The 57,671-nt window shown below is 31.0% G+C and carries 45 protein-coding genes; 18 read left to right on the top strand and 27 right to left on the bottom strand.

Translation table 11 applies throughout. The features are described from left to right. Positions 1–51: 51 nt before the first annotated feature. The gene (locus MW871_RS14050; protein ID WP_248429095.1) at positions 52–1,302 is read right to left on the bottom strand and encodes a serine hydrolase domain-containing protein; all 1,251 of its coding nucleotides are present in this window, start codon (positions 1,300–1,302) and stop codon (positions 52–54) included. 198 nt (positions 1,303–1,500) lie between these two features. Between MW871_RS14050 and MW871_RS14045 the strand changes: the two genes are divergently transcribed. The 5 genes from MW871_RS14045 to MW871_RS14025 all read left to right on the top strand — a co-directional run bounded on the left by MW871_RS14045 (position 1,501) and on the right by MW871_RS14025 (position 8,748). Then, positions 1,501–2,703, top strand: a complete 1,203-nt coding sequence (locus MW871_RS14045) for an NAD(P)-dependent oxidoreductase (RefSeq protein ID WP_248429094.1) — start codon at positions 1,501–1,503, stop codon at positions 2,701–2,703. 253 nt (positions 2,704–2,956) lie between these two features. Beyond that, complete coding sequence (locus MW871_RS14040; protein WP_248429093.1) at positions 2,957–3,955, top strand: LLM class flavin-dependent oxidoreductase; 999 nt, start codon at positions 2,957–2,959, stop codon at positions 3,953–3,955. A gap of 133 nt (positions 3,956–4,088) precedes the next feature. Continuing rightward, positions 4,089–5,390, top strand: a complete 1,302-nt coding sequence (locus tag MW871_RS14035) for an anthranilate synthase component I family protein (protein ID WP_248429092.1) — start codon at positions 4,089–4,091, stop codon at positions 5,388–5,390. A gap of 11 nt (positions 5,391–5,401) precedes the next feature. Next, positions 5,402–6,712, top strand: coding sequence for a tRNA lysidine(34) synthetase TilS (tilS, locus tag MW871_RS14030; protein ID WP_248429091.1), 1,311 nt, complete (start codon positions 5,402–5,404; stop codon positions 6,710–6,712). Continuing rightward, positions 6,712–8,748 carry a protein-disulfide reductase DsbD family protein gene (locus tag MW871_RS14025; RefSeq protein WP_248429090.1) on the top strand — a complete coding sequence of 679 codons (2,037 nt, stop codon included), beginning with the start codon at positions 6,712–6,714 and terminating at the stop codon, positions 8,746–8,748. Before tilS ends, MW871_RS14025 begins: the two co-directional genes overlap by 1 nt. 111 nt (positions 8,749–8,859) lie before the next feature. On the opposite strand, the gene MW871_RS14020 is transcribed toward MW871_RS14025, so the two are convergent. Genes MW871_RS14020 through MW871_RS14005 form a run of 4 tightly spaced genes read right to left on the bottom strand, consistent with a single transcriptional unit; the run spans position 8,860 to position 12,657 of the window. Beyond that, positions 8,860–9,933, bottom strand: a complete 1,074-nt coding sequence (locus MW871_RS14020; protein ID WP_248429089.1) for an alanine/ornithine racemase family PLP-dependent enzyme — start codon at positions 9,931–9,933, stop codon at positions 8,860–8,862. Then, positions 9,933–11,084 (bottom strand): alanine racemase, encoded by a 1,152-nt coding sequence (gene alr / locus MW871_RS14015; protein ID WP_210646850.1) that lies wholly within the window; start codon positions 11,082–11,084, stop codon positions 9,933–9,935. The genes MW871_RS14020 and alr overlap by 1 nt, the downstream gene beginning before the upstream one ends. Continuing rightward, the gene (locus MW871_RS14010; protein ID WP_248429088.1) at positions 11,074–12,216 is read right to left on the bottom strand and encodes an amidohydrolase; all 1,143 of its coding nucleotides are present in this window, start codon (positions 12,214–12,216) and stop codon (positions 11,074–11,076) included. Before MW871_RS14010 ends, alr begins: the two co-directional genes overlap by 11 nt. Before the next feature lie 6 nt (positions 12,217–12,222). Beyond that, positions 12,223–12,657, bottom strand: coding sequence for a GNAT family N-acetyltransferase (locus MW871_RS14005; protein ID WP_248429087.1), 435 nt, complete (start codon positions 12,655–12,657; stop codon positions 12,223–12,225). Positions 12,658–13,326: 669 nt separating this feature from the next. On the opposite strand from MW871_RS14005, the gene MW871_RS14000 reads away from it, so the two are divergent. Further along, the gene (locus tag MW871_RS14000; RefSeq protein ID WP_248429086.1) at positions 13,327–15,174 is read left to right on the top strand and encodes a CocE/NonD family hydrolase; all 1,848 of its coding nucleotides are present in this window, start codon (positions 13,327–13,329) and stop codon (positions 15,172–15,174) included. 80 nt (positions 15,175–15,254) lie between these two features. Here the strand turns inward: MW871_RS14000 and MW871_RS13995 are convergent, their stop codons facing one another. The 3 genes from MW871_RS13995 to MW871_RS13985 all read right to left on the bottom strand — a co-directional run bounded on the left by MW871_RS13995 (position 15,255) and on the right by MW871_RS13985 (position 20,041). Next, positions 15,255–15,632 (bottom strand): PH domain-containing protein, encoded by a 378-nt coding sequence (locus MW871_RS13995; protein ID WP_248429085.1) that lies wholly within the window; start codon positions 15,630–15,632, stop codon positions 15,255–15,257. A gap of 9 nt (positions 15,633–15,641) precedes the next feature. Further along, a complete protein-coding gene (locus MW871_RS13990) occupies positions 15,642–16,949 on the bottom strand; it encodes an amidohydrolase family protein (protein WP_248429084.1) in 1,308 nt (435 codons plus the stop codon). A gap of 101 nt (positions 16,950–17,050) precedes the next feature. After that, positions 17,051–20,041 carry an amidohydrolase family protein gene (locus MW871_RS13985; protein ID WP_248429083.1) on the bottom strand — a complete coding sequence of 997 codons (2,991 nt, stop codon included), beginning with the start codon at positions 20,039–20,041 and terminating at the stop codon, positions 17,051–17,053. A gap of 273 nt (positions 20,042–20,314) precedes the next feature. On the opposite strand from MW871_RS13985, the gene MW871_RS13980 reads away from it, so the two are divergent. Then, complete coding sequence (locus MW871_RS13980) at positions 20,315–21,850, top strand: YifB family Mg chelatase-like AAA ATPase (RefSeq protein WP_248429082.1); 1,536 nt, start codon at positions 20,315–20,317, stop codon at positions 21,848–21,850. Positions 21,851–21,909: 59 nt separating this feature from the next. On the opposite strand, the gene MW871_RS13975 is transcribed toward MW871_RS13980, so the two are convergent. The 8 genes from MW871_RS13975 to MW871_RS13940 all read right to left on the bottom strand — a co-directional run bounded on the left by MW871_RS13975 (position 21,910) and on the right by MW871_RS13940 (position 34,075). After that, positions 21,910–23,223: a DEAD/DEAH box helicase gene (locus MW871_RS13975; RefSeq protein WP_248429081.1), complete on the bottom strand. Its 1,314-nt coding sequence runs from the start codon at positions 23,221–23,223 to the stop codon at positions 21,910–21,912. Positions 23,224–23,468: 245 nt separating this feature from the next. Further along, positions 23,469–24,329, bottom strand: a complete 861-nt coding sequence (ypfJ, locus tag MW871_RS13970; RefSeq protein ID WP_248429080.1) for a KPN_02809 family neutral zinc metallopeptidase — start codon at positions 24,327–24,329, stop codon at positions 23,469–23,471. 80 nt (positions 24,330–24,409) lie between these two features. Then, positions 24,410–24,943 (bottom strand): response regulator, encoded by a 534-nt coding sequence (locus MW871_RS13965; RefSeq protein ID WP_248429079.1) that lies wholly within the window; start codon positions 24,941–24,943, stop codon positions 24,410–24,412. A 72-nt stretch (positions 24,944–25,015) separates the two neighbouring features. Continuing rightward, complete coding sequence (locus MW871_RS13960; protein WP_248429078.1) at positions 25,016–28,420, bottom strand: PAS domain S-box protein; 3,405 nt, start codon at positions 28,418–28,420, stop codon at positions 25,016–25,018. Between the two features lie 128 nt (positions 28,421–28,548). Continuing rightward, entirely contained in the window at positions 28,549–29,331 is a 783-nt protein-coding gene (locus tag MW871_RS13955) for a hypothetical protein (protein ID WP_248429077.1), read from the bottom strand. Positions 29,332–30,201: 870 nt separating this feature from the next. After that, positions 30,202–31,530, bottom strand: a complete 1,329-nt coding sequence (locus MW871_RS13950) for an aldehyde dehydrogenase (RefSeq protein ID WP_248429076.1) — start codon at positions 31,528–31,530, stop codon at positions 30,202–30,204. A gap of 100 nt (positions 31,531–31,630) precedes the next feature. Then, a complete protein-coding gene (locus MW871_RS13945; RefSeq protein ID WP_248429075.1) occupies positions 31,631–33,139 on the bottom strand; it encodes an FMN-binding glutamate synthase family protein in 1,509 nt (502 codons plus the stop codon). 150 nt (positions 33,140–33,289) lie between these two features. Beyond that, positions 33,290–34,075: an NYN domain-containing protein gene (locus MW871_RS13940; protein WP_248429074.1), complete on the bottom strand. Its 786-nt coding sequence runs from the start codon at positions 34,073–34,075 to the stop codon at positions 33,290–33,292. Between the two features lie 496 nt (positions 34,076–34,571). Between MW871_RS13940 and capB the strand changes: the two genes are divergently transcribed. Both capB and MW871_RS13930 read left to right on the top strand, forming a co-directional pair. Further along, positions 34,572–35,834 (top strand): cysteate-C-fatty acyltransferase, encoded by a 1,263-nt coding sequence (gene capB / locus MW871_RS13935; RefSeq protein WP_188051603.1) that lies wholly within the window; start codon positions 34,572–34,574, stop codon positions 35,832–35,834. Positions 35,835–35,986: 152 nt separating this feature from the next. Next, positions 35,987–36,448, top strand: a complete 462-nt coding sequence (locus MW871_RS13930; RefSeq protein ID WP_248429073.1) for a hypothetical protein — start codon at positions 35,987–35,989, stop codon at positions 36,446–36,448. A 72-nt stretch (positions 36,449–36,520) separates the two neighbouring features. On the opposite strand, the gene MW871_RS13925 is transcribed toward MW871_RS13930, so the two are convergent. After that, positions 36,521–37,642, bottom strand: coding sequence for a GTP cyclohydrolase (locus MW871_RS13925; RefSeq protein ID WP_210646864.1), 1,122 nt, complete (start codon positions 37,640–37,642; stop codon positions 36,521–36,523). Between the two features lie 19 nt (positions 37,643–37,661). Then, positions 37,662–38,618: a transporter gene (locus MW871_RS13920; RefSeq protein ID WP_248429072.1), complete on the bottom strand. Its 957-nt coding sequence runs from the start codon at positions 38,616–38,618 to the stop codon at positions 37,662–37,664. Positions 38,619–38,740: 122 nt separating this feature from the next. Between MW871_RS13920 and MW871_RS13915 the strand changes: the two genes are divergently transcribed. The 6 genes from MW871_RS13915 to MW871_RS13890 all read left to right on the top strand — a co-directional run bounded on the left by MW871_RS13915 (position 38,741) and on the right by MW871_RS13890 (position 45,607). Beyond that, positions 38,741–39,010, top strand: a complete 270-nt coding sequence (locus tag MW871_RS13915) for a DUF4834 family protein (protein WP_188051606.1) — start codon at positions 38,741–38,743, stop codon at positions 39,008–39,010. 48 nt (positions 39,011–39,058) lie between these two features. After that, positions 39,059–41,470: a YfhO family protein gene (locus MW871_RS13910; protein ID WP_248429071.1), complete on the top strand. Its 2,412-nt coding sequence runs from the start codon at positions 39,059–39,061 to the stop codon at positions 41,468–41,470. 97 nt (positions 41,471–41,567) lie between these two features. After that, complete coding sequence (locus MW871_RS13905; RefSeq protein WP_248429070.1) at positions 41,568–42,860, top strand: glycosyltransferase family 4 protein; 1,293 nt, start codon at positions 41,568–41,570, stop codon at positions 42,858–42,860. Between the two features lie 27 nt (positions 42,861–42,887). After that, entirely contained in the window at positions 42,888–44,348 is a 1,461-nt protein-coding gene (locus MW871_RS13900; protein ID WP_248429069.1) for a lipopolysaccharide biosynthesis protein, read from the top strand. A 129-nt stretch (positions 44,349–44,477) separates the two neighbouring features. Then, the gene (locus tag MW871_RS13895; protein WP_210646869.1) at positions 44,478–44,771 is read left to right on the top strand and encodes a hypothetical protein; all 294 of its coding nucleotides are present in this window, start codon (positions 44,478–44,480) and stop codon (positions 44,769–44,771) included. Between the two features lie 38 nt (positions 44,772–44,809). Then, positions 44,810–45,607, top strand: a complete 798-nt coding sequence (locus MW871_RS13890) for a DUF3575 domain-containing protein (protein WP_248429068.1) — start codon at positions 44,810–44,812, stop codon at positions 45,605–45,607. A gap of 55 nt (positions 45,608–45,662) precedes the next feature. Here MW871_RS13890 and uvrA read toward each other — a convergent pair whose 3' ends face one another. Continuing rightward, complete coding sequence (uvrA, locus tag MW871_RS13885) at positions 45,663–48,452, bottom strand: excinuclease ABC subunit UvrA (protein WP_248429067.1); 2,790 nt, start codon at positions 48,450–48,452, stop codon at positions 45,663–45,665. Positions 48,453–49,022: 570 nt separating this feature from the next. On the opposite strand from uvrA, the gene MW871_RS13880 reads away from it, so the two are divergent. Both MW871_RS13880 and MW871_RS13875 read left to right on the top strand, forming a co-directional pair. Further along, on the top strand, positions 49,023–49,607 hold the full coding sequence (locus tag MW871_RS13880; protein ID WP_188051613.1) for an RNA polymerase sigma factor: 585 nt from the start codon (positions 49,023–49,025) through the stop codon (positions 49,605–49,607). Positions 49,608–49,660: 53 nt separating this feature from the next. Next, positions 49,661–49,804 carry a hypothetical protein gene (locus MW871_RS13875; protein ID WP_188051614.1) on the top strand — a complete coding sequence of 48 codons (144 nt, stop codon included), beginning with the start codon at positions 49,661–49,663 and terminating at the stop codon, positions 49,802–49,804. A 66-nt stretch (positions 49,805–49,870) separates the two neighbouring features. Here MW871_RS13875 and MW871_RS13870 read toward each other — a convergent pair whose 3' ends face one another. Next, on the bottom strand, positions 49,871–50,527 hold the full coding sequence (locus MW871_RS13870; RefSeq protein ID WP_210646872.1) for an endonuclease III domain-containing protein: 657 nt from the start codon (positions 50,525–50,527) through the stop codon (positions 49,871–49,873). 233 nt (positions 50,528–50,760) lie between these two features. Here MW871_RS13870 and bcp point away from each other — a divergent pair, with 233 nt between their 5' ends. Further along, positions 50,761–51,213 carry a thioredoxin-dependent thiol peroxidase gene (gene bcp, locus MW871_RS13865; protein ID WP_188051616.1) on the top strand — a complete coding sequence of 151 codons (453 nt, stop codon included), beginning with the start codon at positions 50,761–50,763 and terminating at the stop codon, positions 51,211–51,213. 179 nt (positions 51,214–51,392) lie between these two features. Here bcp and MW871_RS13860 read toward each other — a convergent pair whose 3' ends face one another. The 7 genes from MW871_RS13860 to MW871_RS13830 all read right to left on the bottom strand — a co-directional run bounded on the left by MW871_RS13860 (position 51,393) and on the right by MW871_RS13830 (position 57,424). Further along, a complete protein-coding gene (locus MW871_RS13860; RefSeq protein WP_248429066.1) occupies positions 51,393–52,265 on the bottom strand; it encodes a pepsin/retropepsin-like aspartic protease family protein in 873 nt (290 codons plus the stop codon). 142 nt (positions 52,266–52,407) lie between these two features. Next, positions 52,408–53,061: a hypothetical protein gene (locus MW871_RS13855; protein WP_210646875.1), complete on the bottom strand. Its 654-nt coding sequence runs from the start codon at positions 53,059–53,061 to the stop codon at positions 52,408–52,410. Between the two features lie 159 nt (positions 53,062–53,220). Further along, positions 53,221–53,739 (bottom strand): GNAT family N-acetyltransferase, encoded by a 519-nt coding sequence (locus MW871_RS13850; RefSeq protein WP_282454610.1) that lies wholly within the window; start codon positions 53,737–53,739, stop codon positions 53,221–53,223. A 137-nt stretch (positions 53,740–53,876) separates the two neighbouring features. Continuing rightward, the gene (locus tag MW871_RS13845; RefSeq protein ID WP_248429064.1) at positions 53,877–54,893 is read right to left on the bottom strand and encodes a serine hydrolase domain-containing protein; all 1,017 of its coding nucleotides are present in this window, start codon (positions 54,891–54,893) and stop codon (positions 53,877–53,879) included. A gap of 202 nt (positions 54,894–55,095) precedes the next feature. Then, positions 55,096–56,010 carry a hypothetical protein gene (locus MW871_RS13840; RefSeq protein WP_248429063.1) on the bottom strand — a complete coding sequence of 305 codons (915 nt, stop codon included), beginning with the start codon at positions 56,008–56,010 and terminating at the stop codon, positions 55,096–55,098. An 88-nt stretch (positions 56,011–56,098) separates the two neighbouring features. After that, positions 56,099–56,638, bottom strand: a complete 540-nt coding sequence (locus MW871_RS13835) for a helix-turn-helix domain-containing protein (protein WP_248429062.1) — start codon at positions 56,636–56,638, stop codon at positions 56,099–56,101. Positions 56,639–56,812: 174 nt separating this feature from the next. After that, positions 56,813–57,424: a hypothetical protein gene (locus tag MW871_RS13830; RefSeq protein ID WP_248429061.1), complete on the bottom strand. Its 612-nt coding sequence runs from the start codon at positions 57,422–57,424 to the stop codon at positions 56,813–56,815. Positions 57,425–57,671: the final 247 nt, after the last annotated feature.

The raw sequence follows: 57,671 nt of genomic DNA, 5'->3' as shown, positions 1-57,671 counted from the left end.
TCTAATTTCTGGTATAAATATTTCAACTAGTTTGCAAAAATCATTCCTATTTTATTCGTCTTTTAATTTAAAAGGATAATCGCCAAATAACGGGGCTAATTTTCGAACATCATATGTTTTTCTAGTGAATTTGTTTGATAGTGCTATAATAGTAACTCCTTCTTTTTGTAAGGTAATGTAAGAGGATGTATTTCCGTGCCACCATCCGTTGTGAAAATAAAAATTTTGTCCCGTTTCCCAATTAACCATTCTAATTCCAAGACCATAGTTTTTAGTTCCTTTTCGCTCATTACTGTAGGGTTTATAAACCATTGCAGTTAATTCAGGAGTTAGAAAACCAGGACTATTTCTTGCTCTATCAAACTTTAATAAATCTCTTGGTGTAGAGTAGATATTTTTATCTCCATAAACAGCATCTAAATAATCTTTGCCTATTTCGACTTTGTTGCCCTTGTATGAGGTAACAGCTGAATCTTTGTCTCTTTTATAATCAAATACATAAGTATTCTTCATATGCAATGGCTTAAAAATTATTTGATTCATAGCCTTTTCATATGGTAGCTTGGTAATTTTTTCTATAATTAATGCCAACATGGCATAGTTGGTATTACAATAACTAAAACGAGTATCTGTTTTAAACTCAAGGCCAATATTTTTAGTAGCCATAATGGTTAAGATATCTTGATTTGTCAATATATTGTGTCTATCCCAAACCGTTTTATCTCTGTCTGTAAAATAGGCATAATTGCGCATTCCACTTCTGTGATTTAATAGTGTTTTAATCGTTACTTCTGGATAAGGAAATTCTTTTAATATGGTACTTACTTTTTGATCTAATTCTATTTTTTTTGCATTAATTAATTTTAAAACTGCAGCTGCAGTAATTACCTTACTAACAGAAGCCAGGTGTAATGGTGTTGATTTAGTAATTAATGTTTTGTCTCTAAAATTAGCAAAACCTTCATATTTTTCATAAATAATTTGACCATTTTTAGCTACTAAAAAACTTCCATTGGCGCTATTGTTTGGCCAATTCTTGTTATAGAAAGAGTCTATTTCTTGTTTTTTTAAAGTAATGTATTCAGGAGTGAGTTTATCTTCAGCTTCCGTTAAAGGCTTCATTTTAGGCATGGTACTCTTAGGAAGTTCGCCATCACTTAACTCAACTTTCTTTTTCTCTTGGGCGCAAGAACTTAAAACCAAAAAGAGCAAGGATATATGTAGTATATTTGTTTTTTTTATAAAATTCATTTCTGTAGTGCTAGAAAGGCAAATATATAGAATCAATGTCTTTTGATTCATTGTTTTTTTAAACCTTAACACTATTTTATTAGTAAATATCAAACGTTATTTTTGTATCATTTTGTACATCAGTCGATAGTAATTTACAAACCACTAATTTTATTTGAAAAATAAATTCAATTTACTTTAAATTGTTATATTTGTAACAAATGTTTACTGTAAAGTTATATTTAGTTAATTTTAAAGCCTTTAATGTTTATGAAATTCGGAATTCTAAAAGAAAGAAAAAGTCCACCGGACAGAAGAGTTATATTTTCACCTAATGAGTTAACGCTTTTAAAGCAAAACTATCCAAGTTTATCTGCAACAGTGGAACGTTCTGATATTAGAATTTTTGAAGATTCTGAGTATGAAAAATTAGGTATTGAAATGACTGACGATGTTAGTGATTGCGATATCTTATTTGGGGTAAAGGAAGTTCCTGTTGAAAATTTAATTCCAAATAAATCGTATTTCTTCTTTTCACACACGATTAAGAAACAGCCTTACAATAGAAAATTATTGCAAGCTATTTTAGAAAAAAACATCGATTTGTATGATTACGAAACAATAGTAGATGCAGAAAATCGTAGGTTAATCGGCTTTGGAAGATATGCAGGAATAGTAGGTGCTTATAATGGAATCAGAGCTTTTGGAATAAAATTTGAATTATTTAAATTGCCAAAGGCAGAAACACTTGCTGGTAAAGAAGCACTGATTAGTCATTTAAAACGAGTAATTCTACCTCCTTTAAAATTTGTAATTACCGGTACTGGAAAAGTCGGTAATGGTGCAAAAGAAGTTTTAGACGCTATAAAAATCAAAGAAGTTTCTGTTGAGAATTACTTAACAAAAAACTACACACAAGCAGTTTATACTCAAATTGACGTTTTAGATTATAATAAACGCAAGGACGGGCTAGTTTTAGATTTTACAGATTTTTATCAAAATCCCACAGAATATATTTCAGATTTCGAAAGATTCACAAAAGTATCTGATATATATCTTACCGGACATTTTTATGGCAATGATGCGCCTGTGATACTTACGCGAGAAATGCTAAAAGCAAATGATTGTAAAATAAAAGTAGTTGCAGATATTTCTTGTGATGTTAATGGTCCAATTGCTTGTACTTTAAGATCATCAACAATCGCTGAACCTTTGTATGGTTATCTTGCAGAGGAGAATAAAGAGGTTGATGTTTTTCATCCAGCGGCAATTGTAGTGATGGCGGTAGATAATTTGCCATGTGAATTACCAAAAGATGCTAGTGAAGGATTTGGGGAAATGTTTCTTGAGCACGTTATTCCTGCTTTTTTTAATGATGATAAAGATGGTATTTTAAGCAGAGCCAAGGTTACTGAGAAAGGAAAACTAACACCTAGATTTAGTTATTTACAAGATTATGTAGATGGTAAATAAAAGTTTATAAAAATAAAATAGCAAACCTGCACTCAAAAGTTGCAGGTTTTTTTATGGGTTTAAATGTAGTTAATAATTCAATTCCTAAACATTACAAATCTCTTAACATCTGATAATTTTTGGGCTGAAACGAAAAGCTTAATTTTGTACTCCATTTTAAAATGGGAAAGAAATGCATAACTTCAGTATTGATTTATTACTTAAAATAGTAAATAGATTATAGGTTACGCACAGAACCATTAAATAGCGATTTATGAAAAAGAATATACCAATTTCTATACTAGAGTTAGCCATTATTACACAAGATAGTAACGCTAAAGAAACCTTTGAAAAAACAAAAGCACTTGCACAACTTGCAGATGAACTCGGATATAAAAGATTTTGGTTGGCAGAGCACCACAATATGGCTCATGTGGCCAGTACTGCAACTGTAATTCTTATTGGTTACATTGCCGGTCAAACTAAAAACATTCGAGTGGGTTCCGGTGGGATTATGTTACCCAACCACGCACCTTTAATTATTGCTGAACAATTTGGAACTTTAGAAATTTTATATCCAAATCGCATCGACTTAGGTTTAGGTAGAGCTCCTGGAACCGATGGATTGACTGCACAAGCCATTAGGAAAGATTTTTATGAGCAATCACAGCGCTTTCCTCAAAATGTTGCAGCGCTTCAGGAATTTTTCTCAGAGGATAATGCTGACGCTAATGTGAGAGCCTTTCCTGCAGAAGGCACTAATGTTCCGATTTGGATTTTAGGTTCTAGCATGGATAGTGCGGCTTTGGCTGCATCCAAAGGTTTGCCGTATGCTTTTGCAGGGCATTTTGCTCCTAAACAAATGCATCAAGCATTCCAGTTTTATCGTGATAATTTTGAACCTTCAAAATATTTAGAAAAACCTAAAACGATGGCTTGCATTAATGCAGTTGTTGCGGATACTGATGAAGAGGCTGCGCGTTTGTCTACGAGTTTAACTCAAATGTTTCTAAATTTAATTCGCAATGACAGAAAACCATTGCAACCACCAGTAAATACTTTAGATGGAATTATGTCTGAGGAAGAGCATTTTCATGTCAACCAAATGACAGCTTGTTCGTTTATAGGAAGTAAAAACAAAGTTGAGGCAGAGCTGAAACAATTTATAAACTACACTCAAGTAGATGAATTAATGATTACAAGCCCCATTTATAACCATGATCATAAATTGAAAAGTGTTCAATTAATGAAAGAAGTGATTGATAATATTTAATAAAAAGTAATTTTCAAAACTGTTGAATAAGAACCTTTTTAATTGATTTATCAAAAATACACGAACCTAATAGCGAAATCTATTATTGAAGGTTATTTTTTATTGTATTTTTGAATTTTAAACACAACTATTTTTGAGAACTTTAATCCATAAGTCTATCCAAAATCCAAAATTGTTCAAGCAACAGCTTTTATTTTGGTCGCAACAATTTCGAGAAATCATTTATTTGGATAGCAATGATTATCCACAAGACTATTCTAGTTATGATTGTCTGGTTGCTTTGGATGCATTTACTTCTATTAAAACCGATTATCATAATGCTTTCGAAGATTTAAAACAATACCAGCAAACAACCAGAGATTGGCTTTTTGGCTATTTATCGTATGATTTAAAAAATAATACAGAGTCTTTGGTTTCCAAAAACTTTGATGGACTAGGTTTTCCTGATTTGTTTTTCTTTCAACCTAAGAAGTTGTTTTTACTAAAAGGAAATCAAGTAGAAATACAATACCTAAATTGCTGTGATGATGAGGTAGAAACAGATTTTAAAGAAATAATAGAAACTGAAATTGCTCGAGAAGAATTAGCATCAAAAGTAATTATTCAACAACGAATTTCTAAAGAAAATTATCTCGAAAAAGTCACAAAAGTGCTTGAGCACATTCATCGTGGAGATATTTACGAAGCTAATTTTTGCATGGAATTCTTTGCCGATAATGCCATAATTAATCCGTTTGAAAAGTTTAGTACACTAAATGCCATATCACAACCACCATTGGCTGTTTTTTTTAAAAACAACAAGCTTTTTTTACTTTCTGCAACACCAGAACGTTATTTAAGAAAAGAGGGCGAAAATATAATTTCGCAACCTATAAAAGGAACCTCAAAACGTTTTTTAGATCCAATAGCCGATGAGAAATCAAAAAATGATTTGGCTTTAGATCCTAAAGAACGCTCAGAAAATATTATGATTACTGATCTTGTGCGGAATGATTTATCTAAAACGGCACAAAAAGGAAGCGTTGAGGTAAAAGAGTTGTGTGGTATTTATTCTTTCTTGCAAGTTCATCAAATGATTACTACGATTACTTCAAAATTAGATGCGCAATATGCTGCTATCGATGTAATTAAAACTAGTTTTCCAATGGGAAGTATGACAGGAGCACCCAAGATAGAAGCCATGAAAATTATTGAAGAACTCGAAGAAACAAAACGAGGTTTGTACAGTGGAGCGGTAGGTTATTTCACGCCAAGTGGCGACTTCGATTTTAATGTGGTTATTCGCAGTATTTTGTACAATCAAGAAAAAAAATATGTGTCTTTTTCAGTAGGTAGTGCGATTACTTCGCAGTCTGTTCCTGAAAAAGAATATGAGGAGTGTTTGCTTAAAGCAAAAGCAATGCGTGAGGTAATGAAATCTATAAATACGAATTAATTAAATTTGAAATGCTACAAAAGTTCCAAAATCATCTGCTAGATAGATTTAAGTTTTTAAGTAATAAAAAGTTGCTTCTTGCTACAAGTGGCGGAATAGACAGCATGGTTATGTTGCATTTATTGGAGAAATTGGATTATAAAATAGGTATTGCACACTGTAATTTTCAATTGCGTGGTGTAGAGAGTTTTGAGGATCAAAAATTCATTCAGGATTACGCTGATGCAAATGGTATTCCTGTATATATTACTCAATTCGATACGAAAGCTTTTGCAGCCGATTATAAACTTTCTACACAAGTGGCCGCTCGAAAATTGCGATACAATTGGTTTTATGAATTACTGGAAACAGAGCAGTACGATTATATTGTAACAGCACATCACGCGGACGATAATCTAGAAACATTTCTGATTAATTTATCTCGCGGTACGGGTTTAGATGGATTAACGGGAATTCCAGAACAAAATGAAAATGTAGTTCGTCCGCTTTTGGCCTTTACTCAACACGATTTAGAAGAATATGCGCGACTAAATGCTATTAAATGGAGAGAAGATAGCAGTAACGCTTCGGATAAATATGTTCGAAATAAAATTCGACACCATCTTGTTCCGCTGTTAAAGGAATTAAATCCTAATTTTTTATTGTCCTTTCATAAAACACAAAGTTATTTGCAAGAAGCCCAAGATATGGTAGATGATGCTGCTATTATGATTTACCAACAAGTGGCAGTTCAAGAAGATGAAAATATTAGTTTTGATTTAAAAAAATTAATGAAATTACCCAATTACAAATCGTATTTGTACCAATGGTTAAATGAATTTGGATTTACAGCATGGAATGATATTTATGATTTAGTAGAAAGTCAGTCCGGTAAATTTGTGCTATCGGCTAATTATCGATTGCTAAAAGATAGAGAAAGTTTAATCTTGAGTCCTTTGGATTTTTCAAATGAAAAACAAGAGTATTTTATCAATCAAGATCAAAAAGAAGTTAATATTCCCTTAAATATTTCCTTTTCGGTAGCAACCGATATTAGTATCGCTTCAAATACAACTATATTTGTCGATTCTGATAAATTAGAATATCCGTTGGTTTTACGTCGTTGGAACGAAGGAGATCAATTTCAACCTTTAGGTATGAATGGAAAATCAAAAAAGATAAGTAAGTTTTTTAAAGATGAAAAATTATCATTGTTAGAAAAAGAAAATACTTGGCTTTTATGTTCCAATAATACTATCGTTTGGATAATAGGTCTTCGTCAAGATGAACGCTTTAAAATTGATAATACAACAAAGAATATACTTAAAATACAATTAGACTAATGAAGAAATTATTATTTATACTTATCGCTTTTTTGGCTTTTGCCAAAGGAAATTCTCAGATTTTAGATCCAGCCAAATGGACTACTAAAATTGAAAAAAAATCAGAAACGAATTATATTTTAATATTTGATGCCGTTATAGAAAACGATTGGCATTTGTATTCACAAACCACTCCAGACGGTGGACCACTTCCTTTAGAGATTACTTTTAAAAATCAAAAAGGGAATTTTAATTTAGTAGGTAAAGCTATAGAAAGCAAAACGAGAACTGCTTATAATGATATATTTGAAGTGAATGAAACCTTTTTTGAAAAGAAAGGTCAAGTGCGACAAGAAATTTCAATTACAAACCCAAAACTAACTGAAGTTAAAGTCGATTTTAATTACCAAGTTTGTAAAGAGGTTTGTATTAACATAGAAAAAAACTTCACGTTCAAAATTCCAGCTTCAGCAATTGCTACTTCAGAAACAGTACTTCCAGTTGATATTGAAGCTGCAAAATTAGATACAACAACTACAGCGGCTACATCAGCTTCGCCTGAAGTAACTACGAATACTGTTGCACCAGAAAAAGTAGTTCCGCATGATAATAAACCCGCAGAGAAAAGAGGATTGTGGTCTATTTTCTTTATTGCTTTTCTATCTGGATTTGCTGCATTGCTTACTCCTTGTGTATTTCCGATGATTCCGATGACTGTTAGTTTTTTTACAAAACAAAGTAAAACAAAAGCAAAAGGAATTCGCAATGCTATTATTTACGGAATTTCGATTATAGCGATATATTTAATATTAGGATTGGTAGTAACTGGAATTTTTGGTGCTGATGCGCTAAATGCTCTGTCTACTAATGTTTGGTTTAACATCATTTTCTTTATCATCTTAGTAACTTTTGCGGCTTCATTTTTGGGAGCTTTCGAAATAATGTTGCCAAATTCTTGGGCAAATAAAGTAGACAGTCAGGCCGATAGAGGTGGAATGATTGGTATTTTATTCATGGCTTTAGCGCTAGCAATTGTATCTTTCTCTTGTACTGGCCCTATCGTAGGAACACTTTTAGTAGAAGCTGCTTCTAAAGGCGGAATAGCACCAATTGTTGGTATGTTTGGATTTTCATTAGCTTTAGCTTTACCCTTTATGTTATTTGCGATGTTCCCAGGTTGGTTAAACTCATTGCCAAAATCGGGTGGTTGGTTGAATACCGTTAAAGTTGTATTAGGATTTTTAGAATTGGCTTTGGCATTCAAATTTTTATCTAATGCGGATTTAGTGTTACAAATGCATTTCTTAGAAAGAGAAGTTTTTCTAGCCATTTGGATTGCAATATTTGGAACATTGGCATTTTATTTATTCGGAAAAATTACATTACCTCATGATAGTCCAATGACACACATTTCGGTGGGTAGATTATCATTTGGTTTAGTAGTTCTTGCTTTTACAATCTATTTAATTCCGGGTCTTTGGGGAGCACCGTTAAAAGTGATTTCTGGTTTTCCACCACCAATGACCTATAGCGAAAGCCCTTATGGCGTTTCTGGTTCAAAAGGAGGATCAAATGCATCAACACAAGTTTTACCTGATGGAGCACATTTAGGACCACATGATTTAATCGCTTTTGATGATTACGACAAAGGAGTCGCTTATGCAAAATCGGTAAACAAACCTATTTTATTAGATTTTACAGGTTATGCTTGTGTAAATTGTAGAAAAATGGAAGACTACGTTTGGTCGGATACTAATATTCTTAAAATATTACAAGGTGAAGTGGTATTGATTTCTTTGTATGTTGATGATAAAAAAGAATTGCCTCAAAACGAGCAATATGTTTCTAAAGAAACGGGGAAAGAAATTACAAGTGTAGGGAATAAATGGAGTGATTTTCAAATCACAAAATTCAAAGCAAATGCACAACCGTATTATATTATTTTAGACAATGACGGCAATATGCTTTCTGATAAGCCAGAAAGTTATAATTCGGATATCAACGCATACAAAGGATGGTTAAGAGAAGGAATTGATCGTTATAAAAAGACCAAATAAAAAAACTTCTAGATTTTATTTTATAAAAGAATTGCGCTAAGCTCCATATATTTATGATGGAATTTAGCGCATTTTTTTTGAGGTAATAAAGGAAATCAATATCGAACTTTTCTATTCTATTGTTTTTTCTATATAATCCGAATTCAAAAGATATAATGCACCCATATATCTTATTTTAAAAGCTACAAGGTCTCCAATTTTATAGTTCTTTTTAGAATTAGAAATATCTATTACTAACATATCCGAACTCGCATCTACAATAGTAATATCAGCGTCATCAGATTCTATATATTGGGGTTGCATATCTAATAATCCAATGTCTAAAATGGCTCGTAAAGAAGTTATTCCCAAATCTTCTACATCATTCATAGAAAAGGAATTTCCTGCTACGTTTTCGCCTAATTCTCCTGTTGGCGTATTGGGTTTTTCCGTAATTTCTATGATCTCTGCAAATAATTTGAAAACATCATTATGCATTCCTTCAATTGTGTCACCAGTAAATAAATCTTTACCAAAAAAGAGTGCTTCTCCTATTCGGAAATGATTTACAGCCATCGGATTTGCATTTTTAAGTATTAACGGAATGGCAACTGAAGTTCCACCAGAGACAAACGGAATGCTAATATTAAATTTAGCTTCAATTAATTGTTTGTATAAACTCAATTGAATTAGTTTGTCTTGTGTTGGCATAACTCCACTTAGGCAATTTAAATTAGTTCCAATTCCTGAAATTTCGATACTAGGCATCTTCAAAATTGTACCATAAAAAGCAATTAATTCTTCGCCCATAACGCCTTCACGCAAATCGCCCATCTCTATCATTATGATGATTTTGTGAATCTTATTTTGTCTCACAGCTTCATCAGAAAGTAATTGTATGGTGTATATTTCAGTATTAAAACTGATGTCTGCATAACGTACAATACTTTCTATGCTTCTCTTTGCGGGAGGTTTGATGTAAACCGTTTGAATTTCAGGATCAAGTGCTTTAATTTTTCTTAAATTACTAACTCTAGAGTCGTGAATTTCGCGTACACCTAAAGCGATGATTTCCTTTAAGTAAATTTTATTACCACATAACAGTTTTGAAACGACACCCCATTCTATGTTTCTGGATTTAAAAGTGTTATCCAGAAAAGCGTAATTTTCTTCTAGTTTTTTTCTATATAATTTTATAAAGGCCATTATTGTTTAATTTTTCGTGGGATTGCTGTTGAAATCCGTGTTAATAATTCATAGTTAAGTTGGTTGCTAAAATCACTGAATGAAGCAACTGAGACTGCCAGTGTTTTTTGAGTGCCAATCAATACTACTTCATCTTCTTTTTTAGCAATATCAACATCGGTTACATCTACTGTCATCATATTCATATTCACAGATCCTACAACAGTACACCGCTGCCCGTGTATTAGCACACGACCTTGATTACTTAAAGATCGACTATATCCGTGACAATAACCAATAGGTACTACTGCAATTTTCATGTTTCGTTTGGCCATGAAGCTGGTTCCATATCCTATAAAATCACCTGTTTTTACATTCTTTACACTCATAATTTTACTTTTCCAACTGATTACTCGTTGCAAAGGATCAATTTTATTTTTTTTAGCTTGCAAATAGGTTACAAATACTTCTGGACTCGGCCACATACCGTATTGCATTATTCCAATTCTAACTAAATCCATTCTAGTTTGAGGAAACATAATTGAAGCAGCAGAACAAGCAGAATGTCTCATCTCTGGCTTTAAGTCATTTTTACAAAACAACTCATATATCTCTTCAAATTTCTTAATTTGATTATCAACTCTGTAATAGTTAGCGACGCTTTCGGCACCAGCGTAGTGCGTACAAAGTCCTTTTAAATAAAGATGTTGTATTTCTTTTTTTACTATCGAAATTACTGCATTTAGATCTTTTTTATCAAAACCAGTACGATTCATTCCTGTTTCGACTTCAATATGTAATATTGCTTTTTTATTGATTTTTTTTGAAATTTTTATTGCTTGATTGAGTCTGCTTTTATCAAAAACAAAGAATTCAACATTATTTTCAATAACCCATTGCATGTCTTCATCATTCACTAAACCCATAACCATTACGGTAACCTTGTCTTCCAATACTTCTTTGACTGCTTTTGCTTCTTGCACATCAAAAACTGAAAAGTGATTAATTCCACAGTTATAAGCCATACTTGTAAACTCTGCTATACCATGGCCATAAGCATTTCCTTTTACCACAGACGAAACGATTACTTTTTTACCAAAAGTAGTTTTTAAAAAATCGACGTTTTTTTGATACGCCGTTTCACTAAGTTCTATAATTGAATTAGTATGCATCAGTAATTTGTTTGCTTATTTGATGAAACATATTGACTCCAGTTTGTATAATTTCATCTGGAAAATCATAATCAGGGTTGTGTAGGGCAGGAGTATTAATTCCAGATCCAATTCCAAACATGGCACCAGAATAGTGTTCTGTGAACAAACCAAAATCTTCTCCCCATGTAAAAGGATATTCTTTTTCTAGTATGTCTAATGAATTGTATTTAGCAGCTCTTCTAATTAATTCTACAGCCTCTATGTTATTTCTATTCGCCTTAAAACTTTGAGTCCATTTGACTTTACATTTTAAATTATTTTTTTTAGCAATTGATTTGGCTAAATTTTCTAAGGTAGTTTCAATGTTTGTCATTTCTAAATTACTGTCACTTCGTATTGTAAAATGAATTTCTCCAATACCTGCAGAAACGCCATATGCTTTTTTACCTAATTTACTATAAATTGGGGTAATCAAACAGTAATTGTTATTAGCAATGTCACTTTGAATTAAAGCATTAAATTCAGTAATAATAGTTGCAATAGCCATAGCTGGATTGTACCCTTTTTCAGGTTCACCTGCATGAGCTGTTTTTCCTTTTAACTTAATAATTATACTATTGACTGCGCAAGAGAATATATGATCTTTTACGATGATTTGGTGCATTTTAAAACCTGGTAAATTATGAAGAGCAAAAGCATAATCTGTTTTTATATATTGAAAACGATTATCTTCTACCACTTTTTTTGCACCACTACCATCTTCTTCCGCTGGTTGAAATACTAGAATAACAGTTCCAAATTCAGGCTTTTCAGCATGTAGTTTTTGAGCTAAACCACATAAAATTGCACTATGGCCATCATGTCCGCATTTATGAGAAACTCCTTTATTTAAAGATTTATGCTCAAACACATTGGTTTCCTCTATGGGTAAAGCATCTAGTTCCGCTCTAAAAAGCACCGTTTTGCCTTTTTTCTTACCATTATAGGTTGCAATAATGCCCGTTTTTCCAACTGCTGTAATAATCTCATCCGGAGGATACTTTTGTAAAAAAGAAACAATACGTTTGGCTGTATTAAATTCGTTTCCTGATACCTCTGGATTTTGATGTAGTTCTTTACGTAAAATTGTAAGTGCGCTTAAATTTTCCATTTTGATTTATTTAATCAATCTCATTTCTAGGTATTTATTAGTAAATCCTAAACTTTCGTATAATTTTTTAGCGGGATTATCAGGTTCTACATGAAGAGCAATATTCCCTTCAGCAATAGATATGGCTTTTTGCATTAATTGCTTTCCGTATCCTTTTCCACGTTGTGAATTATCTACTGCGATATAAACTAAAATATTTTCAGGAATAAAATCCTTCATTCCAGTATTGTTTAGGATCACAACACCTACAATTTTTTGATCATCAATTCCAACCACAATATTTCCCCCTTTATTAGGGTTCATTACATAATCTATGCATTTTGTAATATCCTCGATAGTATCTCCGTACTGTTCTAAATGGGTGCATAGAAACTGAGCAATGGTTTTATTCGAATAGATTGTATTTTCTCCAGTGGTATTATTAATTTGCTTGAATTCCATTTTATATAATTTAATATTAAATTTTAAGCAATACTTATTTGCTGACTTTCAGTAAATGAAAGCCATTTAGTAAAACTTAATTTTGATTATTTATTAGCCTGTAATTAGAATTTTTCTAAAGGCAAAAGATGCAGAAAAACTGCAAAAAATAGTTAAGATTTATTCAGTGTTTTGTCTGAAAAATAAAATCTTAGTTTTGAGTTGAAAGTTTTAAAAAAGAACTTAAATAAACTGCAAAACATAATTAGGTATTTCACAAAGATAAGATAAAAATCCGCTTTATGAGCTATAAAATGGCTTTAGTGTGTTTTTCTGAATCTGAACAAATGTTTTATTTGTTTAATTTGATATAAAAATTAAAAATTATTAAAGGTTTTAAAGTATTTATAGTTAGTTGTTTACGTGTTTTTTTATTGTTTTTAATTTGATAATGTTATTCATTTATGAAAAAATTAATGAATTATTTCAATTTGGTAATAAAAATGGATATTTAGCTTAAAATTAGTCTTTAACCGAGTAGTGCTTTATTCTAAAACGAAGTCTTAATAAATTTGTATAGTGCTTTTTTTGTGTGAAATTGTAATTCATAATTTTAAAAAATCTAAAGTGATCACAGAATATTGAAACAGTTTATTTATCTTTAAAAACTATTTAAATTCAAAAAAATTTATGAAAAAACTATTAACTATAAGCGTACTTTTTTTTAGTGTGTTTATTTTCGCTCAAAGTAATGCCAGCACGTATGTTGCTGATAATTACACTAAAAAAGAAGTACACATCAAAATGCGTGATGGCGTAGAATTATTTACTGCAATATACTCGCCAAAAGACGTTACTAAAAAGTATCCAATTATTATGCAAAGAACGCCTTATAATTCGGGTCCTTATGGCGAAGGTCAGCTAAAGAGAAGTATTTCTCCAAGCGAAACCATGATGAAAGAGGGCTACATTGTAGTATATCAAGATGTTCGCGGAAGGTATATGAGTGATGGTTTATATGATAATATGCGCGCTTTTGTTCCCAATAAAAAAGGAAAAACGGCTATTGATGAAGCATCAGATACGTATGACACCATCGATTGGTTGGTAAAAAATGTGTCTAACAATAACGGAAATGTTGGAACTTGGGGAATTTCATATCCAGGATTTTATGCTACTTATTCATTGTTAAGTAATCACCCCGCTTTAAAAGCAGTTTCTCCACAAGCTTGTATTTCAGATTTCTTTTTTGATGATTTTCATCATAATGGTGCTTATCTTTTGAGTTATTGGAAAGTAACGCCATTATTTGGTCCGCAAAAAACAAAGCGTACTGCAGATTCATGGTTTAAATTTCCTGAAATAGGAACTAATGATGATTATCAGTTTTTTTTAGATGCGGGTCCATTATCTAATCTAGACAAATTTTATGGAAAAGATAACGAATTTTGGCAGCAATTAAAGGAGCATTCAAGTTATGATGATTTCTGGCAAAAACGCGGTATTTTACAACATTTAAAAGATATAAAGCCAGCTGTAATGACTGTAGGAGGTTGGTTTGATGCAGAAGATTTGTACGGACCATTAAATACTTATTCTACAATTGAAAAGAATAGTAAAAACTACAATACAATCGTTATGGGACCTTGGAGTCATGGTGATTGGGCTAGAAACTCTCCAAAACAAGTGATTGGTAATATTAATTTTGGAGATAGTATTTCTGGATTTTATCAGAAAAATATTGAAGCTAATTTCTTCCGTCACTTCTTAAAAAATAATGGTAAAGGAGAAAACAAATTGCCTGAAGCTTATGTTTTTGATTCAGGTATAAAAGATTGGAAAACATTTGATGCTTGGCCTCCAAAAAATACAGTGAAACAGGATTTCTTTTTGCAAGAAAATAAGTTGACAACTATGGCCAAAAGAAATATAGCTTTTGAAGAGTTTGTTAGTGATCATAAAAAGCCAGTTCCTTACTCTGAGGATATCAAACAACAAGGCATGACACCAAGAAAATATATGACGGATGATCAACGTTTTGCTGCTAGACGACCGGATGTAGTGGTGTTTGAAACCGAAGTGCTAACTGATGATACTACTTTGGCTGGTGCCATTTTAGCGAAACTTCAAGTAGCTACGACAGGAACAGATGCAGATTGGATCGTTAAGGTGATTGATGTTTTTCCTAATGATGAACCAGAAACAAAGGAAATTGCACCTTATTTAAAAATGAGTAATTACCACATGATGGTTAGAAGTGAAGTAATGAGAGGCCGATTTAGAAATAGTTTTTCAAAACCGGAGCCTTTTGTAGCCAATGAGAAAACGGCCGTAAATATCAAATTACAAGATGTTTTTCATACTTTCAAAAAAGGGCATAAAATACAGATTCAAGTTCAAAGCACTTGGTTTCCTTTGATCGATTTGAATCCGCAGACTTTTGTTGATAATATTTTTTACGCTAAGCCAGAAGATTTCCAAAAGCAAACGCATAGAATTTATAATGATTCAAAAATTGAGTTTACTGTTTTAAAATAAATTTTAGTTGAGTTGAAATCAAAAAAAGCACCAATTGTAAAAGAGTACAATTGGTGCTTTTTTAATATTAGTTTGTAATTTTATTTTAAAGTGTGTTGACTTAATATTTTATAAACTTCATTAATATTATTTCCGCTTTTTCCGAACTGTTTGATAATTGGAGCATTATCATGATTTAACCAAATTTTCAGTTCGGCATCCATGTCTAATATTCCAGCACTTTCTTTTGAAAATTTCTTTATACTCGAATACGGAATTGTCATGTATTCTACTTTAGTTCCAACTAATTGTTTCTCAGCAAGAATTAATCTTTTATTAGTAAAAATGAACATGTCTCTTATAAGCTTGTAAGCCTTTTCTATTGTTTCACCATCTATTAAAAGTGGTTCAAATTCTTTAGCAACATTATCAATAGTAACTTCAGAAGCATTGCCCATTATGGCATTAAATAGTCCCATTATTTTCGTTTATTTTTGATTGTATTTTGTTTTGTACCTGTCGTTCAACTTTGTTTGATGCGTTTCTAAACTAATCATTCTACCTTGAATAAAGGCATTTGTCAATTTGTTAGTTCTCATATCTAGTGCGTCTCCTTCAGAAATGAATAATGTTGCATCTTTTCCTTGCTCTAAGGTACCACATTGCGCATCAATTCCAAGTAATTTAGCCGTATTTGAAGTAATTAATTTTAATGCTTCCTCTTTATCAAGTCCATAAGCTGCGCAAGTTCCGGCTAAGAAAGGTAAGTTTCTTGTATTCATTCTTTCGTGAGATCCACTATTTTCTAAACCTACTACAACGCCTTTATCGGTCAATAATTTAGCAGCTTTATAAGGCAAATCAATATCATCGTCATCATTTTCAGGCATTTCATGTACTCGTCTAAGAAAAACACCTACATTGTTTTTTTGTAATAGCTCACCAACTTTGTAGGCTTCATAACCTCCAACTATGACCATTTTTTTAATGCCGTTTTCTTTAGAAAATTGAACCGCATCTGTAATTTGCTTTTCATCATTTGCATTAATGAATAGTGTTTGACTTCCGTCGAATAATCCTTTGGTAGCTTCAAGGACTAAATTTCTTTCTTTAGAACTAGCCCCTAAATACGCTTTAGCATCAGCCAGAAAAGAGGCTAATTCAGCAATTTGCTTACTATAATCTTTATTTGCTTCAATTCCTCCTGGTTCAAACCAAGAGCCACTTCTTTTAAAAGTAGCAGGAAAATTCAAGTGAATCCCATCATTTTCTTTTATCAAAGCATCTTTCCAGTTCCAGGCATCCAATTGAACTATTGATGAGGTACCAGAAATTCTTCCTTCGCGAGGTGTTATTTGTGCCATCAAAATGCCGTTTGGTCTTACTGTCTCTATTACTTTAGAATCTGCTGTATAAGCAATAATACTTCTAATGTGTGGCTTCATTTCACCAATTTCTCCTTCGTCATCAGATGATTTTACGGCATCAATTTCAACCAAACCTAATGTAGAATTTGGTGCGATAAATCCTGGATAAACGTGTTTTCCACCCGCATCAATTGTAATGTCGTAAGCATCTTTAGCTAAACGAATTAAGGTAGCATCGGCAACTAAGTTTATTTTTCCATCTACAAATCCTATAGCGCTATTTTCTATAACTTTTCCATTTCCTAAATGGGCTGTAGCATTCATAATCAAAACTGATTTTGATTGTGCTGCAGCAGGAGTTTGTTGCGCTTTTGTCAGTATTGATATGCTAAATACCAATAGTAAAAGATATATTTTTTTATTCATCATATTTGTTTTTTATTATTGCTTCAATAATTTTAAAGCTTTAGTAAGATTTCAATTCAGTTGCATCTGGTGTAAAGACAAAAACTAAAATTTTAATTCAGTATTTACTCTTCCATAGTATCACAATGATAGGCTACTTTTTCTGTTTTTTTAGGTTGTTGAGTAGTCATTCCTTTGTTCTTTTCTTGTAGCAACTGACCAATTAATTCGTTTCGTTCTTTTGCAATAGCAATTCTATTTTCTTCATCTTTCTTACTATCATAATAAACAACACCTTCAATTAAGGTTTTTTCAGCTTTTGCATAAATAGATAGCGGATTATTATTCCATAATACAACATCGGCATCTTTACCTACTTTTATACTTCCTACTTTATTGTCGATATGCAATAATTTTGCTGGATTTAATGTTACAAATTTCCAAGCATCTTCTTCAGAAATATTACCATATTTAACTGCTTTGGCAGCTTCCTGGTTCAATCTTCTTGACATCTCAGCATCATCAGAGTTGTATGCTACTACAATTCCAGCATTGTGCATAATAGGTCCGTTAAAAGGAATTGCATCGTTTACTTCAAACTTATAAGCCCACCAATCCGAGAAGGTCGAAGCTCCCACGCCGTGTTCTTTCATTTTATCCGCAACTTTGTAACCTTCTAGAATGTGCGTAAAAGTGTTTACTTTAAAGTTAAATTTATCTGCTACATTCATTAACATCAAGATTTCTGATTGTACATAAGAGTGACAAGTAATAAAACGCTCCTTATTTAATATTTCGGCTAAGGTTTGTAATTCTAAATCTACTCTTGGTGCTTTTTCTTTTTCTTTTTTACCGCTTGAATTGTATTTTTTCCAAGCTAAATCATATTCTTTTGCACGTTGAAAATAATCTGTAAAAACTTGTTCGACTCCCATTCTGGTTTGAGGGAAACGAGTTGGATTTGTAATTCCCCAATTGGCTTGTTTTACATTTTCTCCTAAAGCAAATTTGATAAATCCGGGTTGGTCTTTATAAAGCATTTCTTCAGCCGATGCGCCCCATTTCCATTTTACAATTGCTGAGCGTCCACCAATAGGATTTGCTGAACCGTGTAACAATTGAGAGATGGTTACTCCTCCTGCTAGATCTCTGTAAATATTAATATCTTCTGAGTTTACAACGTCTTGAATAGTTACTTCCGCACTTGAGTTGTGTCCGCCTTCATTTACTCCATTAGAAATAGCAATGTGAGAATGTTCGTCAATAATTCCACTCGTTAAATGCTTTCCTTTTGCATCTATAATAGTTGCTGAAGCATCCGAAATGTTTTTTCCTATTGAGGCAATTTTTCCGTTTTTAATTAACACATCTGTTTCTTCTAGAATACCTTCTTTTTCATTCGTCCAAACAGTAGCGTTTTTAAAAAGTAAAGTCTGAGCTTGTGGTTTCTCTAAATTACCATAGGCAACATTAGGAAAAGTAATAGGCATAAGTCTATTGTTCTTTTCTACTTTGGTTGAATCTGCTATTTTTACAAAAGGAGCTGTTTTTGTGGCAGTCCATTTTACTTCTGTACCGTTAAATAAAACTGCTTTCCCAGAAAGATCTTGTGTGTTTTCAACATATCCAATAAGCCTTGTAAAATTGGTTTTTAACGTGTCATTAGGTTTTACGACCGTTGAAAGCCAATTATTAGACATCGTAAGTTTTGATTTGATTTTTTTAGAATCTGTAGTGGTGATTTCTGATTTTGGTGCAGCAATTTCTCCATCTATTTTCCATTTAAATTTCTCATTATCAATAGTTAAATCATAATTACCACGAATATCTTTAGTAGTCATGTCATTAACTACGAATTTATTTCCTTGAACCCAGTTTTCGTATAGCGTGGTTTTCTCATCGAAAATTTCGCCAGATGTAATTACAAAATTTGCTAAACTACCTGTTTTTAAAGTTCCTATTTCGTTACTTTTCCCCAAAATAGCGGCAGGGATTGTAGTTAAGGCTTCAAGTGCTTTTGTTTTATCAAAACCATATTTAATGGCTTTCAAAAGATTGGTTCTAAAATCTTCTATTTTCTTTAACTTATCCGTAGTTAAAGCGAATACAATACCATTATCCGAAAGGATTTTTAGGTTAGTTGGTGCTTGATTCCAGAAACGCAAATCTTTCAATTCCATTTGATCGGCTTGATTTGGATCTGAAACATCATAAGCTGCAGGGAAATCGATTGGAATGATAAATTTAGCATTCGTTTTTTTGATTTCTTGAATTCTTTCAAATTCATTTCCGTTTCCTTTCAGAACGTAATTTAAACCAAATTCTTTTGCTATTTTTGAAGCTCTTAGACTATTCAATTTGTCTTCTGAAGCAAATATTTGTATTAATTTTTCATTATTAGACAATGCTTCTAATGATAAATCTTTATTTGTCGCATTTCCTTTTTTGTACCAGTCTAAATCAAAATACATTTGACGTAATAAGGCCATCATTCCCATTAAGGAACTAGGATAGGCTTGGTTTGTAGTAGGACTTTTAGTAAAAGCAAAATGATTGGTTATTTTGTCCGATAACAATTGACTGCTTTTATCAAAGTTATTTAACGCTATCAATGTACCCGTTCCGCGGGCAATTCCGTTTGGAACGTGAGTGCCTACAACTCCAAAACCTGCTTTTAATAGTTCTTCTGCTTTCTTTTCATCATAGGTGAAATTTTCATACGCATTCACTTCAGAACGAATACTTTCATTCCAATAGAAACCAGTTCTTTTGGTATCGTATAACGGATTTCTTTCTGTATTTCTTTTTGGTTTTTCAATTCCAAAACTAGAATACATATCTATAAAGGAGGGATAAATAGATTTTCCTTCAAGGTTTACAGTTGTGCAATTTTTAGGGATTTCAATATTTGTTCCCGTTGCAATTACTTTACCATTTTGTACTATTAGTGTTCCTTTTTCAATAACTTGAGTCGGTGAAACATAAATCTTTGCGTTGGTAAAGGCGGTAAAATTTGTGTTTTTGTTTGGTACGCCTTCATTATTAGGAAAATATTCCTGTGCGTAAATTTTTGGCAGTAAAAAACTGAAAATGAGTAGAAGTAGGGTTTTTTTCATAATATAGTTTTGTAATTAATTCCTAAAAGTATTAAAATGTTAATGTTTAACCAATTATTTTTTAATAATTACTGTAAAATTTTATTTAAAAATGCACATATTGTATTTATTTCCTTTAAAACACCTTTATTTATACAGTAATTATAATAAAACACTAAATTTTATGCCATAGTTTAAATTTTAAAAAAGATCAATTTAATCAATTTTATATTTTGAAAGATTTGTACTAATAATTAAAAATTTTAGTTATTTTTAGATTCAAAATAAGAAACTATGCTAATTAAAGTTTTTGGAAGTGCTGTTTTTGGGGTTGAAGCCACAACAATTACCGTTGAAGTAAATATAGACAAAGGCATTGGATATCATTTAGTTGGTTTGCCAGATAATGCGATTAAAGAAAGTAGCTATCGAATTGCAGCCGCATTGAAAAATAACGGCTATGCTATGCCAGGAAAAAAAATCACTATAAATATGGCTCCTGCCGACTTACGTAAAGAAGGCTCTGCCTATGATTTGACTTTAACGATAGGAATATTAGTAGCATCAGGTCAAATAAAAGCAGATGAAGTAGACAAATATATTATTATGGGCGAGCTTTCGCTTGATGGGAGTTTACAGCCTATACGTGGTGCTTTACCAATTGCAATCAAAGCTAAAGAAGAAGGTTTTAAAGGTTTTTTTCTTCCAAAACAAAACGTAAAAGAAGCAGCGATTGTCGCTGGTCTTGATGTTTATGGCGTTGAGAATGTGCAAGAAGTCATTGATTTCCTTGAAGGAAAAGGCACTCTGGAACCCACAACGATTGATACGCGTGCCGAATTTTATAAGACTTTATACTTTCCTGAATTTGATTTTTCTGATGTAAAAGGACAAGAAAGTATCAAACGGTGTATGGAAATTGCGGCAGCCGGAGGTCATAATATCATATTAATAGGCCCGCCTGGTGCAGGAAAAACAATGTTAGCCAAAAGATTACCTAGTATTTTACCACCAATGACTTTGCGCGAAGCCTTAGAAACTACAAAGATTCATAGTGTAGCCGGAAAACTGAAAGAAGTAGGCTTAATGAATCAACGTCCGTTCCGCAGTCCGCATCATACTATTTCAAATGTTGCTCTTGTCGGGGGAGGAAGTTATCCGCAGCCAGGAGAAATTTCGATGGCGCACAATGGGGTTTTATTTCTTGATGAATTGCCAGAGTTTAAACGCGATGTTTTAGAAGTAATGCGCCAACCATTAGAAGATCGCGAAGTAACGATTTCGAGAGCTAAGTTTACCGTTACTTATCCCTCTTCGTTTATGTTGGTGGCAAGTATGAATCCTAGTCCAAGTGGCTTTTTTAATGATCCAGATGCACCACAAACCTCTTCTCCACATGAAATGCAACGGTATTTAAGTAAGATTTCAGGACCTTTATTAGATAGAATTGATATTCATATAGAAGTGACTCCAGTTCCTTTCGAAAAATTATCAGATGATCAAAAAGCAGAAAGTAGTGTAGCGATTCGTGAAAGAGTAACGGCAGCGCGTGAAATTCAAACCGCACGATTTGAACAAATGGATCATATTCATTATAATGCCCAAATGAATACCAAACACATTAGGGAACATTGTGCGCTTGATGATGTTTCTAAACAACTATTAAAAACAGCAATGGAACGACTGAACCTTTCAGCTCGAGCCTACGATCGTATTTTGAAAGTGGCAAGAACTATCGCTGATCTTGATGCTGCGCCAACAGTTATTTCGAGTCATATAGCTGAAGCGATACAGTATAGAAGTTTAGATAGAGATGGATGGTTGGGTTAATAATCAAAAAAAAGTCCACGGTTTAAAACGTGGACTTTTTTTTTTGACAATATTCTTTATTAACTTCTTCGTTCGTTAGAACGTCTATCGTTACCCGCACTTGGGCGTCTCGGACCAAAACTATTATTACTTCTAGTGGTATTTTCTGTTTTAGTTGTATTGGTAGACTTTGGAGTTCTTGGAGTAGAATTTCGTTGTTGTCTTCCTTGTCCTTGTTTTATCGGTTCTTTTGAGGCATTAGGATCTGGTTCAAATCCTGCGATTTGTTCCATTGGCAATCTAATACCAATCAATTTTTCAATATCTCTTAAAAAAACAGTTTCATCTGGACTGAATAAAGAAACAGCTTCTCCACTTGCTCCAGCTCTTCCGGTTCTACCAATTCGGTGAACGTAATCTTCTGGAATATTAGGCAATTCAAAATTGACAACATGGGGTAATAAAGGAATATCTAAACCACGAGCAGCAATATCAGTTGCTACTAAAGCAGTTAAACTTCCATCTTTAAAACCAGCTAATGCCTTGGTACGTGCACCTTGGCCTTTATTACCATGTATAGCAGCTGCTTTGATTCCAGATTCAATCATACTTTCACAAAGTTTATTTGCGCCTTGCTTTGTACGTGTAAAAACTAAAATTTGCTTCCAGTTTCCTTCTGTAATCAATTTAATTATTAGTTCTGTTTTTTTCTCTTTGGCAACCGGATATACTTTTTGAATGATAGCATCAACAGTAGTGTTTTCTGGAGTTGCTTCCACTTGCACAGGATTGTGCAAAATACCCATTGCTAATTTCTTGATGTCTCTAGAAAATGTAGCCGAGAATAGTAAATTTTGTCTTTTTGAAGGTAAAACTTTCAATATGCGCTCAATATCTCTTAAGAATCCCATATCCAGCATTCTGTCTGCTTCATCCAAAACTAAGATTTCAACTTTTGCAAGGGATATTAAACCTTGATTTTGCAAATCGATTAAACGACCTGGAGTGGCAACTAAAATATCTACACCTTGACGTAGTTGTGTTACTTGTGGGTTTTGGTTGACACCTCCAAAAATTACAGTACTTTTTAAGTATAAATATTCACTATATTCTTTGATATTAGCAAGTATCTGTGCTGCTAATTCTCTTGTGGGCGTTAGGATCAAAGCACGAATAGGTCTATGTCTTAACTGTTGACCTTGCGATAATAATTGTAAAATAGGTAATGTAAAACCTGCTGTTTTTCCTGTTCCTGTTTGGGCAGATGCTAAAACATCTTTTCCTTCTAATACGGGTGGAATTGCTTTTTGTTGTATTGGGGAAGGTGTTGTGTATCCTTTTTTGCTGATTGCTTTAAGTAAAGCATCAGATAATCCTAATGAGCTAAATGACATAAATGGTGTTTATGAAGCAAACACAATTAGTTGGTTTACTTCTTTAATTTGGCGCAAAGGTAGTGCTAATTTTCCGATGTGTTTTTGTTTGCTATTATTTGTTTGTTTATAATGCCAATAGAAGTTCTCCTCTCCTTGTAAATTTGAATTACAATACTTTATTAATGCAATATTTGCTTTGGTTAAAACCAAAAAAAAACCGGGTTATAATGCCCGATTTTATAATTATTTGTCTGCTAAACCATTTATCTTATTTCTGCAAAAGTATCTCCTTGCTTGATATCTCCTGTTTTATAACCTTTCATAAACCAAGCTTTGCGTTGAGCAGATGTTCCATGGGTGAATGATTCTGGAACGATATGTCCTTGAATTTTAGCCTGAATGGCATCATCTCCTACAGCTTGAGCAGCGCTTAGAGCTTCATCTATATCTCCATCTTCTAGGAAATTATTCATTTGTTGATTATAATGCGTCCATACTCCAGCATAAAAATCAGCTTGTAATTCTAAGGCTACAGATAATTTATTGGCTTCAGCTTGACTTTTGCCTTGTTGCATTCGTCTCATTTTATCAGAGGTTCCTAATAAGGTTTGTACATGATGTCCTATTTCGTGAGAAATCACGTAAGCTGTTGCAAAATCTCCTCCTTGAGCACCAAATTTTGTTTTTAGTTCTTCAAAAAAAGCTAAATCCATATAGACTTTTTGATCGCCGGGACAATAAAACGGACCTGAATCAGAACTAGCATTTCCACAAGCTGTTTCTACTGCATTTTGGAATAATACTAATTTAGGGTTTTTATATTGTAAGTTGTTTTCTGCGAATATTTTTGACCAAACATCTTCAGTATCAACTAAAATAGCGTTTATGAATTGTTTTTCTTCTTTTTCCTTAGCAGTTAATTCTCTTTGTTCGGTTTGTGTTGTTTGAGTTCCTTGTGTTTGTTCTAAAATATTACCGACCATCTGACCATTTTCACCGCCGAAAACATTTAATAACAAAATAACAATACCAATTATTCCTCCACCAACAACTGTTTTACCTCCTGACGACATTCCTCTTCTGTCTTCTAGATTATCGCTTTGACGTCTGCCACTCCATTTCATAAATTAATTTTTTTGTTTGTAAATACGCTTTGTGTTTATAAAACTACATAATTTAAAAGAATAAAAATATTTTTTTTTGGTTACATAACCCATTTTTGGATGGTTTCTTCAATAATACCCTTAATAATTGGTTTCGGAATGTAATCATTCATTCCCGCTTCAATACATTTATCTTTTTCTTCTCTCTCTGTGCCTGCAGTTATTGCAATAATAGGAACATTTGCTTTAGTTTTAGATTGACGAATTATTTTTGTAGCTTCATAACCGTTCATCACTGGCATTTGAATATCCATAAAGACAATATCAGGATTAATGTTTTCAATTTGCTCTACAGCATCTTTTCCATTTATGGCTTCAAATACAGTTGTTTTTAGAGGTAAATTTTTAATAATCGTTTTTAAAAGCAACATGTTTACTTTATTATCCTCGACAATTAATACGGTAATATTTTTAGTTATACTTCGTACAATACTAGTTTCATTTTCTATACTATTTTTATCAGATTCAGTTGCAATGATACTTTCCGACAAGTCATTATTGGTTTGTATCTCTAAATCAAAATAGAAAATACTTCCGGTACCTACTGCACTATCTAGTTCTAACTGGCTACTCATTAAACCTAAAAGTTGGTTAGAAATTGTTAATCCCAAACCTGTTCCTCCAAACTTTCGTGTAGTCGAGCTATCTTATTGTGAGAAGGCCTTAAATATTTTCTTTTTATTTTCTTCCAATATTCCTATCCCAGTATCAATTACCGAAAATCGAATTCTGTCTTTATTCTCATCTATTTTTTTAAGTAGAGTTACCTCTAATTTTATAGATCCTTTTTCGGTAAATTTTACAGCATTTGCTAAAAGATTAATTAAAATTTGTTTTAAACGTACACTATCTAACCAAAAATATTTAGGAATGTTAGGAGCAATTATAAGTTCTAAATTCAGTTTTTTCTGGCTTGATTCATATAAAATAAGATCTATTACTTGGGTTAATAGTTCATGAATATCATTTTTCTCAATGTATAACTCTAATTTACCAGCTTCAATTTTAGAAAAATCAAGAATGTCATTGATAATATCCAGTAAAGAATGTGCAGATTGGTTGATGGTAGTCATGTATTTTTCTTGAATTTTTCCAAGATTCGTTTTCATCAACAAATCGGTAAAACCAATAATTCCGTTTAACGGAGTTCTTATTTCATGGCTCATATTGGCTAGAAATTCTGATTTCGATTTATTGGCCGCTTCTGCTAATTCTTTTTCTTGAACAACTGTTTCTGCTTTTTTTCGCTCCGTAATGTCGATAAATATGCCTTCTAAGAAAGCAATTTTACCATCTTTATAAATTGTATCCCCAAATTCCTCTACCCAAATGATGTGTTTGTCTTTATGTACAATTCGATAAGTTAAATGAATAGGACTTTTACTGTCAATGGCTCTTTTTTGAGCCGCTATTGTGTTTAATCTATCTTCAGGATGAATTAAATCAATGAATGATAATTCATTATCAATAAAACTTGATTTAGGATAACCGGTCAATTTTTCAATTTTATCGTTTATGTAAATCTTGGTGTTGTTTTCATCGTAATTAGATAGATAAACAGTTCCAGGTATATTATTCGCTAAAAGTCTAAATTTCTCTTCACTTTCATATATTGCTGTTTCATTAGTGATGCGTTCAATAGAGGAGGCAATATTTCGAGCCAATGTTTGCAAGATGTTCACTTCATCTTCGTTCCAATGTTTTTCTTCTTGTGTGTTATCAAATCCTAAAAAGCCATGAAATTTATTTTTAATGATAATTGGAAATAATATTACAGACACAACATCTAAACTTTCAAGTTTACTTCTTAACGAAACGTTTTTAATTTCTGAAATCCTAGATTCAAATGGTTTATTGTTTAAAAGTGGAGTAAGCAATTCCTCAAAAAAAGCGTGAGGAATATGTTGAAGATTAATATTATTTTCCGTTAATTTTTTATTGTGAATAACCCATCTGTATTTTTGACTTATTGTCTTTTGGTTATTATCATCTTCATAATAATAGGCTCTGTGTGACTTGGTTGCTTTTCCCATGATGATGAGAACATCTGAAAAAATTGCACTTATATCATTGCTATTCAAGAATTTCTCGGTACAGTGTGTCATTGCCGATAAAAGTTCACTTTTATATTCCAGTTTCTTTTCGGCATCGTAACGACTTTGAGAAATAACGGTTAACGAGATTAAATCGGATATGGTTCTAGCAAAAATAATATCATCATTGTCCCAGTTTTTATAATTTTCTGAGGTTTCAAAGCAAATGACTCCAGATAATTCTCCATTTATAAAAATTGGAATATCAAGTTGTGATTTAATGTTAAATTGTTCAAAATAGCTTTCTTTAAATTCAGAAAACTCTAATTTTTCTGAAACATCATACGCACTGATATGCGTGTTGTTTTGAATTGCTTCAAAATAAATAGGATAATTTTCCTTTGTTATAACATATCCTTTTGTATAGCTATCTGTCTCTAAATTATACTGATTTTCGCATGTTAATTTTTCCTTAGTATGTTTCCAATAACTAACTTGGTTACACTGAGTAACTTTTGCAGCAGATTCAATAATTTCCATAACACTAACGTCTAGGTTTTTATAATTACTGAAATTTGTGGTTGTTAGTTTTTTTATTGTTTCATTATATTCTTCGGTCTTTTGTTGGCGAATTCTATTTTCACGATCAATGTCTTTAAATTTGGTAACATCACGAGAAATACCAGAATAGGCAATTATTTTTCCAAATTCATTTTTCCGAATAATAACTTTTTGAGAGATCCACAGTTCAGTTCCATCTTTCTTTAATATTGGAAACTCAATTATAGGAAAATAATGATCACTTTCTAATGGTTTAAGATAAAAGTTGGTAATAACGACAATATAATCAGGTCTTATAAAAGAGGTGTAATTTTTGTTTATGATTTCATCATTTTGGTATCCTAAGGATTTGATCGTAAATTCATTTACAAAAGTAAAATAGCCATTCTTATCTACTTCAAAAATGATGTCAATCGCATTCTCAATTAAATCTTTATACTGATTTTTTATATGAATTTCACTCGTTACATCTTGGCCAATACCGATCAATAAATCATTAGAAAATTTTTTTTCATCCCATTGAAAGTATTTATAATCGCCATTGCTACATTTTACTGTTCTAATAAATACTCTGTCTTCTGTAAATTTTATATTATAATTTTTGTCGTAAAAATTAGTATTTTCTGCTTTTTCCCAATATCCTAATCCTAGCATATCATTCACGTCGTAACCTAAAATTGTTTTTACATTTTCACTGCAAAATACAACTTCTCCTTTTTTATTGGTTGCGAGTATCAGTGAATTGCCTTTGTTAATGATTAAATCATTAAAATTTGATTTAACAGTGGTGTTTAACCACAATATATATTGAACATAATTGATGATTAAAATTACAAAACAATCAATAAATAAAACTAAAACAGTTTTTAATGGGACTAATTCAAAAACAAACAGAATCCAAAAATAAATAAAAACGGCAATTACAAAACCCCGATATAATTTTACAGATTTTAAAACGGTATAAGAAAAGTAGAACGTAGCAATAAAAGCGGTAATTGGAACTATATCAGAGGTAGAATTGATAATATTTCGGCCAATTGAAACAAAATAAATTAAAAATAGTACTGTAAATATATTTTTAATATTTCTAAATATGTAGGTAGATTTAGTGCTAGCATAATAGATTAGGAGTAGAATGATTCCCAAACTGCAATTAATAATTAATAAACTTTGTGGTCTGATTTTTAAAAATTCTAAAGTAATTTCTAGAATTGGAAGAATAACTCCCAAAAATAAGATATAAACTTGATATTCTTTTTTCTCAGTAATAGTTTTGGTGCTTTTTTCTATTAAACTACTTTTTAATCCTGTTTTAATTTTAATTATTCTATAAATTAAAAAAACAATTAAAATTGGAATTAAAACCATGAATAAGGTAGTAATAACAACAGAGTTTACTATTAAAAATAAAATTAATTCTTTGGTAGTACTGTATAAAGGACTAAAGTTAATTACCATAAATTTTATTTACTGAGTTGTGAAAATTAAATTTTGAAATAAGTTTAGCCTTCAATTTAAGAAATTATTTTAAAAAAGAACAAAGGTTAAGGTGTATTTCAACCTTTATTCTTTTTTAAAATTTGTTTTTAGCTTTTTTCTTGCAATTCAGTTTCGGTTTCAAACCCTATTATTTCACTGTAAATTGCATAATATAAAGAAGATAATACTGGATAAGTAAAGAAAATACCAACACAGCAACCTATAAATCCTACCAGTACACCAATAGAACACACTACTAAAAGTCCAAGTAAAACCCAAGGTTGTTTAGATACAATTAGAAAACTAGCATTTATAGCTTCTAAGGCTTTTAATTTTCCGAAAATAATAAGCGGTATCATCATGATGGTTAATAATGCAATAAGTATTGAAATTACCGAACTCAAAAAAGGTATTTTGAAGTACATAGTAACTATTCCAATAGCATTGTTTAATAATGAAAATAAAAATGTAGCGATAAACAATTCTAAAAAAAACGGAGCTTTATAGAATCCAAACATCGTTGATACATGAAATTCCTCATCATTCTCTGCGCAATAAGCCATTTTTATTAAACCTGCAATAAGCGGACTCAATAAAGCCGAAATTAAAACGCTAATTCCTGATATAATGAGTAGCGTGTTTAGGCTAAGATTTTCAAGATTTAAATTTTCAGGTTTTAGATATTCTGTAATTGCTGGAGCACCAAAAATTCCTATAAGAGTAGCAAAAGTAATGATGCTAAATAAAATAACACCCACAAAAATTATCAAACCTCCATACAACGCAATTTTTTTATAATTCTCAAATGTATGCTCAAAGACTTTACTAAAATCTAATTCGTATCCATTCTTTCTAATTTGTTCTAAGCGATTTTGTACGTTGGTTTTCATAAAGGTTCTGTTATTGGTTTTTAGTTTTTTTAATAATAATACTGAAATTTCTTCCGTTAATTTTAAATAATTTTAATTCTCTATGGAGTTAAAATTATATTCATTTTTGTTGTAATCGGCAAATGTAATATTTTTTTAATTCTCATTGAATCAAAACATTCCACATAAACTAAGATTTCTCCTCCTATTATAAATAGTATTTTAATTTATACCACTCTATTTTATTTAAAAAAGAATCCAGAGAGATGAAAGTACAAATCAAATTCCTTTTATTCATCCAAACTTAAAGTTCTTGTTTTTGAACCTTTAGATCGGGAATTTTTACTGTTTAATTCCAAGTTTTTTTTAAATAATCGCTATTTAATCAAGGAAGTTTATGAACTATTTTTAATTTTTAATTTTTAAAAATTTAATCAAATTTAAAACGTCAATTTTATTTATATTTTATATCGCTACTTAAGATTGTAATTGTAGTCTGACGTAATTAATAAGAAAAACTAGCATCAAGAATAGTAACACCAAGAATTGGAACTTATTTACTCTTTTTGTTTCATATTTTTTTATAAAAATTCGGTCGATTATTAGTATCAAAATAGGTAATGTTAACCAAAGTAAATTTACCCAACCTTGCAGCCTATCGTTCATGCCGTTACTATTAATCATAATTGTAGATGTTACAATTATGATTAATAATGACAGTATGCTTAAAGTAAAAAAGAGGGTGTTTTTCAATTCTTTTTTTTGGTTATATAATTTTGATTTAGCATTACTGAGCAACATAAAACTGTTTAAACCCAAGTTTTAATATTAAACATTTGATTTAGCCAGAAATAGTTAATTTTGTCCTTTAAATAGCTTATATCAATTTGTCTAAATCCATTTTAATACTTTTCGAATGGTTTTTAACTTATCATTATAAGGAGCATAACGCAAAGGCACATCAAGCCAAGTCCCTCGTTTTACAACACTTTTTTTATGTGAAAAAATATCAAAACTCAGTTTTCCATGATATGCACCCATACCTGAATTTCCTACACCTCCAAAAGGGAGTCTATGATTTACCAAGTGAATAACTGTGTCATTGATACAGCCACCGCCAAAAGAGTATTTTTTTAAAATTTCGTCAGTAAAAGATTTATTTTGAGAAAATAAATATAAGGAAAGCGGTTTGTCAAATTGAGTTATAATTTTATCAATATCCTCTTTAGTTTCGTAGGATAGAATAGGAAGCACAGGTCCAAAAATTTCTTCTTTCATTACCAAACTATCCATTGACGGTTGATCAAGAAGGGTAGGAGCCAAGTAAAGAGACTCTTTATTTGATCGACCTCCATAAATAATATTTTGATTTTCAATTAGATTTAATTGACGCTGCCAGTTCTTTAAATTAATTATTCTAGCAAAATCTGCAGATTCTTCTGGATTTTTGCCTAGTGCTTTCTCAATCTCCTCAATTAAAAATTTTGTAAAAGGTTGCTTTACTTTTTTATGTACTAAAATATAATCTGGAGCCACACAAGTTTGTCCTGCATTGATGATTTTTCCCCAAACAATTCTTTTAGCGCTCAGTTCTAAATTGGCAGTTTCATCAATAATACAAGGGCTTTTTCCTCCTAATTCTAAGGTAACTGGCGTTAAGTTTTCAGCAGCAGCTTTTGCAACAATTTTGCCAACACCAACACTTCCCGTAAAAAATATATAATCCCAACGCTTTTTTAATAATTCTGCTGCAATCGTTGCGTCTCCAGTAATTACAACTACCTCTTGTACCGGAAATGTTTCTCGTATGATTTTAGATATAATTGCCGATGTATTGGGTGTAAGTTCAGAAGGTTTTAGTGTCACTTTGTTTCCCGCAGCTACTGCAGCCACCAATGGACATAGAGCCAATTGAAAAGGATAATTCCATGGAGAAAGTATCAATACATTCCCATAAGGTTCACTATAGATATAATCCGATGAAGGGAAGTTCAGCAAAGAACCCCAAACTCTTTTGGGTTCTGCCCATGAATCGATGTTCTTAATAGTTTCTTTTAAATCACTAATTACATAATTTGTTTCGGTTAAGACCGCTTCAAAAGCGGGCTTTTTAAAATCATCATACAAAGCTTTGATAATAGCATCTTCCTGTTCTATTATGATGTGCAATAATTTTTTTAAAGATTCTTTTCTGTTGTTTATTTCTGTTTTATGATTCATTTCAAGATTTTGTTTAAATTAAATAGAAGAACTCCTAATTAGTGAGTCAAGCTATTTTTAAAATTATATTTTTATAAGTTATATTAACTATTTAAATAATTTAATACCGAGTTACACTTTTTAAATTGTCAGGGAAATACAAGTCAGAAAGGTGTGAAAATTCATCACCGCGCATAAAAATATTAATATCTACTTCTGCAAAACTATTTTTTCCAGCGGCCGCTAGAAGTTCGTTGGCTGCATGCAAGGTATTTTTATGAAAATGGTAAACACGTTCGTATTTATCGGCTACTACCAATCCTTTCATAAGCATTCTATCTTGTGTTGCTACTCCGGTAGGACAAGTGTTAGTGTTGCATCGCAAGGCTTGTATACATCCCAATGAAAACATAAAACCACGGGCGCTATTGCAAATATCTGCTCCTAAAGCTACAGCTCTAAGTATGGAATAACCTGAAATTATTTTTCCGCTACAGATCACCCTAATTCTATCTCTGATGCCAAAAAAGACTAATGTTTTATTAACGAATATTAACGCTGGTTCAAATGGCATTCCAACGCCATCACTAAACTCAAGCGGAGCAGCACCTGTTCCTCCTTCGGCACCATCAACAGTAATAAAATCAGGATAACAGTTTTGGGTGATCATTTCTTGACAAATGGCTTCAAATTCAGACGTTTTACCAATGCATAATTTAAAACCTATGGGTTTTCCATTGGATAATAAGCGAAGTTGAGCAACAAATTCTATTAATCCTTTCGTATCTGAAAATGCGGAATGTCCTGGTGGAGAAAGAATCGTTGTATGCGGTTCTACCCCTCTTATTTTTGCTATTTCCTCTGTGTTTTTTGATGCAGGTAAAACTCCTCCATGACCAGGTTTTGCACCTTGAGAAAGTTTTATTTCTATCATTTTTACTTCAGGCAAATTGGCTTTTTCGGTAAATTTATCTTTATCAAAACCTCCGTTTGCGTTACGGCATCCAAAATAACCTGTACCAATTTGCCATGTAACATCGCCACCTTGCTGATGAAATTGAGTTAATCCGCCTTCTCCTGTATTGTGATAAAAATTTCCTTTCAAAGCTCCTTTGTTTAGTGCAACAATTGCATTTTCACTCAATGAACCAAAGCTCATTGCTGAAATATTCAACAAAGAAGCAGAATAAGGTTGTTTACAGTCGGGACCTCCAACTAAAACACGAGGCAATTCTTCATTTACAACAGTTGGAAATATAGAATGTTTTATGCCTTCATAATTTGATTGGTTAATGTCTAATTGTGTTCCAAAAGGAGTGGTTGCATCAATGTTTTTTGCTCTTTGATATACAATTGTACGTTGGTTTCTAGAGAAAGGTTTTCCATCAGTAGTACGTTCTATAAAATACTGCTGAATTTCTGGAGCTATCATTTCAAATAAATATCTAAAATAACCTAATACTGGAAAATTTCTAAGAATAGCATGTTTTTGTTGTATTGTATTGGCGTATCCTACCAGCAATATTAAGGTTAGAATAACCATAAAAACCAATCCAACATCATATAAAATATAGACAATTGTAGTTAGCACTAAAATAGATATTCCTATAATAAAAAATTTATTTCTCATTTCATTTTTTGTTTAATCCTCTAAAATACTAAGAAAATTAAATCTTTTTTTATTTTAAAGACTTTATTTATAAATATTTAATTCTTTTATAAAAAAAAAGCTCTTACTGTTTAGAAAGAAGCTTTTTATAATACTGTTTTAAAAAATAGATTAACTGAAACGCAGGCGAACATAAACATGTTTAATTCCTTTTTTATCAGAATCTCTTTCATCTATTTCTAGGATTTCGGTTAATGATTTCAACATAGGAGTTAATTTTGCAAAGCCATAATTTCTAGGGTCAAATTCTGGTTTTCTTTTTACGATTAGGTTTCCAACATCTCCTAGAAATGCCCAACCATCATCATCACAAATATCCTCGATTGTAGTTTCTATAAGTTCTATAGTGTGTACGTCTACTTTATTTAATGATTTTTCAACTGGTTTTTCAACTGGTTTACCAATTGGTTTTTTATTATCTATAGTAGGTTTTTTAGCTTTTTTCTTAATAGCTCCATCTAAAACTTCGATGTAAATAAATCGATCGCAAGCAACAATAAAAGAATTTGGAGTTTTTTGCTCTCCTATACCAATTACTTTCATTCCTGATTCTCTCAAACGAATAGCTAATCTGGTAAAGTCAGAATCACTTGATACGATACAAAAACCATCTACTTTATCAGAGTATAATAAATCCATGGCATCAATAATCATTGCCGAATCAGAAGAATTTTTACCTACAGTATAGCTATATTGTTGTATGGGAGTAATAGCGTGTTCTAATAAAACACTTTTCCACCCACCTGCATTAGGTTTAGTCCAATCCGCATAAATACGCTTAGTAGTTGGTGTTCCAAATTTAGCTATTTCTTCCATCATTCCTTTTACATTGCTGTAAGGAACGTTATCGGCATCAATCAAAACAGCTAATTTTAATTCTTTTGTATCTTGTGACATTTATATTCGTGTTGGTTTATTCTCAGATTTAGGGTAAAAATAAATATTTTAATTGGTATTTTTATTTTTTAAGTAGTAATTCTATTAACCAAATTATTAAAACATTTTTCAATTGAATTGACTTTCTTTTTTTAATTTAATAGTAAGATTTTTGATATTTAACAATTTATAAAACTTTGCTTATTAGCGCTCTTTTAGAAAAATTAATTTGATAAAATTTAAATTTAAAGTGCATTTTTATGTTCTGTTTCTTCTAAATTTACAAACTGCAGGAGTTTTTTTTAAAATTAAAGAAAGAAATTCCATTTAATTTTATGCCATTATCAAAGCCTTTGCAGTATTTTTTATTTTGATTATAAGATATAGTTTACATGAATATTACTGTTGCTTAGGATTAAATTTAGCATCGAAAAATAAATTTATTTTCAAGTCCTTTATACGATTTAAATAATTAATTTTGCAACTTCTTAAAATTAAAATTATTACTTAATATATTATGGTAAAAGATTTATTCGAAAGGATTCAAAACAATAAAGGACCTTTAGGAAAATGGGCTTCTCAAGCAGAAGGTTATTTTGTTTTTCCTAAATTAGAAGGAGAACTAGGTCCAAGAATGCAGTTTGGTGGAAAGGATATTTTGAACTGGAGTTTGAATGATTATTTAGGACTTGCTAATCACCCAGAAGTGCGTCAGGTTGATACTGAAGCAGCGGCTAAATATGGCGCAGCTTACCCAATGGGAGCTCGTATGATGAGCGGACAAACTAAATACCACGAGCAGTTAGAAAATGAATTGGCAGATTTCGTAATGAAAGAATCCGCTTATTTATTGAATTTTGGATACCAAGGAATGGTGTCAATAATTGATGCTTTAGTTACTAAAAACGATGTGATCGTTTATGATGTTGACGCTCATGCTTGTATTATAGATGGAGTTCGTTTGCACATGGGAAAACGTTTTACCTACCGCCACAACGATGTGGAAAGTATGGAGAAAAACCTGCAACGTGCAACAAAATTAGCTGAAGAAACTGGTGGAGGAATTTTATTCATCACAGAAGGTGTTTTTGGAATGCGTGGTCAGCAAGGAAAATTGAAAGAAGTTGTTGCTATGAAGCAAAAATATAATTTCCGTTTGCTAGTTGATGATGCACATGGTTTTGGTACTTTAGGTAAAACTGGTGCTGGAGCAGGTGAGGAGCAAGGAGTTCAGGATGATATCGATGTTTATTTTTCTACTTTTGCTAAATCGATGGCAAATATTGGTGCGTTTGTAGCTGCTGATAAAGATATTATCGATTATTTAAAATACAACATGCGCTCTCAAATGTTTGCAAAATCATTGCCAATGATTCAAACTATTGGATCATTAAAACGTTTACAATTGTTGCGTGATAACCCAGGATTGAAAGATAAATTATGGGAAAATGTTAATGCATTACAAAGCGGATTAAGAAGTAAAGGATTTAATATTGGAGATACAAATACTTGTGTAACACCTGTTTATTTAGAAGGGAGTGTGCCCGAAGCGATGGTTATGGTAAATGATTTAAGAGAAAACTACGGTATTTTCTTGTCTATTGTAATTTATCCTGTAATTCCAAAAGGAATGATTTTATTAAGAGTAATTCCTACTGCACCGCATACATTAGCAGATATTGATCAAACTTTAACTGCTTTTGAAGCCATTCGTGAAAAATTAGAAAACGGAACTTACAAAGAAATTGCTTCTAAAACCAAAGTAGATTTAGACGCTTAAATTTTATTCGTTAAAATCTCTAGAAAATTAATTTTATAAAAATAAAATTTTTAAAGCTGTAATTTTAAAAAAAATCCATTCTTCAAAGAATGGATTTTTTTGTTAAAATCCATATTGAATAATCTATCTTTATTGAACTCTAAATAAAAAATATGAAAAAAATAATCTTTAGCGCCGTACTAATAAGTTTCTTTATTTCGTGTAAAAAGGAAAGTAAAGACCATCAACTCCAACTAGAAAAAAATACTATCAAAAAAGTAAATACTCCGGAATGTTACTTGGGTGTTATTAAAAAAGATAGTGTTTTAATGCATTTGAATTTTGAAGGGAATCAACTGATTTCTGGTAATTTAATTTATAATTTTTATGAAAAAGATAAAAATGAAGGTTCGATTGTTGGACAGTTAAAAGGAGATACACTTTTTGCAGACTATACTTTTACCTCAGAAGGTGTTTTATCTGTGCGTGAAGTTGTTTTTTTAAAGGAAGGTAATAATTATATTGAAGGTTTTGGTGAAACCGTTGATGATAATAAAGGAAAAGTAAAATTTAAAGATAAGAAAAAATTAATGTTTGATGGAAAATTAGTATTGGCAAAAACAGCGTGTAAGTAGTCTTTTTTTTAATTTAAAGTTTATAATTAAAAAATCCCATTGACAATTTGTGAATGGGATTTTTTATATCATCTAGTTTAAACTTTTTTTGTAGGTACATCTTCTTTTGTGTACCACTGTATTAAAGTGTTTCCATAAATTAATACTAGCAGCGTTATCCGCTAACTCAGGCGTTCTAAAGCAATTAATGATTCCCTTTTCTTTAAAAGTTTCGTAGTATTCTTTAAATATAACAGCCGTAACTGCTTTATTTTGATATTCTGGAAGTACACCTATAAGATAAAAAAGCACATCTTTACTTTGTTTTTTCGCTCTTAACAAATGTAAAAAGCCAAAGGGAAATAACTTTCCATTTGCTTTTTGCAATGCTTCTGTAAAAGAGGGCATAACGATGCTGAATGCTACAATGTTATCGTCTTTGTCAATTACAAATTTGATAAATTCAGGATTGATGAAGCTAATGTATTTTTTCTTGAAATATTCTTTTTGTGTGTCAGAAATAGCTACAAAAGTAGATAAAGAAGCGTAAGATTTATTAAATAGATCGAACATTTGGTCCACAAGTGGCATTACTTCTTTGGTAGTTTTAAAATTAAGAGGTCTTAACTGATACCTTCTTTTTACTAAATCATTCGCTTTTTCAAAAAACTCAGGTTTTACGTTTTCAAAAGGAAACTTACTTTCAATATATTCTTTTTCTTTAACGTAACCCAACTGTTCAAAATGTGTAGCATAGTAAGGACTGTTATACCATGTAATCATTGTTCCTACTTCATCAAATCCTTCTGTTAATACGCCTACTTTGTCAAGGTTAGAAAAACCCATAGGGCCTTCTACGTAATCCAACTTGTGTTTTCGACCTAGTTCATAGACCTTCTCTAAAAGTGCTTTTGTAACTTCAATATCGTCAATTACATCAAACCAACCAAAACGTACCTTCTTTTTTTGTTGATCATTTACTTCACTCCAGTTAATGATGGCGGTAATTCTTCCTACTATTTCATTATTTTTTTTAGCAACGTAAAAATAGGCTTCTGCCGTTTCAAAAGCGGGATTTGTTATTTTATCAAAACTCTCGAGCTCATCTAATATCAATGGTGGAACAAAATTTTTATTGTTCTTATATAATGTAAAGGGAAATTTTATGAATTCTTTTAATTCCTTCTTCGTTTTTGCTTCTTCAATTGTAATCATGCTATTTTTTAAAATTCAATTATCCTTTTTTTATTTTTTTTTGTGTTTTTTTTGCTTTTTTATCTCCTTTGATATCAGGATTGGCAGCATTTCCTGTATCAATTTTCATTCTTACTTCTTTGTATTTTGCATCATAACGCCAAGAAAGACCAATTCCGCCATAAAGTATAGAAGGTGTATTTTTTAGACTCGAGCTAATTGATGCGTCAATTTGCATGTTTTTATTGACTAAATAGGCAGCGCCACCTCTTATGATTGCGTCACTATAAAAATCACTCTTAAAACCTTGATTTTCTATAAATCCAGACCAGTTGTCATTAAATCCTCTAGTAAGGGTTAGCACATAACCATAACTCGGAAAATCAGTTGTAATATAATCGCCAATAATATTGGTTACAAAAACCCATTTACCATCGCCAAAATGATTTTGAGTAATTAACATAATTTTTGGAGATACACTAGATTGGGGAGAAAACGAGTAAGGATTGTCTTTCATGATTACATTTGCACCAGCAAAAATAGAGAATGCAGGCACAAATTGACGCCAGTTGAAACCGTGATTTGCTTTCCAGCTGTAAAGATTAACCTTTTTTTCATAATTCTTAAAAGGATCGTAAATCAAATATTTAGCTCCCAGAACAGTTTGTTTAAAATCGGCTATCTTGGTGTTTTTAAACAGAGAAGTATATTTCTCATTTTGATATTGAATGTCGGCAATCAATTCAAGATTTTCCAAGAACAAACCCCATCTTAAAGTTGCGTCTAAACCGAAACCATTGGCGTCATAATTTAAAAGACTATGATTTTGTTTAATACCGTAAATTCCAGTTTCTATTTGAATGACTGATTTTCCAACAGCAAAAGCAGACATAGTTTCACCTGGTCTATTAGAGTTTATTTGATCCGTATGTTGCCCGTAATGTAGGATTGGAAACATTAAAAAGGCAGTCAAAAGTGTGATTTTAATTCTAGACATATTGTTTTTTAGATTAGAAAGTAACAATGCTTTTCAAATGTACTATATTTTATTATTTATTTAAGAATGATATCTTACTTTTGAACGTTTGATTTATTAATTTTGAAAAAAAAAATATATTTATGCAAACAGCTTCTTTTACTGGTTTTATAAAAGCAATTTTTTATATGATCGCTTTCTACTATATTTTCCGCTTTTTGGCAAAGTTGTTTTTGCCTTTATTAGTTAAAAAAGTGGTAGAAAAAGCAGGACAAAATATGCAACAGCAACAACAAGATACTTGGCAAAAAACTCAAACTAAGGAGGAAATCTTATACAATAGCAACTCTAGTAAAAATCCACGCGAGACCAAAAAAGTTGGAGATTATGTTGATTACGAAGAAATAGATTAAGTTTGCCGTTTTAATACCTAATATACTTTAATTCAAACTTTTTTTAAATTGAAAATAATAAATAAGTTCTATCCGCACGCACTTGCCATTTTTGGTTTTGTATTGGTTTCTTTAATCTATTTTTATCCTGTATTGCAAGGAAAGCAAATTTCACAATCAGATATTGTGCAATATACTGGAATGGCTAAAGAACAAAATGACTTTAGAGCTACTGATAATGCGGAACCTTATTGGACAAACTCTGCGTTTGGCGGTATGCCAACCTACCAATTGGGGGCTAAATATCCTCATGATTACATAGGTGCTATTGATGATGCATTGCGTTTTTTGCCGCGTCCTGCCGATTATTTATTTTTATATTTTTTAGGTTTTTATGGACTAATGTTAGTCCTTAAAGTAGATCCTTTGAAAGCTTTTTTTGGAGCCTTAGCGTTCGGATTATCCACTTATATGATTATTATTCTCGGAGTAGGGCATAATGCAAAGGCACATGCTATTGCTTACATGCCTCTTGTTATTGCGGGTTTTATTTTAGTTTTTCAAAAAAAGTATATTCTCGGAGGTCTGCTTACCCTTTTTGCGACAGCATTAGAAATTAGTGCGAATCACTTTCAAATGACGTATTACCTTCTAATTTTCTTATTGATACTTTGCGCTTATTTCATCTATCAACAAATAAAAGATAAAGAGTACAAAGCGATGCTTTATTCTTTGGGGACATTGGCAGTTGCTGGAATTTTTGCCATTGGCGCCAATGCTACAAATTTATTAGCAACAACAGAATATACCGATTTTAGTATTCGTGGTAAAAGCGAATTGACTTTTAATCCTAATGGCTCAAAGAACGAAACAACAAGTTCAATGAGTAGAGACTATATTACGGAGTATAGTTATGGGATTATGGAAAGTTTCAATTTGATTGCCCCACGATTATTTGGAGGTTCTAATAATGAAGCGGTAGGCAAGGACAGTCATATGTACGAATTTATGATTGGCCAAGGAGTTCCTGAAGCGCAAGCAACTGATTTTGTATCGGGAATGCCAACCTATTGGGGAGATCAGCCTATCGTAGCAGCTCCCGCATATATTGGGGCTGTAGTTTTCTTTCTAGCGATTTTGGCTTTTTTTATAGATCAACGTAAAATAAAATATGTATTCCTTTCAGGAGCTATTATAGCATTAATTCTTTCTTGGGGGAAAAACTTCCCTGTTGTGACTAACTTTTTTATAGATTACATTCCTTTATATGATAAGTTTAGGGCTGTTTCTTCTATACAAGTTGTTTTAGAGTTGTGTTTTCCAGTATTGGCTATCATGGGTTTACAATCCTACTTTCAATTGGATAAAAAACTACAATGGAAAGCTCTATATGAAACTGCAATTCTTGGTTTAGGAATTATAATAATTCTATTCCTGAGTAAAAGTATGTTTAGTTTTTCTGGAGGCAGTGATGCTGCTTACAGAGAAAGTTACGGACCTGATTTTGTAGCGGCACTTAAGTTAGATCGTATGAGTTTATACAGTGCCGATTTATTGCGTTCAGGATTCTTCATGCTATTGACAGGAGGAATTTTGTGGTTTGCAATGAAAGACAAACTGGCTCAAAAAACCGCTATTATAATTATTGGTTTAATTATGGTTTCTGATTTGTTTTTTGTGGACAAAAAATACGTCTCTGCAAAAGATTTTGTAAGAGGTAGTGAAGTAACAATGCCATTTACTGAAACACCAGCAGATGCACAGATTTTGAAAGATACTTCTAATTACAGAGTTTTTGAAGTAGCTGATTTGTTAGGCGCAAGAGCTTCCTATTTTCATAAATCTATCGGTGGTTATAGTGCTGTTAGACCTCGAAGAATGCAACAATTAGTAGATTATCAAATCGCTAAAAACAATATCGAAATTCTAAGCATGCTTAACGTTAAGTATGTTATCCAAAGAGATAAAGAAGGAAATGAATTTCCAACAGTAAATCCAGATGCAAATGGGAATGCTTGGTTTGTGAGTCAAGTAAAAATCGTTTCTTCTCCAGATCAAGAGATGAAAGCGTTGGACAGTTTAGATTCTAAGAATGTGGCTGTTATCAATAATAAAGATTTTAAAATTAGTGGTAAGGCTTTCGCCACAGATAGCCTAGCAAGAATTACTTTGAATTCTTACAAGCCCAACCATTTAATATATAAGTCAGATAATTCGAACGAAGGTTTAGCTGTTTTTTCTGAAATGTATTATAAAAAAGGATGGAATGCGTATATCGATGGAAAGAAAACAGAGCATATTCGAGTAGATTACGTTCTAAGAGGATTGCAAATTCCAGCAGGAAAACATACAATAGAATTCAAATTTGAACCTCAAGTCATACAAACAGGAAGTACAATTACTTTAGTTAGTGGTTTTGGAATATTATTGCTTTTAGTGGCAGGAGTTTATTTTGAAAGAAAGAAAATAGTTCAGATTTAGGATTTTTGATTAACGATTGTAGATTTAAGGTTTCTTAAATCTACAATCCAACTTCGTTAATCTTTAATCATTTATTATATTAATAGACCATGTACTTTTGGAAAATAAAAAAATCCTTATAATAACCTATTATTGGCCACCTGCGGGAGGACCTGGCGTACAACGTTGGTTGAAATTTGTGAAATATTTGCCAGATTTTGGAATTCAGCCTATTGTTTATATACCAGAAAATCCAACTTATCCTATTGTGGACGAAAATTTGGTAAAGGAAGTTTCAGATAAAGCAATTATTCTAAGAAATAAAATATTCGAACCCTATCAACTGGCTTCATTTCTTTCCAAAAATAAAACTAAAAAAATAAGCTCGGGCATTATTCCAAATCAAAAGAAACAGTCTTTTTTAGACAAAACCTTTCTTTGGATTCGAGGAAATCTTTTTATACCAGACGCCCGTGTGTTTTGGGTTAAACCTTCTGTTTCCTATTTAGAAAAATATATTGTACAAAATAATATTGATACCATTATTACTTCTGGGCCACCGCATAGTTTGCATCTTATTGGTTTAGAATTAAAACAGAAATTAGATCTAAAATGGTTTGCTGATTTCCGTGATCCATGGACTACTATTGGCTATCATAAATCGTTGCGTTTATCAAGTTTTGCTGCAAAAAAACACAAAGTTTTAGAACACCAAGTTCTAAATTCAGCCGACATGATTATTGTAACCAGCAAGACTACTAAAACCGAATTTGAGGCAATTACCGCAAGACCAATTACAGTGATTACAAATGGTTATGATGCCGAACAAGTGGAGAAACAGACTTTAGATTCTAAATTCAGTTTGGCTCATATTGGTTCATTTCTATCGGAACGAAATCCGTTGATTTTATGGGAGAGTTTAGTAGAATTAGTCCATGAAATACCTGATTTCAAATCGCATTTAGAAATTAAATTAATTGGTGCAGTTAGCCAAGAGGTTTTAGAAACGATAACTCATTTTGGTTTAAATTTTTATTTAAATAATTTAGGATACGTTTCACATAAAGAAGCCATAGCGCATCAAAGAAAATCGCAAGTTTTATTGTTGATAGAAATTGACTCTGAGGATACAAAAAGTATTATTCCAGGCAAATTATTCGAATATATGGTTTCTAACAGACCTATTGTTGCTATTGGACCTGAAGGTTCTGATTTTGCAGGAATTATAACCGATACGAATACCGGAGTGTTCTTGAAATATTCCGAAAAAATGAAGTTAAAAAGTGTAATTTTAGACTTTTATAATCAATTTTTAGAAGGGAAATTACAATCAAATGGAGTGGGACTTCAAAAGTATTCTAGAAAAAGTTTAACCAAAGAACTGGCTCATCTGATTCAGTCCCCTTTTTAATATCAAACCTAACACCCTTAACCTTTCATGGGAATCGTACTAAATCAATCTTTAAAGAATACAATAATTACTTATTTGGGTTTTGGGATTGGAGCCATAAATACGCTTTATTTATACCCGGTACTTTTGGGTGCTACTTTTTATGGTTTAACAAATTATATTACTTCTTGCGCTAATGTGATAATGCCTTTGTTTGCCATTGGTATGCAAAATACTCTAGTTAAATTTTATTCTCAGTATGAAACCGATGTTGAAAAATCTCGGTTTTTATCTTTTACTGTATTATTTCCATTAGTGGTTATAGTACCAATGGTTTTAACAGCACTTTATTTTTATGACGAAATATTGTTCTTTCTTTCAAAAAAGAATGAAATTGTCAAAAATTATGTTTGGTTGATTCCTTTTATTGGCTTATGTATGGCCTATTTCGAAATATTTTATGCTTGGGCAAGAGTTCACATGCACTCTGTTTTTGGTAATTTTATAAAAGAAGTAGGTTTAAGACTATTTTCTTTAGTTCTATTAATTGGCGTTTATTTCGATTGGATGAGCGTTGAAGGTTTTGTTTATGCAACTGCTGGATTGTATTTCTTGGCATTTGTAGTCACTATGTTATATGCTTTTCGAATTCAAAAACCAACTTTTCAATTGGCACTCCCCAAAAATACTAAAGATATATTGACATATACTTTTTATATTATTTTGTCAGGAAGTGTGGCTAATTTATTATTGGATGGAGACAAAATAATGCTCAACCAGTATATGATTATCGATAATATTGCTTTTTATTCAATCGCTACTTTTATCGCGTTAGTAATTTCAGTCCCGAGTCGAGCGATGCATCAAATTGTATATCCTATTACAGCCAAATTAATGCACGATAATAAGTTTAAAGAGCTAAATGGTCTGTATAAAAAAACCTCTATTAATCTGCAAGTAGTTGGCGGTTATGTTATGTTAGGCATATTTGTCAATATAAATCAATTGTACGAAATGGTTCCTAAGGAATATAGTGGTGGAATTTTAGTAGTATTTATGATCGGAATATCAAAATACTTTGATCTGATTCTAGGAAATAATAATGCTATTATTTTTAATACTAAATATTACAGAGCGGTATTATTTCTAGGAGTTCTTTTAGTGGCAGTGGCAATTGGCTTAAATATGTTATTTATTCCTATGTATGGTATTATGGGTTGTGCTTTTGCAACTTTATTATCTATAACTTTATACAGTTTAGCCAAGTTGCTCTTTGTGGTTAAACGACTGCATTTATTCCCTTTTACACTTCAAACTTTACATTCTCTTGGAATTACTTTTCTGTTGTTTTTATTGTTTTACTTCTGGGAATTTCCCTTTAATCCGATAATTTCAATAGGATTAAAATCAATTTTAGTAACTGTTTTGTATGTCTACATTAATTATAAATTTGTTGTTTCTAAAGAAATTAATAACGCTATTGACTCCGTTCTAAAAAAAATAAAATAGTTTTTAATCCCTTTTAAAACTCAAATATCACTAAAAGTGGGTATTGTAGGATTTTAAATTTGCCTTTAAATTTGTAAGAGCTAGAAATAGCTTTACTAAGAAAAAAAGACATAAAATATCTGCTAGAATATGAAAAGGACTAAAAGTAAAATTGATGAAGATTTAAGAAAATTTTCATCCATTCTAACAAACAAAATGAACAGTGGATTTGTAGTATTAGAAAGAAATGATAAATTACCGTATGCAATTTTAATGAAGAATAAGAAAAAAGTAGATCATATTTCTAATTTTTTTATGTTCTGTGCAACGCTCGGATTATGGTCTATTGCTTGGATTTACATTAGTCAAGTTTCCTCTAAAGCCAAGAAAATTCTGATCGCAATTGACGAAGATGGAAATCCTTTTGAAGAGAAGTGTTTTTAATATATATTTGCCGAATTATATATTTTTAACATTTACTTATGAAAAAAACTTTACTTACAATTATTGCAATTTTATTTAATTTTGCAATCGCTTTTTCGCAGACTACTTCAATAACTGCTGTTTCAAGTTCTTTAGTTTCAGTGAAGGATGATGTTGATGGACCTAAAAAAAATAATGTAAAAATTAGTTTAACTAGTCTTGCATTCAAAAATTTTCAATTACAGTACGAAAGAAGTTTAACTAAACGTATTGGAGTTGTAATTGGATATAGCTTTATAAATAAAGGTGCTGTACCATTCAAATCACAATTAAACGAGCTAGTTTCTAATAACAGTGAAGGCCAAGGAATGCTTAACAATACAGAGTTAGGATATTCAGCAATTACACCAGAAATTCGTTTTTATCTAGGACAAGGATACGGAAAAGGATTTTACATTGCTCCTTTTTACAGACACTTAAAATATGATATTTCAGGAATTAATTTTGAATATAATAGTGATCTTAGTACTCAAAAAGAAGATATTGATATGGGAGGTAAACTTACTGCAAATACTTTTGGATTGCAGTTTGGAGCTCAGTTTAATTTAGGAAAACACATTATTCTTGACTGGTGGATCGTAGGACCACATTACGGTACTTCAAAAGGTGATTTTGTTGGAAAAACAGATAGATTATTGACACCTTATGAGCAATCAGAACTTCAAAGAGAACTTGACGATATTGATCTTCCTTTAGGAGATATTAAAGCTAAAGCTAATGCAAACGGGGCTACAATTAACATCAGTGGACCATGGGGCGGAGTTCGAAGCGGTTTAAGCTTAGGATACAGATTCTAATTAATACATAACATAAAAAAAGCCGATAAATCATTTTGTATTTATCGGCTTTTTTTTATTTCTTTAATACTGCTTTCAAATAGGTTCCAGTAACAGACTTCTTATTCTTTGCAACTTCTTCAGGAGTTCCAACGGCTAATAATTGACCTCCATTTTCTCCTCCTTCCGGTCCTAGATCAATCAGCCAGTCGGCACATTTTATAAGATCAAGGTTATGTTCAATAACAATAATAGAATGTCCTTTCTCTATTAAAGCATCAAAAGAGGTTAGTAATTTCTTGATGTCATGAAAATGCAATCCAGTTGTAGGCTCATCAAAAACAAAAAGTGCTTTGTCTTTGGTGGCTCCTTTTACTAAGAAAGAGGCTAGTTTAATGCGCTGTGCTTCACCACCAGAAAGTGTTGAGGAAGATTGTCCTAATTGTACATATCCTAATCCAACATCTTGAAGCGGTTGTAATTTCTGAATGATTTTAGCTTGCTTGTTAGCGATAAAGAAAGCAATAGCATCATCAACAGTCATCGTAAGAATATCGTGTATATTTTTGCCTTCAAAATTAACTTCTAGTACTTCTTTTTTAAATCTTTTTCCGTTGCAGGTTTCACAAGGCAATTGTACATCGGCCATAAAGACCATTTCTACGTTTATAGAACCTTCTCCTTTGCAAGTTTCACAACGCCCACCATCTACATTAAAGGAAAAGTGTTTGGCCTGATATCCTCTTATTTTTGATAGTTTTTCTCTTGCATACAATTCTCTAATGTCATCATAGGCTTTGATATACGTAACCGGATTAGAGCGTGAACTGCGACCAATAGGATTTTGATCTACATATTCAATATGTTTAATTTGAGAAAAAGAACCAGTTATTTCAGTGAATTGACCCGCTTTTTCGCCTATATTATCCAATTTTTTCTGCATGGCTGGAAACAAAATTTTCTTAATCAAGGTACTTTTTCCACTTCCAGAAACTCCAGTAATTACTGTTAAAACATCTAAAGGGAAAGTAACATCTATATTTTGAAGATTATTTTCTCTCGCTCCTTTTATTTCAATATAGTTTTTAAATAATCTTCGTTTTTTAGGAACAGAAATTTCTAAGTCTCCATTTAAATATTTTGCGGTTAATGAAGTCGATTTTAGAATTTCTTCAAATGTGCCTTGAGCGACAAGATTACCTCCTAAAGTTCCTGCTTCTGGACCAATATCGATAATCATGTCGGCTGCTTTCATAATGTCTTCATCGTGTTCTACCACGATAACTGTATTTCCTAAATCTCTTAAAGAAAGCAATACTTTTATCAATCGCTCTGTGTCTTTTGGGTGTAAACCAATGCTAGGTTCGTCTAGAATATACATCGAACCCACCAAACTACTTCCTAATGAAGTGGCTAGATTAATACGTTGTGATTCTCCACCAGAAAGCGTTGCAGAATTTCTATTTAGTGTTAGATAATCCAATCCTACTTCGGTTAGAAACGATAATCTATTGTTTATTTCTAGCAATAAACGTTTGGCAATTTGTTTTTCATAAACATCTAAATCGATACTTTCAAAAAAGCGAACCAAATGCTTGATTGGTAAGTCTACCAAATCTGAAACTGTTTTTGAATTGATTTTTACATAGGATGCTTCCACTCTCAAGCGCTTTCCTTTACAAGAATAGCATTTGGTTTTACCGCGATAACGAGAGAGCATTACCCTATTTTGTATTTTGTAATTTTTTTCTTCTAATTCCTTAAAAAAGCCATTTAATCCTTGAAAATATTCATTTCCAGTCCAAATTAATTCTTTTTGATCTTCAGATAACTGAAAGAAAGGTTTGTGAATCGGAAAATCAAATTTATAAGCGTTATTTACCAATTCATCTCTAAACCAACTCATGCTTTCACCACGCCATGGAAAAATGGCATTTTCAAAAACCGATAAAGTAGTATTAGGAACTACTAATTCGGCATCAATTCCTATAATATTTCCGTAGCCTTCGCAAACCGGACAAGCTCCATAGGGATTATTAAAACTGAATAAATGAACATTTGGCTCCAAGAAAGTAATGCCATCCATTTCAAAATTATTAGAATAGGAGTATTTTTTATCAGCGTTTAATTCCTGTAAATAACAAATTCCTTTGCCTTCAAAAAAAGCAGTTTGTACGGCATCGGCAAGACGATTATAAAACTCTTCTTCTTCCTTAACTACAATTCTGTCAATAATTAAAAGTATTTCTTTTTTATGTAATGATTCGGGTAAATCATCTAAGCGAACCATTTCGTTATTTACTAAAATTCTTGCAAAACCTTGCTGCAAAAGAACTTTTAGCTTGTCTTCTAATTTTCTTCCTTCTTCTAAATGAATAGGAGCGAGGAGTAACCATTTGCTGTCTAATTCAAAAGTTTTTACGTCAGAAACAACATCTGTTACCGTATTTTTTTTGACTTCTCGACCAGAAACAGGGGAATACGTTCTTCCAATTCGAGCAAAAAGTAGTTTTATATAATCGTAGATTTCTGTAGAGGTTCCTACAGTAGAACGCGCATTGGTTGTATTTACCTTCTGTTCGATAGCAATAGCTGGAGCAATTCCTTTTATGTATTCTACCTTTGGTTTGTCTAATCTTCCCAAGAATTGTCGCGCGTAAGAAGATAAGCTTTCTACATATCGACGTTGTCCTTCGGCATAAAGCGTATCAAATGCCAAGCTTGATTTTCCTGAACCTGAAAGTCCAGTAATAACAACTAATTTATTTCTAGGAATCGCAACATCTACATTTTTTAAGTTATGTACTTGTGCTCCTTTTATAATGATATTTTTCTTTGGATCTAATTTAGAAAGGTCAACTTGCATAAAAATGATAATTTTTACAAAAGTAAACAATTTTAAACAGAGAAAGAGGAATGAACAAATCACAAATAATGATTAAAGTAGGGAGGAAATACTCTTTTTTTGGTGTGAGGTATTTGTATTTACCATTAAAAAAATAAATTCTAATTTTTTAAAAATAATAATTAAACAAAAACCATTAAAACCCACAACTTTCATTTTCTTATTCCGATAACTGCTTTTTACTTTTCTTGATACTAAAATATTTATAATGTAAACCAGAACTATGATAAAGGGTGAATTTAATTCTCTGATAATCAATAATTATTTTAGCCCTTTTTTTAATGTGCCTAATTTAGCTTAAGTTACAGTATCATTGAAAAATTAAAAAATCCTAGATCAGTCGAAAAGGAGTAAGAGCTAATGTAACAAATTATAATTTTAATATGTTAAATTTTTTTAACATTACTTGCTTCTTCAAATAATAATTAGTTAAATTTGCCCACACAATAACCCAAATAAACAAAGCCTATAATCAAAAACTACTTTTTAGAGCAATCTACCAATTTTAATTAAAAACTAAAAAGTATTATTATGGTTAATATACAACTTCCAGACGCGACATTAGTTAAGGAATATGTTGCAGGTAATGAGGATGCCTTAGCTACACTAATAAAAAGGCACCAGTCAAAAATCTACGGATTCATTTATTCTAAAATAGCAGATAAAGACATTACTAACGATGTTTTTCAAGATACTTTCATCAAAGTAATTAAAACCTTAAAATCAAATTCGTATAATGAGGAAGGTAAATTTTTACCTTGGGTAATGCGTATTTCTCATAATTTAGTAGTAGATCATTTTCGTAAAAACAAAAAAATGCCTTTGTATAGAGAAACTGAAGAATTTTCTATTTTCTCTATTATGTCTGATGATGCTATGAATATCGAAAACAAAATCATTGCTGATCAAGTAGAAATTGATCTCAAAAAACTAATAGAAGAACTTCCTATTGACCAGAAAGAGGTTTTAGTGATGCGTATGTATCAGGATATGAGTTTCAAAGAAATTTCAGAATCTACGGGAGTTAGCATCAATACTGCATTAGGAAGAATGCGTTATGCACTGATGAATTTGAGAAAAGTGATTGATAAACACCAAATTATTTTGACCAATTAACAATATATTTTAGTGACCTGCGTTGTTATATAAAAGCAAATAGGGATTACGATATGGCAAAAATTTACTCAAAAAAAGCATTAGTTTCAAAAGTAATGAAACCTAGTGAAGAAACAGTTTCTTTTTTATTAAGCTATTCTAAAGCATTAAGCATAGTAAAAATTGATAATAAAAGTTTCGAAATTATTTCTAATTAAATACTTAATTACGTATTAATTAGATAAAAAATCCCAATATTTTCAAGTTTAAATATTGGGATTTTTTTATTTATTTTTTTTATAATATTGGTCTAAAACTGTTTTTCTTCCAATGGTTTTAGTAATAATATCTTTCTCTAAATCCCAGCCACGCGCGGGCGAATATTCTCTTCCATACCAAATAATCTGCAAGTGTAAATCATTCCATATTTCTTCTGGAAAGATTCGTTTGGCATCTTTTTCTGTTTGAACCACATTTTTTCCATTAGTCAAATTCCATCGATACATCAATCGATGAATGTGTGTATCAACCGGAAAAGCAGGTACTCCAAAAGCTTGAGACATCACCACACTAGCCGTTTTATGACCAACAGCTGGCAATTCTTCTAAAAACTCAAAACTTTGAGGTACTTTCCCATCATGCTTGTCAATCAAAATGTGAGATAAACCATGAATTCCCTTAGATTTCATAGGTGATAAACCGCAAGGCCGAATGATTTCCTTAATTTCCTCTACAGACATTTTAATCATATCATACGGATTATCTGCCTTTTCAAATAGCAATGGAGTAATCTGATTGACGCGAACATCAGTACATTGTGCTGACAATAAAACCGCAATCAACAACGTATAAGGATCCTTATGATCAAGTGGCACCGGAATGGTTGGATATAATTCTTTTAACGTATTTATAACAAAAGTTACCCGTTCCTGTTTGTTCATTTTTGTATTTTTAGCACTGTAAAAATAGTGTAATTTTTACGATGTGCCTAATCCAGCTGTTCCTTACAAGTTCTCCTTCATAAAACTTTTTTTCTAAATTTATAAAGGAGCTTCCTGTCGGTCGCTCTTTATAAACAAGAAAAAATAGTTTTTTTCAATCCGGGCTTTTCAGTGCCATCTGGGGCAAGTACACAATACAGAAAGAATTTATAAATAATTTAAAATAAAAATATATGACAACATTAAAAAAAGGAGATAAAGCCCCTAATTTCTCCGGATTAGATCAAGATGGTCAATTGCATAAATTATCGGATTATGCGGGAAAAAAATTAGTAGTTTTCTTTTATCCTAAAGCAAGCACACCAGGATGTACAGCCGAAGCATGTGATTTAAGAGATAATTTCGAACGTTTTCAAGCAAACAATTATGAATTACTGGGTGTTAGTGCCGATTCTTCAAAAGCGCAATTAAAATTTAAAGAGAAGTATGAATTTCCTTTCCCTCTTTTAGCAGACGAAGATAAGTCTGTGATTGAAGCATTTGGTGTTTGGGGTCCTAAAAAATTTATGGGCAAAGAATATGATGGTATTCACAGAACCACTTTTGTTATTGATGAAAATGGAATTATTGATTCTGTCATAGAAAAAGTTAAGACAAAAGAACATGCAGCACAAATTTTAGATTAATTAACTGAAATTAGCAAAACCTCGTTTAAAAAAAACAAGCGAGGTTTGTATTAATTGAATACTTTTTAAGATTTAAAACGTATTTTAATTACAATTAAAAACTTAAAAATAGTACTTTCATTAAACTCTAAAACCACTATTAATACAAAAGGTCAAATTCCTTTATCATACAACTTGATTTATTTTTGGTCAATATACGGATCATTGAATAAAGTATTAGGTTTCATCAATACGAGGTTATTTTGAAAATCAAGTAAAATCGTGAACTGTTTTAAAATTTCATTTCCTAAAACGTGTACATTTTTGTCCCAGACTGGTTTTTGTGCAGTTGTGATCTGAACAGGAATATCTTTGAGTTCGTATTTTCCTATTTTAAAACGATTCAGGTTTGAAGTAGTTACCACTATTTCGTTTCCTTGTGCGCCTTTCATCACTATTTTTTTTATAAATCTCATTTTTGTAATAGGAAAGTGAGCTGCTTGCAAGAGATTATGGTCTAACATAAGCGTTCTTTCAAATCCAGTATCGAATAGAAAAAGGTCTTTTACCATTTTTTTACTCTGCTTTATTTCACTTGACACAAAAAATAAAGTTTTGTAAAACTCCATTTTTAGTGAAGTGAAGTTAGAATCCAACAATGCATAAGATGGCATCAAAGAGTGTATAATCAAATACTTTTTATCGTAATTAATTTCAACAACTTTTCCTTTAAAAAAATCCCAGCCAAATCTTCCTTCAGTTCCATGTCCTGCTAATTCGGCATCATAAACTTTAGTTTTGTAAGTAGTATTTCCTATTTGTAAATCGTACAATGTGTTATAAAGTTCTGGTTTTGTCTTCACTTTATTATTCAGAACATCATTTGTTAAAACGAGTTCTGTTGTTCCAGTATCAAAATTTAAATTTAAAGTGTCTTTGTGGTTAAAAATAGCTTTTATAAAAATGGTGTTATACTCATTAAGACCCATTGCAATAGTATCACTAGTGTGTAAATTTTGTCCAAAAATGCTGTTACATAACAGTAGTGGAATAACAAACAATATAGTTTTCATCTTTTTATTTATTTGTCTTATTTTTTTATGAGCTGTAAGTAATTATACTGCTATTTTGCCATCAAAAAGATCTAGTGGTTTGTCTAATTTTAGACATTTATTCTGTTATTTATCAATCTTCTAAAAGTGTTGTTTTTAAATTTTAAGTTTTTTTATTGGTATTTTTTTCTAAAATTGTTATAGCACCACTTTCATCATTTAATAGATAATATTGAATCCAAATTTCTTTGTCTTTGGTTTTAATTATATATGTCTTGATTGCATCTAATAAGTTATAATCGATAGAAAACCCATAATGTTTGTCTATTAATTCTGTGTTGCCAATTCTTTCAATTTCTGATTTTGGAACCGTTACGTTATTAACATTAACACCACCTAAATCTAAAATTGCTTCTTCAAAGTTTTTTCCAACTAGTAAACTATTAAATCTTTTTCCATCACTTCTATCTTTCTCTATAGTCGATTTAAAAGTTTTTCCATCAACAGGAATTAATTTGCCCGCAACTGCAAAATATTCTCTATCAAAATCTCGTATGTCTTTTTTATTAATATTTTTGTCGTAACCATAAGTATAATTTTCTGGTGGATTTATATAGGGAAAAACACCAAGTTCAGCAGTAGATTCAGCAATGTCATCAATTTTAAAATCAACATTTGTTTTAATTTTAGCATCTGATTTATTTTCTATTTTGGGTAAGCTATCAATTACCTTTCCCTCAGATTGCTCTTTTTTGGCAGAATTGTTACAGGAAAAAATAAGAAATGAAACAATGAATATTCCAATATTTTTTTTCATTTTATTACTTTTTAAAAAATGATTAATAGATTAAAAATCAGAGATTTTCATTCAAATATAATCTAAAGGAATTTATTATTGTAAGAAAAATTTAGTATTAAGATAAAAAATGATTAAAATAGTTATTACTATTTTTTTTGAGGTTGATAGTATTTAATTTTAATAGTTAAAAGAAAATTTTGGCAAACACCAATAAATCATTTCTTTATCTTGTTTTATTATTTTAAAATTTAATTTTTTTAGTAAATGAATAGACGCCTCATTTTCCATTAAACATCTAGCAGTAATTTCTTTTACAATTGGATTTAAAAAAGCCCAAGCAATAAGTTCATTTGTTGCTTCAAGAGCGTATCCTTTTTTTTGTTCTTCCTCAATAATACCATAGCCAAGGTCTATATTATTATCGTGAGGATTAAAGCCTTTAAATCCTAGATCTCCAATTATTTCATAATTTTCTTTTTTGATAATCATCCAAGATTCAAATCCCGTAGGTTTTTCTACTCTAGATAAATTGTCAATGATTTTTGGTAAAGTTTCAAGAACTTCTGCATCCGGCCAACCAAAGGCTCTATTTAATTTTAGTGAGTCTAAATTTCTAAAATCTGATTTCAAAATGGTTTCACATATTTCTATCGTAAAAGGAATTAGAATTAATCTTTTTGTTAAAAGTTTTAGCATTTTTTTTTGAATGATTTATAATATGATATTGACATTGTTGAGTTTAATCAGAGACTTTTCCCTTATTAAATAATAACTTTATTAATTGCTTTAATTATGTTAAATTTTATTTTTCATAAAAAAGTCGTTCTAATATGCTATTTTTTTAAGATTGTTATAATTGCTTCTGATATTTCAAAAATTTTGCCTTTATAATTATTGTCAAGCAAAACTATTGTGAATTTTTCATCAATATCTGAAATTAATAATGCTTCATAATTTCCAACTCTTCCGTGATGGGAATGTAAAATTAAATTTTGATTTTTGTATATTGCATTACCTAAAGCTGATTGTGTTTCTTCTGAATTAAAACTTTGACCAATTTCATAAAGAGATTTTTTATTTATTATTTTACCAGAGTGTAGTAAATTTGCCCATTTTAATAAATCAATTGTAGTTATATAAATTCCACCTGTAATTGGTAAATCTTTTTTATCTCTTATTAGATTACTATTAAATCCCTTGGCAATATTATGCTCATTTTCAAAAGGGGTCATTAATGAGGAATTCATTTTGCAAGGTTTAAATATGAATTTTTCTACATATTCTTTATAAGAGATTCCACTTACTCTTTCCACAATAAAGTGCCGTAAAAAGATATTATTGTTATTGTAATCGTAATTTGTTCCGGGTATAAAGTCAAGACTGTCGATTATTTTTAAATCTTCAAAAAGATCTTTGTCGTTTTTTATTTTTTTCCAATTTACGTCTGGTATGCCACTTGTATATTTTAGTAAGTCCTTAATGGCAACCTCATTTGACCATTTTGGTAATTCTGGAATAAATTTTGAAACCTTATCGTCCAAATTCAATTTTGCTTGTTCCTGCAACTTTAATAGAGCAACAGCACTAAATTCTTTTGTTATCGAACCAATATTAAATCTATAATCAGTGGTTAATTTTGTTGTTTTAGTTTCATCACAATACCCGAATGAATTATTATATATTAATTTGTTATTTTTTGAAATAAGTACATTTCCATTAAAAGTTCCGTTTTGATAATATTTATTCATTATCGAATCAATTTGATTTACTTTGTTATTTTGTGCCGATAAATTATTTATTAACATCACAATGAGAATTACAATTAAAAAGGAACCTTTATTGTTTTTCATAGTTTTATAAATATTTTTTATTTGAATTTTGAGGATTTGATATAAATACATTCTAAAAACTTGCATACATCTTTGATCTACAAGAGGTTTGTGAATAAAGATGCGAGATTTTTCCGTTAAACACAAATTTTCCAACTACAAAACCATCTTTAAATTCAGCCAAATGCCCAAATCTCTTAAAACTGCTGTTAGCAGAGGTTTTTTATTCTATTCTAATTTTATTTTCGATGCAGTCAATGTACAAACAATTATTTAAAAATATTTTGTTGCCCAACATTCCTGTCATTCCCGAAAATTTCATAATCGAATATTGAGTTTGTGAAAATCCTTCTACATAGGTAACATTGGTTAATTTTATTTTTTTGTCGCAAAATTGAATATTTTGGTTGCAATTTGCGGTGTAAGTTGTCAAGACTTTATCCCAAGATTTTGATTTTTCGATGTTGATTTTTGAATTTGGAAGTTTCAGCTTTTCCCAAATTTCTTTGTTTGTTAGCAATTCGTAAGCACTTGTTCCCGAGTCAAACAAAAATTTTTCTTCAGTTCCATTTAACAAACCACGAAATATAATTTTTCTTTTTTTGAATTTAAAATTAAACAATTTTCCTTGAAATTGAGTTGGTTCATTTGATAGATTTAATGCAATGTAATTTTCCTTGAAATTTATTACGGTTTTGCGATTTTCTAAAATATCTGCTCCAATTGTTCCAATAATTTTTAAAGTGTCATTTTTATCATCATTATTACCAATATTCAAAATTTGGAACTTGTCCGATATTATTTTGGATTTTCCAATGTAAAATATTGTTTTTGCTCGTTCCTGATTTACATTAATTTGCGTTAGCTTATCAATTGCTTTTGAATAAAAAACAGTTGATGGTGAACCTGTGTCAAATTGCAAATAATAAGTTGCTGTGTCATTTGGGAAATGAATTGGAAGTAACAGCACATTTTTATAATTACCCAGCCAAGTAAAAGGGATATTTCCACTTTCGTTTTCTACAGTTAGGTAATTTTTTTCGGGTGTGAATTTTTGGTCAAAATAAATATAGGCACCGAGCAAACCTAAAACCAAAACAACCAAAAAAACGAGCACGATTTTCTTTAAAATTTTCATAAGATTACTTTTCTACAAAAGTCTATTTATAAAACCATATTTTTTGAAAAAACGATATGCCAATTTTATGTCAATTACACGACAAAATTTATAAATAATTGATTTTCAAAATCTTATTTAAATCTTCTTTTTTATTTAAACTAATGCCATTTATGATGATGATCATTAATTTTAAAGAAATAATTGTAAGTAATGGGATTAAAAAGAGTGGAAAACTAAGCGATAATTCCTTTTGAATAAATGGACTTATGATAAGCGAAAACGAAAGCAAAACGGTTAATATAATTTGCACACTTACGATGTTTTTGCCAAGCTCTTTATTTTTTTGGTCGCTGGTTTTGTTTGTTAATATTAATGGAAATATAACACCACCAAATGGTAGTACAAGTCCCATTAAAGAGGAAAGATTAATTAATTTTGCTCTGTCTATTTTTGTGATTTCTTTGGCAGAAATTAATTTTTCAGGCTCGATTTCAAAAGTTTTTACAAGTGTTTTTAATGTAAATCCTTTTGGAATATTTCCAGCTTCAATTCGCTGGATTGTTCGCAAGGAAAGCCCACTTTTTTCAGCAAGTTCAGTTTGCGTTAAGTTTTTTTCTTTTCTTAATTGTTGAACAATTGTCTTCATTTGTCGATTTGTTGCGATTTTGTAAACTTTCTGCTAACGTCTTGGCGCTACAAGTTATATGGGATTAAAGATGCGAGATTTTTCCATTATGCACAAGTTTTCCAAGTACAAAACCATCTTAAAATTTAGTCTAATTCCCAAATATCTTGTAAGGGCTGTTGGACGATGCATTTATTAGTCTTCTAATCTTGTATAATATAATTCAGAATTTCCACAAACCATTTCAGTTCTTCCGTTTTCAGTTTTTTGTCCTGAATAAAATTGTATTAATTCAGAATTATTTTTATTTATGCTAAAACTCCAAATTTCATTGTCTGAAAATAATAACTCATTTGAGTAATTATCTTCATTTACTGATGTGAAAAAAATTAAATCTTCAGATTTTACTAGTTTTAATTCCTTTGTAGATTTGTTTTGATTGAAAAAGATAAGTTTGTTTTTTTCAATAATTAATATTTGATTATTTAATGAATCTTTATAGTTTTCGAACCCCCAATTTGAACCAGTTCTATTTAGATTCCATTTACCAATAATACTTTCTATATACTTTTTTCTTGGTACCGATTTTAAAGAATCTGTTTTTATTTTTGCAATTTTCCCTAAATCATTATTTGGATTTAGTTCATAAACATATATGTAAAATCCTATTGCACTCGCATTATCTGATTTATTAAGAGATTCTTGTGCTTCTTTTAGATATACTTTCTGATTTTTTAGAGATTTTGATTTTTGAGACCAAATTAGGCAAAAGCTAAATAAGAATATTGTTAAAATATATTTTTTCATTTTTAATATTTCTCTGTGGCGGATTCAAGGGTCTAGCGCAACAATGTTATTTTTTTTTAATTAATCAAATTTAGTATTTTTCTTAGATTATGTGCTTAATTTTAGAATAACTTTTTTGGCTTTTTAAGAAGCCAAAAGTTATTTCCAAACTTAAGCCTTTGTGTGATTCATTTTGTTGATTTCTTCGCTTCTCATTTGATTAGGTGTTTTGAAACCCAAAACCTTTCTTGGTCTGTTATTTAGATTG

Origin of the sequence: Flavobacterium pygoscelis, assembly GCF_023162025.1 — a bacterium.
Classification (GTDB): Bacteria; Bacteroidota; Bacteroidia; order Flavobacteriales; family Flavobacteriaceae; genus Flavobacterium; species Flavobacterium pygoscelis.
This window is presented reverse-complemented; position numbering and strand designations above follow the sequence as displayed.

Excerpts from the sequence above, each read along its gene's own strand:
- MW871_RS14050 (WP_248429095.1), bottom strand. The coding sequence starts at position 1,302 with ATGAATCAAAAGACATTGATTCTATATATTTGCCTTTCTAGCACTACA.
- MW871_RS14045 (WP_248429094.1), top strand. The coding sequence starts at position 1,501 with ATGAAATTCGGAATTCTAAAAGAAAGAAAAAGTCCACCGGACAGAAGA.
- MW871_RS14040 (WP_248429093.1), top strand. The coding sequence starts at position 2,957 with ATGAAAAAGAATATACCAATTTCTATACTAGAGTTAGCCATTATTACA.
- tilS (WP_248429091.1), top strand. The coding sequence starts at position 5,402 with ATGCTACAAAAGTTCCAAAATCATCTGCTAGATAGATTTAAGTTTTTA.
- MW871_RS14025 (WP_248429090.1), top strand. The coding sequence starts at position 6,712 with ATGAAGAAATTATTATTTATACTTATCGCTTTTTTGGCTTTTGCCAAA.
- MW871_RS14020 (WP_248429089.1), bottom strand. The coding sequence starts at position 9,933 with ATGGCCTTTATAAAATTATATAGAAAAAAACTAGAAGAAAATTACGCT.
- alr (WP_210646850.1), bottom strand. The coding sequence starts at position 11,084 with ATGCATACTAATTCAATTATAGAACTTAGTGAAACGGCGTATCAAAAA.
- MW871_RS14010 (WP_248429088.1), bottom strand. The coding sequence starts at position 12,216 with ATGGAAAATTTAAGCGCACTTACAATTTTACGTAAAGAACTACATCAA.
- MW871_RS14005 (WP_248429087.1), bottom strand. The coding sequence starts at position 12,657 with ATGGAATTCAAGCAAATTAATAATACCACTGGAGAAAATACAATCTAT.
- MW871_RS14000 (WP_248429086.1), top strand. The coding sequence starts at position 13,327 with ATGAAAAAACTATTAACTATAAGCGTACTTTTTTTTAGTGTGTTTATT.
- MW871_RS13995 (WP_248429085.1), bottom strand. The coding sequence starts at position 15,632 with ATGGGACTATTTAATGCCATAATGGGCAATGCTTCTGAAGTTACTATT.
- MW871_RS13990 (WP_248429084.1), bottom strand. The coding sequence starts at position 16,949 with ATGATGAATAAAAAAATATATCTTTTACTATTGGTATTTAGCATATCA.
- MW871_RS13985 (WP_248429083.1), bottom strand. The coding sequence starts at position 20,041 with ATGAAAAAAACCCTACTTCTACTCATTTTCAGTTTTTTACTGCCAAAA.
- MW871_RS13980 (WP_248429082.1), top strand. The coding sequence starts at position 20,315 with ATGCTAATTAAAGTTTTTGGAAGTGCTGTTTTTGGGGTTGAAGCCACA.
- MW871_RS13975 (WP_248429081.1), bottom strand. The coding sequence starts at position 23,223 with ATGTCATTTAGCTCATTAGGATTATCTGATGCTTTACTTAAAGCAATC.
- ypfJ (WP_248429080.1), bottom strand. The coding sequence starts at position 24,329 with ATGAAATGGAGTGGCAGACGTCAAAGCGATAATCTAGAAGACAGAAGA.
- MW871_RS13965 (WP_248429079.1), bottom strand. The coding sequence starts at position 24,943 with ATGAGTAGCCAGTTAGAACTAGATAGTGCAGTAGGTACCGGAAGTATT.
- MW871_RS13960 (WP_248429078.1), bottom strand. The coding sequence starts at position 28,420 with ATGGTAATTAACTTTAGTCCTTTATACAGTACTACCAAAGAATTAATT.
- MW871_RS13955 (WP_248429077.1), bottom strand. The coding sequence starts at position 29,331 with ATGAAAACCAACGTACAAAATCGCTTAGAACAAATTAGAAAGAATGGA.
- MW871_RS13950 (WP_248429076.1), bottom strand. The coding sequence starts at position 31,530 with ATGAATCATAAAACAGAAATAAACAACAGAAAAGAATCTTTAAAAAAA.
- MW871_RS13945 (WP_248429075.1), bottom strand. The coding sequence starts at position 33,139 with ATGAGAAATAAATTTTTTATTATAGGAATATCTATTTTAGTGCTAACT.
- MW871_RS13940 (WP_248429074.1), bottom strand. The coding sequence starts at position 34,075 with ATGTCACAAGATACAAAAGAATTAAAATTAGCTGTTTTGATTGATGCC.
- capB (WP_188051603.1), top strand. The coding sequence starts at position 34,572 with ATGGTAAAAGATTTATTCGAAAGGATTCAAAACAATAAAGGACCTTTA.
- MW871_RS13930 (WP_248429073.1), top strand. The coding sequence starts at position 35,987 with ATGAAAAAAATAATCTTTAGCGCCGTACTAATAAGTTTCTTTATTTCG.
- MW871_RS13925 (WP_210646864.1), bottom strand. The coding sequence starts at position 37,642 with ATGATTACAATTGAAGAAGCAAAAACGAAGAAGGAATTAAAAGAATTC.
- MW871_RS13920 (WP_248429072.1), bottom strand. The coding sequence starts at position 38,618 with ATGTCTAGAATTAAAATCACACTTTTGACTGCCTTTTTAATGTTTCCA.
- MW871_RS13915 (WP_188051606.1), top strand. The coding sequence starts at position 38,741 with ATGCAAACAGCTTCTTTTACTGGTTTTATAAAAGCAATTTTTTATATG.
- MW871_RS13900 (WP_248429069.1), top strand. The coding sequence starts at position 42,888 with ATGGGAATCGTACTAAATCAATCTTTAAAGAATACAATAATTACTTAT.
- MW871_RS13895 (WP_210646869.1), top strand. The coding sequence starts at position 44,478 with ATGAAAAGGACTAAAAGTAAAATTGATGAAGATTTAAGAAAATTTTCA.
- MW871_RS13890 (WP_248429068.1), top strand. The coding sequence starts at position 44,810 with ATGAAAAAAACTTTACTTACAATTATTGCAATTTTATTTAATTTTGCA.
- uvrA (WP_248429067.1), bottom strand. The coding sequence starts at position 48,452 with ATGCAAGTTGACCTTTCTAAATTAGATCCAAAGAAAAATATCATTATA.
- MW871_RS13880 (WP_188051613.1), top strand. The coding sequence starts at position 49,023 with ATGGTTAATATACAACTTCCAGACGCGACATTAGTTAAGGAATATGTT.
- MW871_RS13875 (WP_188051614.1), top strand. The coding sequence starts at position 49,661 with ATGGCAAAAATTTACTCAAAAAAAGCATTAGTTTCAAAAGTAATGAAA.
- MW871_RS13870 (WP_210646872.1), bottom strand. The coding sequence starts at position 50,527 with ATGAACAAACAGGAACGGGTAACTTTTGTTATAAATACGTTAAAAGAA.
- bcp (WP_188051616.1), top strand. The coding sequence starts at position 50,761 with ATGACAACATTAAAAAAAGGAGATAAAGCCCCTAATTTCTCCGGATTA.
- MW871_RS13860 (WP_248429066.1), bottom strand. The coding sequence starts at position 52,265 with ATGAAAACTATATTGTTTGTTATTCCACTACTGTTATGTAACAGCATT.
- MW871_RS13855 (WP_210646875.1), bottom strand. The coding sequence starts at position 53,061 with ATGAAAAAAAATATTGGAATATTCATTGTTTCATTTCTTATTTTTTCC.
- MW871_RS13850 (WP_282454610.1), bottom strand. The coding sequence starts at position 53,739 with ATGCTAAAACTTTTAACAAAAAGATTAATTCTAATTCCTTTTACGATA.
- MW871_RS13845 (WP_248429064.1), bottom strand. The coding sequence starts at position 54,893 with ATGAAAAACAATAAAGGTTCCTTTTTAATTGTAATTCTCATTGTGATG.
- MW871_RS13840 (WP_248429063.1), bottom strand. The coding sequence starts at position 56,010 with ATGAAAATTTTAAAGAAAATCGTGCTCGTTTTTTTGGTTGTTTTGGTT.
- MW871_RS13835 (WP_248429062.1), bottom strand. The coding sequence starts at position 56,638 with ATGAAGACAATTGTTCAACAATTAAGAAAAGAAAAAAACTTAACGCAA.
- MW871_RS13830 (WP_248429061.1), bottom strand. The coding sequence starts at position 57,424 with ATGAAAAAATATATTTTAACAATATTCTTATTTAGCTTTTGCCTAATT.